Source organism: Microbacterium esteraromaticum (assembly GCF_028747645.1).
Lineage (GTDB): Bacteria > Actinomycetota > Actinomycetes > Actinomycetales > Microbacteriaceae > Microbacterium > Microbacterium esteraromaticum_C.
In genome coordinates this window covers 1,876,930-1,934,600 of sequence record NZ_CP118100.1, presented here as the reverse complement: position 1 = coordinate 1,934,600, position 57,671 = coordinate 1,876,930, and the positions used below count along the sequence as shown (strand labels likewise).

Genomic DNA, 57,671 nt, shown 5'->3' with positions numbered 1-57,671 from the left:
CCAGTCGCCGGTCAGGCCGCCGACCCAGTTCTCGTAGCGCACCCGCATGAAGTCGGGGTGCCAGGCCAGCTCGCGCCCGTGCTCGACGAGCCGGTCGCGCAGTTCGGCGTCTCGTGCGCCGTTGCGGATGTACCACTGACGTGTCGAGACGATCTCGAGCGGGCGATCGCCCTTCTCGAAGAACTTCACGGCGTGGTTGAAGGGCTTGCCGACCGCCGTCATGTCGCCGGTCTCCTGCAGCTTCTCAACCAGCGCCTTGCGAGCGCTGAACACCGTCTTGCCCGCCATGCTCTCGGCATACCAGGTGCGGGCGTCGGCATCCGCCACGGTTTCGGGGGCTTCGGGAAGGAAGCGTCCGTCCAGCCCGATGGTCGTCATGTTCGGCAGCTCGGCGCCGGCCGTCGTGCGCAGCTCGCGCCACCACACGATGTCGGTCACGTCGCCGAACGTGCAGACCATCGCGGCCCCGGTGCCCTTGTCGGCCAGGGCGAGGTGGTGCCCGTGGATCTCGATCTCGGCGCCGAAGAACGGCGTGCGCACCTTTGTGCCGATGAGGTGCTTGTGCGGCCCCTCGGGGTGGGTGACGATCGCGATGCACGCCGGCAGCAGTTCAGGGCGCGTCGTGTCGACCGCGATCGAACCCGAGCCGTCGGCGAAGGGGAACTCGATGGTGTGATAGGCGGCCTGCTGGTCGCGGTCCTCAAGCTCAGCCTGGGCGATCGCCGAACGGAAGTCGATGTCCCACAGTGTCGGCGCGAGCGACTGGTACGCCTCGCCCCGCTCCAGGTTGCGCAGGAACGCGAGCTGGCTCTGGCGGATCGTGTCGTCCGAGATAGTGCGGTACGACTGGGTCCAATCGACGCTCAGGCCGAGCTGGCGGAACAGCGCCTCGAAGTGCTTCTCGTCCTCGACGGTCAGCTTCTCGCACAGCTCGATGAAGTTGCGGCGGCTGATCGGCATCTGGTCGGCCGCGCGCGAGGACTTGCCGCCGCCCTCGAGCGGGGGAGTGAAGTCGGGGTCGTACGCGAGGGAGGGATCGCAGCGCACACCGTAATAGTTCTGCACGCGGCGCTCGGTGGGCAGGCCGTTGTCATCCCATCCCATCGGGTAGAAGACGTTCTTGCCGCGCATGCGCTCGAAGCGCGCCGTGATGTCGGTGTGGGTGTACGAGAACACGTGGCCGATGTGCAGGCTGCCCGACGCCGTCGGCGGGGGAGTGTCGATCGAGTAGACGCCGTCTCGGCCGGATCCGGTCGCACGTGCACGATCGAACAGGTAGGTGCCCTGCTCGGACCAGGCCTCGCCCCACTTCGCTTCGAGACCTTCGAGTGCGGGCTTGTCGGGAATGCTGGACATGGAGGTCTCCTTCGAGCGATGTGTGCGGCACTGTGTGAGCGTGCCTGAGTGTGGGTTGTCGGGTCAGTCTACCGGGCGCGCTCGATGGGGCGACGCCGGCCACCCGCGGTGATATATCGACGGTGTCCAAGAATCGACGGTAGACTTGGGCTAACCCGTCTCTTCTTCCTGAGGATCACTATGCCCGCATCCACCGTGCGCCGACTTCTTCCGCTCGCGGCGCTCGCCGCAGCATCCGCCCTTCTGCTCTCCGCCTGCGCCGGCCCAGCCTCCGACGGTCAGAACGACGCACAGGGCGCCGCCGACCCGAACGGCGAACTCGTCTGGGCCATCGAAGGGGCGAACCTCGCGGCCGGCCACATGGACCCCCAGATCAGTCAGCTCGACGTGTCGGGCATGGTGCAGCGCCAGGTGCTCGACTCCCTCGTCTTCCAAGAGGCCGACGGATCGTTTTCGCCGTGGCTCGCCACCGATTGGACGGTGTCCGAGGACGGCACCACCTACACCTTCCGCCTGCGTGACGACGTCACCTTCCACGACGGGGAGCCCTTCGATGCCGCCGCCGTCAAGGCGAACTTCGATCGCATCATCGATCCCGACACGGTCTCGGCGCAGGCGGCGAGCATGCTCGGTGGCGACTACTACGCGGGCACCGAGGTGCTGGGGGAGTACGAGGTCGCCGTCAGCTTCACGCAGCCCTACGCACCGTTCCTGCAGGCGGCGAGCACCGCGCAGCTCGGCTTCTGGTCGCCGAAGGTGCTCGAAGAGGCCGGCGATCAGCTCAAGGCCGGTGGGCCCGGCATCAACGTCGGTACCGGTCCGTTCGTGCTGACGGAGTACACCCCCGACCAGGAGCTCGTCTACTCGCGCAACGACGACTACGCGTGGGGGCCGCACGGCGACGACGCCGCCGCGTTCGAGACTCTGCGCGTGCAGATCCTCCCGGAGGCATCGGTGCGCGCAGGCGTGGTGGGCAGCGGCGAGGCCGACCTCGCCAGCAACATTCCGCCGAACCAGGTCGCAACACTCCCCGACGACGTCGAGGTAGAGGCGATCGAGTACCCCGGTCTGCCGTACTCGCTGTTCCTCAACGAGAAGCACGGCGTCTTCGCCGATGAGAAGGTGCGCCAGGCGTTCGCCAGGGCGATCGACATCGACACGGCCGTCGAGGAGATCTTCTACGGTCAGTTCCCGCGCGCATGGAGCGTGCTGTCTGCCTCGACGCCCGGCTACGACGCCGCCGTCGAGGGCACCTGGGCATTCGATCAGGACGTCGCGAACACGCTGCTCGATGAGGCCGGCTGGACCGAACGAGGCGACGACGGCATTCGGATGAAGGACGGCGAGCGGCTGACCGCCGACTGGATCGCGTGGACGCCCGTTCCCGATGACCGCACCGCTCTGGCCAACGTCGTCCAGTCCGACCTCGCCGAGGTCGGGTTCGAGATCACCCGCGACGTGCTCGAGCCGGCCGCGTACAACGAGCGCTACGGTCCCAAGACGTTCGACATCACCGACTGGGGCTTCTCGGGTGTCGACGCCGACCTGCTGCGCAACCACCTGCACAGCGAAGGGTTCCAGAACGCCTCGCAGGTGAGCAACGCCGAGATCGATGCGCTGCTCGAAGAGGGACTGGCTGCCCAGCAGCAGGCGGACCGCGACGCGGCCTACCAGCAGGTGCAGGAGTGGAACGCGGCATACACTGCCATCGTGCCGCTCTACACTCCTTCGCTCATCACCGCCGTGGGAGCCACCGTCGACGGGCTGACGTACGACCTCTACGGTCGTCCGCTGTTCTACGAAGCCACCGTCGCCACGCCGTGATCCGCCGGGTCGTCGAGCTCGTCGCATCCGCGGTCTTCGTACTGTGGGGTGCGGCGACGCTCGCGTTCCTGGCCTTCCGGGTGATTCCCGGTGACCCCGTCGATGTCATGCTCGGACCGCTCGCGCAGGTGTCCGAGGCGACGAAAGCCGGCATCCGCGACGAACTCGGCCTCACTCGCCCACCGCGGCAGCAGTACCTCGACTACCTCGGCGGACTGCTGCGGGGCGACCTCGGGGAGTCGTATCAATTGCGGATGCCGGTAGCCGAGGTGATCGGACGGAATCTCGCCCCGACCGTGCAGCTGACACTGCTGGCGCTCGTGATCGGCGTGGTACTCGCGCTGACGGTCGCGCTCCTGGCCCGCCGCGGCGCGCCGCGCGCCGTCGCCAGCGCCGTCGAGCTCGTGGTGCTGTCATCGCCGGTGTTCTGGATCGGACTGATTCTGCTGTCGGTCTTCGCGTTCGGTCTCGGATGGTTCCCGGTCGCGGGCACGCGCAATCCGGCGACGATCGTGCTTCCTGCCATCACGCTTGCGCTGCCGGTGGCGGCCCTGATCGGGCAGGTGCTGCGCGACGGCATCGAGCAGGCTGAGCGGCAGCCCTTCGCCGAGACGGTGCGCGCGCGAGGCGCTGGGCCGGTGCGGCTGACCCTCGTACACACTCTGCGGCACGGGGCATCCGGTGCCTTGACGCTGACCGCCTATCTCGTCGGGTCGCTGCTGGGCGGCGCGGTGCTCGTCGAGACGGTGTTCGCGCGCCCCGGCCTGGGCCGGGTCACCCTCACCGCGATTCTTGATCGTGACCTGCCGGTCGTCACCGGCATCATCATGCTCAGCGCGCTGGTCTTCGTCGTCATCAACACGATCGTCGAACTCGTGCATCCACTGATCGACCCCCGATTGCACGTCGCGCGCCGCCCGAACGACGCGACGCCGACCGACGCGACGCCGGCCGGAGCGGGGGAGCCGCGATGACGGTCGCAGAGGTGACCACGCGGCGCCGGATGCGCCCGACCGACGCGGTGCTGTGGGCGGCCCTCGCCTTTCTCGCGCTGATCGCCGTCGCGGCGCTGTTCCCGACACTCTTCGCCACGCACGACCCGCTGGAGACCGAGGTGCGCGAAGCGCTGCTGCCACCGAGCGCTGCCCACCTGTTCGGCACTGATCAGAGCGGACGTGATGTCTTCTCTCGCGTCGTGTACGCGGCGGGCCCGTCGGTCGGGATCGGTGTGCTCGCCACGGGCCTGGCGCTCGTGGGCGGGCTGGTGCTCGGCTCGCTGGCCGGGGTGGCACCGCGGGGTGTCGACGCCGTCGCGATGCGGATCAACGACATCGTGCTGGCCTTTCCCGAGTTCCTCATCGCACTGATCATCGTGGCGCTGCTCGGGCCGGGGCACATCAATGTCGCGATCGCCGTGACCATCGCCGCCGTACCGGTGTACATCCGCCTGGCCAGGACGAGCACGCGCACGTTGCGCATCGCCGAACACGTCGAGGCGGCGCGCATCCTCGGGGTCGGGCCCGTGCGCGCCTTCCTGCGTCATGTCGCTCCCGGCGTGCTCGGAACGCTGAGCGTTCTCGCCACGATCGGCATCGGATCCAGCATCCTCGCGGCCGCCGGCCTGAGCTTTCTCGGTTTGGGGCCGGTCGAACCGACTCCGGAGTGGGGCCTGATGCTCTCGGGTGGGCGGAACGTGCTCGGTACCGCATGGTGGGTCTCGGTGTTCCCCGGGCTCGCGATCTCACTCACGGTGATCGCCGCGACCATCGTGGGGCGGCGACTGCGCGCCCGAATGGACGGGGTCCTCTCATGAGCGCCCTTGACGTGCGCGGTCTGCGTATCTCTTTCGACGGAACCGTCGTCGTCGATGACGTCTCCGTCACCGTCGAGCCCGGTGAGTGTGTGGCGATCGTCGGCGAGTCTGGGGCCGGTAAGTCCCTCACCGCCCGGGCCCTGCTCGGTGCGGCACCGGTGGGAGCATCCGTCGCGCTCGATGCGCTCACGATCGGAGACACAGATGCCACCGGCCTCACCGAGTCGGCGTGGCGCCGACTACGCGGGCGCCGGATCGCTCTGGTCGCGCAGGACGCGCTCGCTGCGTTGGATCCGCTGCGGCGCGTCGGTGCCGAGGTCGCCGAGCCGCTGGAGATCCACGGGATCGCGCGCGGGGAGCGCCCGGCGCGTGTGCGCGGGCTGCTTGAGCGGGTGGCCATGCCGGATGCCGAGCGCCGCGCCCGCGCCTACCCCCATGAACTGTCTGGCGGGCTGCGGCAACGTGCGCTGATCGCCTCGGCGCTCGCCGCAGAACCCGACGTGCTGGTCGCCGACGAGGCGACAACGGCACTCGACGCCACGGTCCAGGCGCGCGTGCTCGCGCTGCTCCGCGAGATCGCCGACTCGGGAACCGGTGTGCTGTTCATCAGTCACGACTTCGCCGCGGTGAGCCGGGTCGCCGATCGTGTCATCGTGATGCGCCACGGGCGGATCGTCGACCAGGGGACGGTGGCCGACATCTTCGCCGCCCCGCAGGAGGACTACACGCGTCGTCTGATCGCCGCGACGCGGCACGCGGTGCGTGAAGCCGGCGCGGCAGGGCCGACGCTGCTGGACGCCGTCGGGGTGTCGAAGACGTTCGACCGGCCCGTCCTGCGCGACGCGACGTTCCGGGTGCAGGCCGGTCGTACGCTCGGCATCGTCGGGGAATCGGGATCGGGGAAGACGACGCTGGCGAGGATGCTGGTCGGCGTCGAGCGCCTCGACGCCGGTGCGCTGCGGTGGACCTCGCCCCAGCGCGTGCAGCTCGTGCACCAGAACCCCCTCGGTGCGTTCGACCCGCGATGGCGCACGGAGCGCTCGCTGCACGAGGCGCTTCAGGCGGCCGGAGTGCCGCGCGCGCAGCGTTCGTCGCGGGCGGCGGAGCTGATGCGGGAGGTCGGTCTCGACCCGGAGCTAGGTCGCCGCCGCCCGTCGCAGCTGTCCGGAGGGCAGCGGCAGCGGATGGCGATCGCACGCGCGCTCGCCGCAGACCCCCAGGTGCTCGTGCTGGATGAACCGGTGTCGGCGCTCGACCCGACGGTGCGTGAACGCGTGCTCGCTCTGCTGCGGCGTCTGCAGCGGGAGCGTGAACTGACCATGGTGTTCGTGTCGCACGACCTCGATGTGATCGCTGCGGTCAGCGACGATGTCCTTGTCATGAGAGACGGCGAGATCGTCGAACAGGGCCCGGTCGCACGCGTGTTCGCCGATCCTCAGCATCCGTTCACGGTCGAGCTGCTGGCAGCGCGCCGCCCCGCCTGAGACGGGCCGCGCGCGGATTATCAGCGACCTCCCAGCTTTGCTACCTTTGGGGCAATGGTGACGCCGAGGTCACCGCCGGAAAGGAAGCATCAACCATGTCTCCCGTTCTTCTGATGACGATCGGGCTCGCGGTCTTCGCCTGCGGATACTTCTTCTACTCACGGTATCTGGCCAACCGAGTGTATCGACTCGACCCAGCTTTCAAGACTCCCGCGCATGAACTCAATGACGGCGTCGACTATGTTCCGACGAACAAGTTCATCCTCTGGGGGCACCACTTCACCTCTGTGGCGGGTGCGGCGCCCATTGTCGGACCCGCCATCGCGGTGATCTGGGGGTGGGTGCCGGCCTTCCTGTGGGTCACCATCGGAACGGTCTTCTTCGCCGGTATGCACGACCTCGGCGCGCTCTGGGCGTCGAACCGCAACAAGGGCCGGTCGATCGGCGCCCTGTCGGCGCGGTACATCGGCAAGCGCGGGGCGAGCCTGTTCCTGGTCGTCATCTTCCTGCTGCTGTTGATGGTCATCGCCGCGTTCGCCGTCGTGATCAAGAACCTGCTGATCAGCACGCCGACCGCGGTTATTCCCGTGTGGGGCGCGATCGTCGTGGCGCTGCTGGTAGGCGTCGCGGTGTACCGGCTGCGCTGGCCGCTGCTGTGGGTCACCATCGTCGGCGTCAGCGCGTTGTACGGTCTGATCGTGCTCGGCGACAGCATGCCCGTCGTACTTCCGGATGACTTCCTCGGCATGGGGCCTGCGACGTTCTGGATCGTCGCCCTGTTCGTCTATGGGGCGATCGCCTCGCTGCTGCCGGTATGGGTGCTGCTGCAGCCGCGCGATTACATCAACGGCGTGCAGCTGTTCGTCGGGCTCATCCTGCTGTTCGGCTCGGTGCTCACCGCCACTCTCTTCTCATCCGGCGGGCTGCAGATCGTGGCCCCCGCGATCAACACGGCCGTTCCGGAAGGGACACCGAGCATGGTGCCGCTGTTGTTCGTGACCATCGCCTGCGGCGCGATCTCGGGCTTCCACGGCATGGTCTCGTCGGGTACCACGTCGAAGCAGCTCGACAAGGAGACCGACGCACGCTTCGTCGGCTACTTTGGCGCCGTCGGCGAGGGGCTGCTCTCGCTCGGTACGATCCTGGCCGTGATCGCCGGGTTCCGCACGGTTGCGGAATGGGAAGAGGTGTACAGCTCGTTCGGTGCCGGCGGTGTCACCGCGTTCGTCAACGGCGGCGGCGCGATCATGAACGCCGGGCTCGGGCTGCCGGTGTCGCTCAGCGCGACGGTGCTGGCTACCATGGCCGTACTCTTCGCGGCGACAACCATGGACACCGGAATGCGACTGTTGCGCTTCGTCGTGCAAGAGATCGGCGACTCGATGAAGGTGCGCATCACCAAGGTGCCGGCGACTCTGATCGTCGTGGCCGTGGGGCTGGGTCTGACCTTCTCGCAGGGCCTCGGCGGCGATGGCGGTCTGCGCATCTGGCCGCTGTTTGGTACGACCAACCAGCTGATGGCATCCCTCACCCTGTCGATCGTCGCGGTCATGCTGCTGCGCAAGCGTCGCAACCCGCTGCCAGCATTGATTCCGCTGGTACTGGTGTTCGGGCTGTCGTTCTGGGCGGCGATCCAGCAGCTCACGGCGTTCGCCTCGCCGACCGACCCGGACTGGCTGCTGTTCACCTTGGACGTCGTCATCATCGCTGCGAGCGTGTGGGTCGCCATCGAAGCGGTGCTCGCCATGCGACGTGCAGCCACCGGGCCCGCCGAGGACGAGGACGAGGACGCCCAACTCCAGGCGGTGCGTGAAGAGGTCTGATCCGTGTCGGATGTGACCGCGGCCCGGCGTTGGCGACAGCGCTGGGCCGCCTTCCGGGAGGGGCTCGCGGAGTACTACGCGGGCCCCTACCGGCAGACCCTTGCCCGTGAGCAGCGGGATGAGGACGACCTGTTCGCCCTCATCGTGCTCGGTGAGGCGCTGGGCGTGCCCGATCCCGTCGCGTACTACAGCGCTGAGCTGATGCCGTTGCTAGCCACGGACTTCCACGACTGGCACCGCCGCATGGGCATGCCCCGATCACCTCTGGACCACGTCGCATGTTGCTAGAAGGACTCCGCCGTCGGATGCTGTTCATCGGCGGTAAGGGGGGTGTGGGCAAGACCTCGCTGGCCTCGGCGCTCGGCCTGGCCAGGGCACGTGCGGGGGAGCGCGTGCTGGTGGTGTCGACAGACCCCGCCCACAACCTCGGGCACCTCTGGGAGCGCGAGGTGGGTGACGCCCCGGTGCAGTTGGCTGTGTTCGAGTCGGGCGAGCTGCACGGCGTGGAGATCGATCCGCACGCGACGATCGCGCGTCATCTGACCGCTGTCGAACAGACGATGCTGCAGCTTCTGCCCGAGCAGCAGCACGGCGCTGCGCGTGCACATCTCGACCGCGCCCGTGAAGCTCCGGGCAGTCATGAATCGGCGGTGCTGGAGCGCATCGCCGAGCTGGCAGAACTCGGGCGCACCGATTATGACGCCGTGATCTTCGACACCGCGCCGTCCGGGCACACTCTGCGTCTACTAGCGCTGCCCGGGCAGCTGGCGGGATGGACCGAGACGCTGCTGCGCAACCGGGATCGTTCAGAACGCTTCTCGGCGGCGATGCGCGGTCTCACCGGGCGCAGCGACCCGCAGGCCGACGCGCAGGCAGAGTTGCGGCGCACCCTGCAGCGGCGACGGGACCGCTTCGACGCGTTGCAGAAGGCGATCGCCGACCCGGAGCGCGCGGGATTCGTCGTCGTGTTCACCGCTGAGACGCTTCCGGTCGCCGAGACGTTCGAGGTCGTCGACAGCCTGCGCGCGATGCACGTTGAGGTGACGGCGCTGATCGCCAACCGGCGCTCGCCAGCCGACGCCGGCGAGCTGTTGCGCATTCGACGCCGCGGTGAGGACGTGCACCTTGCCCGCGTTCGCGACCGGGTGCCCAGCGTGGCCCTTCTCGAGGTGCCTCTCGTCGCGGGCGAGTTGACCGGAGCGGATTCACTGGCGCGGATCGCCGATCTGCTCGAGGCCGCCGGCTGACGCGCTCGCGGGTCTGTCGGTGCCGTTCACGGTCGAGCTGCTGGCAGCGGGCCGCCCCGTCTGAGAGGGCCCACCGTGGTCAGTCGAGAACGCGGATGCCGGCCGCCGCGGCCAGCGCGGGCGCGAGCATCTGCACCTGGTGCCCGTCGAGGGTCGCGCCGCGCAGGGACGTCACGTCGATGTACGAGAGTGCGTCGAGGCCGCGCAGATCGACATCGGTGGCGCGCATGTCACGGGGGTCGACCTCATCGGATCGGGTGTTCTCGAACGCGACGCGCGACAGCACGGCCTGCGGCACGTCGAGTGTTGTGATGCTGCTGCCTGTGACCTGCAGATGGTCGACCCGGGCGGCCCCGAGATTGAGGTAGTCGATGCGCACGTCGCGCAGCTCGATCTCAGACAAACGAGCGTCGGTGAGGTCGAGAGTGCCGATCCGGCCGCCGACGATGCGGATACGGCGGCCGTTCAACGCCCTGGCCTGGAGTGCTGCGACGCGGATGTCTGCAAGCTCGACGTCGAACATCGTGCTCCAGCGCATGTCGACATCTGTCGCCTGCCCCTCGATGACGCACTGCTCGACGGTGGCGTGGGTGAGGTCCGTGGTGTCCTGCAGAGTGATGCGCGCGGCAACGATGTCCGCACGTGGGGCAGGGGCGGCATCGGCCAGCTGACGCGGCAGAACGGGGGCGGATACGACGGGGGGCTTCGGGGCGGGAGTGCGGGATGCCATGGGCCGACCCTATGCCGGACCGGCGACATGGTGTGCACCGCCGGAACGACGTAGAATGGGCGAACCAGCGCAGATCCGGCCATCACCGGGGAGCTCTCGGAAGAACGCTTCGACCAGCAACGCGACCGAAGCCACTAGAACCGAGCGGGGCAGGCCCGTCAGCGCCGCAGTGAGAGTGGTTCGCGCGTCCGCGTGCGAGCACGTGAGGTGGTACCGCGGTTCGCGCGACAGCGCGGGTCGTCCTCGCAGCAGCATCCGACACGATCCCTGCGAGATGACATGACCTACCCGCGCACCTCCGCCGCCTCTGGAGCGCAGAGCTCCTTCGGCCCGGCCGCCGTCACTCCGAGCCCGCGCTTCCCCGAGATCGAGCGCGACGTGCTCGACTTCTGGAAGTCCGATGACACCTTCCGCGCCTCGATTGAGCAGCGCGAGGGCGCCGACGAGTGGGTCTTCTACGACGGCCCGCCGTTCGCGAACGGACTGCCCCACTACGGCCACCTGCTGACGGGCTACGCCAAAGACCTGTTCCCGCGTTTCCAGACCATGCTCGGCAAGAAGGTCGACCGCGTGTTCGGGTGGGACACCCATGGCCTGCCCGCCGAGCTCGAGGCGATGAAGCAGCTCGGCATCACCGAGAAGAGCGAGATCGAGGCGATGGGCATCGACGTCTTCAACGCCAAGGCCCGTGATTCTGTGCTCGCCTACACGCACGAGTGGCAGGACTACGTCACCCGTCAGGCGCGCTGGGTCGATTTCGAGCGTGGGTACAAGACGCTCGATCTCGGCTACATGGAGAGCGTGCTGTGGGCGTTCAAGACGCTCTACGACAAGAACCTCGCCTATGAGGGCTACCGCGTGCTGCCGTACTGCTGGCGTGATGAGACGCCGCTGAGCGCCCACGAACTGCGCATGGACGACGACGTGTACCAGATGCGCCAGGATCCATCGGTGACCGCGACATTCCCGCTCACCGGCGCCAAGGCCGAATCGCTCGGGCTCACCGGAGTGCGCGCGCTCGCCTGGACGACAACGCCCTGGACTCTGCCCACCAACCTCGCGCTCGCCGTCGGCCCCGACATCGAGTACGTCGTCGTGCCGGCCGGCCCTCAGGGGGCTGCCGACATCGTGCCGGGCGACGACGTCGCCGAGAGTGCGGCGCACCGCTACCTGATCGCGCGTGAGCTGCTCGGCGGCTATGCCAAGGATCTCGGGTACGAGTCGGCCGACGAGGCGCACGCCGCGATCGAGGCAGCGCATCTCGGAGCGGCGTTGCAGGACGTCACCTACGACCGCCTGTTCGACTACTACGCGGATGCCGAGACCTGGGGCACCGACAGTGCATGGCGCCTGCTGGTGGACGACTACGTCACCGTGTCGGACGGTACCGGAATCGTGCACCAGGCTCCGGCGTACGGTGAGGATGACCAGCGCGTGGCGAACGCCGCCGGCATCCCCACGATCATCTCGCTCGACGATGGCGGGCGCTTCCTATCCAGCGTCACCGACGTCGCCGGTGAGCTGTGGATGGACGCCAACACCCCACTGGTTCGCCTGATCCGTGCCGCCGGGCGCCTGCTGCGTCTGCAGAGCTACGAGCACTCGTACCCGCATTGCTGGCGCTGCCGCAACCCCCTCATCTACAAGGCGGTCTCGAGCTGGTTCATCCGCGTGACCGACATCAAGGACGATCTGCTGGCGAACAACGAGCAGATCACCTGGGTGCCCGAGAACGTCAAGCACGGCCAGTTCGGCAAGTGGCTCGAGGGCGCGCGCGACTGGTCGATCAGCCGCAACCGGTACTGGGGCTCGCCCATCCCGGTATGGAAGAGCGATGACCCCGAGTACCCGCGCGTCGACGTCTACGGGTCTCTGGAAGAGCTGGAGCGCGACTTCGGTGCGCTTCCGACCGGTCCGAACGGCGAGGTCGACCTGCACCGGCCGTACATCGACGACCTGACGCGGCCGAACCCCGACGACCCCACCGGCACGAGCACGATGCGCCGCATCGAGGACGTCTTCGACGTGTGGTTCGACTCGGGCTCGATGCCGTTCGCACAGGTGCACTACCCGTTCGAGAACCAGGACTGGTTCGACGCGCACGCGCCGGCCGACTTCATCGTCGAGTACATCGGGCAGACCCGCGGCTGGTTCTACGTCATGCACGTACTCTCGACCGCGCTGTTCGAGCGTCCCGCCTTCACCGGTGTGAGCTGCCACGGCATCGTGCTCGGCAACGACGGGTACAAGATGTCGAAGTCGCTGCGCAACTACCCGGACGTCAGCGAGGTGCTCGATCGGGACGGGTCGGACGCCATGCGCTGGTTCCTGATGTCGAGCTCGGTGCTGCGCGGAGGCAACCTGGCCGTCACCGAGGAGGGCATCCGGGCGGGCGTGCGCGAGTTCCTGCTGCCGCTGTGGAGCTCGTGGTACTTCTTCGCGACCTACGCCAACGCGTCGGGCGGCTACGAGGCCTCGTGGCGCACCGATTCGACCGACGTGCTCGACCGGTACATCCTGGCGCGTCTCGGTGATCTCGTCCGCGAGGTACGGGCCGATCTGGAAGGGCTCGATTCGACCACGGCCGCGGCGCGGCTGCGCGAGTTCGTCGAGGTACTCACCAACTGGTACATCCGTCGTTCGCGCGATCGGTTCTGGGAGGGCGTGAACGACGACCCGGCCAGCCGCGAGGCCTTCGACACGCTGTACACCGTGCTCGAGACCCTCACCCGCGTGGCGGCCCCGATGGTCCCGCTGATCAGCGAGCGCATCTGGCAGGGTCTGACGGGCGGGCGCAGCGTGCACCTGACCGACTGGCCCGACGCCGACGCGTTCCCCGCCGCGGATGATGTGCGTGACGCGATGGATGCCGTCCGCGAGCTGTCGAGCGTCGGCAACGCCCTGCGCAAGCGCGAGAAGCTACGTGTGCGCCTGCCCCTCGCACGGTTGACCGTCGTCTCGCCGCTGGCCGCTGATCTGGCGCAGTTCGAGGGCATCCTGCGTGAGGAGCTCAACGTCAAGGCCGTCGAGCTGGTCGCACAGCAAGAGGGCACTGCCGGCGAGTATGGCATCAGCCACCGCCTCAGCGTGAACGCCCGCGTCGCCGGCCCGCGCCTGGGCAAGGAGGTGCAGCGGATCATCCGCGCCGCGAAGGACGGCTTCTGGACCGAGCAGGACGGCGTGGTCACCGTCGACGGCATCGCGCTGGAGCCCGCCGAGTACGAGCTGGCGCTGGAGACCTCCGGACGCCCCGAGGGCGAGGCCCTGGCGATCGTCCCCGGCGGAGGGTTCATGCTGCTCGACACCGTGACGACGCCCGAGCTGGAGGCCGAGGGTCTTGCACGTGACGCGATCCGGGTCGTGCAGGAGGCGCGCAAGAACGCCGGCCTCGACGTCAGCGATCGCATCGCGCTCGCGCTGAACGTCGCCCCGGCCGACGCCGCAGCGCTCCAGGCGCACGCCGCGCTGATCGCCGCTGAGACGCTTGCGGTCGGCTTCGCGGTGCAGGCGAGCGAAGACATCGACCAGCTCGTCGACGACGTCGAGAGCCCCGGCGAAGGCGTCTTCCGCAGCGGAGCACGCGCGCTCGGCTCGGCGAAGTCGCCGATCGTCGTCACGATCGACCGCACCGTCTCCGAGGAGGACGCATGAGCGACACACAACGAGCGGATGCTGTCTACGAGGCGCTGCTGAGCCGGGCGGGTGAGCGCTGGGTGCAGCCGCGCAAGGAGCGTGTCGAGCGCATCCTGACGCTACTCGACGACCCGCAGCGCACGTACCGGGTGGTGCACATCACCGGCACGAACGGCAAGACGTCCACGGCGCGCATGATCGAGAGCCTGCTGCGTTCGCACGGCCTGCGCACCGGCCTGTTCACCAGCCCGCATCTGAAGCGGTTCACGGAACGCATCATGATCGACGGCGAGCCGATCGCCGACGCCGCGATCGCCGATGCGTGGGACGAGATCGAGCCTTTCATCGGGATCGTCGACGCCGAACTGCAGGCGGGCGGCGAAGAGCCGCTGACGTTCTTCGAACTGCTCACGGTGCTGGCATTCGTGGCGGCATCGGATGCCCCTGTCGATGTGCTGGTGCTGGAAGTCGGCATGGGCGGGTCGTGGGACTCGACGAACACCGCGGATGGTGATGTCGCCGTGTTCACGCCGATCGATCTCGATCACGCCGATCGTCTCGGCGCGACCATCGCCGAGATCGCCGAGGTGAAGGCGGGCATCATCAAGGACGGCGCCGCGGTCGTCTCGGCCGCGCAGCCCACCGAGGCCGCCGAGGTGCTGAGGCGGGTCGCCGCCGAACGTCAGGCGAGCATCGCCTTCGACGGCCAGGAGTTCGGTCTCGCGGCGCAGAAGCTCGCCGTCGGCGGGCAGCTGCTGACGATCAAGGGCATCGCCGGTGAGTACGTCGATGAGTACCTGCCGCAGTACGGCGCACACCAGGGGCACAACGCCGCGCTGGCTGTCGCTGCGGTGGAGTCGCTGATCGGCGGCGCGGAGCGCGCCATCCCCGGTGAGATCCTCACCGACGGTCTGCAAGCGGCTACTTCCCCCGGGCGCCTGCAGCTGGTGGGCATCGCGCCGACCGTGGTCGTGGATGCTGCGCACAACCCGCACGGTGCGGCCGCGCTCGCGCAGTCGCTGGACGACAGCTTCGACTTCGACGAGTGGGGTCTGGTGCTCGGTGTTCTCGACGACAAGGATGCCGGAGGCATCATCGACCGGCTGCTGCCGGCCGTCGCCGAGGTGTTCGCGACTGCACCCGAGTCGGCACGCGCTGAAGAGGGCGACGCCATCGCCGACCTGGTCGAGGCGCGGGGGCGTCGCGCCACGGTGCACGCGACTCTGGCGGACGCCGCGGATGCCGCACGCGAGTGGGCGGCCTCGTCGGAGCGCCGCGCGGTCGTGATCGCCGGATCCATCGTGCTGGCCGGTGAGGCGTTGCTGCTGTCCGAGGAAGAGGACTGGAAGTCGGGGTGGCGGGCGTGAGCGCACGTCAGGCGCGGCCGCCGCGCACCCTTGTGCAGAAGCTCGGCGCGATCGTGCTCGGCTCCGAGGCCATCGTCGTCATCCTGGCAGGGCTCACCGTGTTCGGTCTGCGCGCGGTGCCCGGTGACATCCCGCAGTGGTGGGGCATCGCCGGCGGCTTCATCGTGGCCGTGGCGCTGATCGTGGTCGCCGGTGCCATCACGCGCCCGTGGGCGATCCCGGCCGGCTGGGCGCTGCAGGTCGTCATCGCCCTCGCAGGACTGCTGGTACCGGCGATCGTCGTGGTCGCTCTGATTTTCGGCGGCATGTGGGGGTATGCGACGATCGGTGGGGCCCGCATCGACCGACAGCGTCCGTCGGGCCCGCCGGCAGAACCTCACACAGAGAGCGAATGACATGGCCACTGAAGAAACCCTCGTCCTCGTCAAGCCCGACGGCGTCGCCCGCGGCCTGACGGGAGAGATCCTCGCGCGCATCGAGGCGAAGGGCTACGCGCTCGTCGACCTGCGACTCGTCGAGCCCGACCGTGACCGGCTCGCCGCTCACTACGCCGAGCATGAGGGCAAGCCGTTCTACGAGCCGCTGATGGAGTTCATGATGTCGGGTCCGTCGGTGGCGATCCGTCTCGCCGGCAACCGCGTCATCGAGGGCTTCCGGTCGCTCGCCGGTACCACCGACCCGACCACGGCCGCTCCCGGCACGATCCGCGGCGACCTCGGCCGCGACTGGGGCCTGGCCGTGCAGCAGAACCTCGTGCACGGTTCCGACAGCCCCGAGTCGGCGGCTCGCGAGCTCAGCATCTGGTTCTGACGCAGAACACGAAGAAGGGGACGTCCTGCGGGACGTCCCCTTCTTCGTGCCCGGGGCGGCTCAGTCGGCCCGGATCAGAACAGCATTCCCACGACCTCGCCGAGCAGGTCGAGGCCGGCCAGCTGCGCCATCGCGATGACGATCGCATAGGCGACGATCGTCATCAGCGGAACCCAGGCCATCAAGCGCTCGGCGAGAGCTCTCGTCTGCGCGTTGCGGGTGAGCGTGCCGTTGCGCAGCAGATGCACCGCGGTCGCGAGGAAAGTCGGAATGGTGACCGCCCAGGTCGCCATGCACCAGGGGCAGAGCACCGAGAGGTTGTAGATGCTCTGGTAGATCAACCAGCCGACGAACACGACGGCGCCGGTGACACCGGCACCGAACAGTGCCCAGAACCAGCGGGGGAAGCGGATGCCGGCGATGACGGCGACGCCCATGACCAGCACGGCCATCCACCCGGTGAGGCCGATGATCGGGTTCGAGAATCCGAACACCTCTCCTTGCCACGAGCTGAGGTTCTTGTCGCACTGCAGCATGACGCTGACATAGCAACTGGTCTGCTCACCGGGATTCTCGAGCAGGAAGAGCTTCTCGACGGTGAGCTGGAATGCGGCCCACCACCCCAGGACAGCCGCGACGATGAGCCAGATTCCGTATCCGAGATAGCGGGGACGCTGCGTGGTCATTCCGCGATTATCCCAGCGTCTCCTATGTGCGCGCGGCGAGGCGCGACGCGCGCCATGAACCGGGGTGCGACGTGCGAGCCCACGTAGTGCGATAATGACTGCAGAGGACGTCGCGATCACTCGCGATGGCATCGACAAGACTTCGGGGCCGAATGCCCCTCGTGATCCGGCAGGAGCCGATCACACGCCGATTGATCAGCGGCGCAGTTCGCCGCACGAATTTTCGCGGAGCACGCAGTGCCCGCTCAGGGAGCAAGCCAGAGATGGCCGAAGAGAACGATGACAAGAACACCCCTACCCTCGACACGACGCCGGCTCAGCCGGTAGTCGAGGGCACCGCAGTCGAGGCATCGGCTCACGCCGAGGTCGTGACGGATCCGCTGAAGGTGGTTCCCGACGAGGAGGCCGCACCGGTGGCATCCGAGCCCGCAGAGCCCGAGGAACCCAAGCCGGTGACGGCGGTGAGCCTGGGCTTGATCCCCGAGGTGTTCGTCTCGCGGGTGTCCACCCAACTGCACTTCCACGCCCCGCAGATCACGGCGCTGCCGGCCCGTCCTCGGCGCGACGACGTCGACGAAGACGATCGCGGCCCGGGAGGATCCCGCCGCGGACGTCGTCGTCGCGGATCCGAGGGTGACGACGGTCACGAGGAGCCGCGTCAGCGCCAGCGCGCGGTCGAGTACATCACCGAGCCGAAGGCGATCAAGGGCTCCACGCGCCTCGAGGCCAAAAAGCAGCGCCGTCGTGACGGCCGAGACGCCGGTCGGCGGCGCGCTGTGGTGACCGAGGCGGAGTTCCTCGCGCGTCGGGAGTCCGTCGACCGCATGATGGTCGTGCGCGCCAAGAACGGACGCACGCAGATCGGCGTGCTCGAGGACGACGTGCTCGTGGAGCACTATGTCGCACGCAATCAGGACGCGTCGCTGATCGGCAACGTGTACCTCGGGCGCGTGCAGAACGTGCTGCCCAGCATGGAGGCGGCATTCGTCGACATCGGCCGCGGTCGAAACGCCGTCCTGTACTCGGGCGAGGTCGACTGGGACGGTGTCCAGACCGGCAACCAGCCGCGCCGCATCGAGCTCGCGCTCAAGCCCGGCGACCGGGTGCTCGTTCAGGTCACGAAGGACCCCGTCGGGCACAAGGGTGCTCGCCTGACCAGCCAGATCTCCCTGCCGGGACGCTACCTGGTGTACGTCCCCGGTGGATCGATGAACGGCATCTCGCGCAAGCTGCCCGACAACGAGCGCGCGCGCCTCAAGCGCATCCTCAAAGAGGTGCTGCCCGAGTCGTCCGGTGTCATCGTTCGCACCGCTGCCGAGGGGGCGACCGAGGAGCAGCTGACCCGCGACGTTCAGCGCCTCACCTCGCAGTGGGAGCACATTCAGAAGCAGGTCGCCTCGCAGCAGGCGCCGGCGCTGCTGCACGCCGAGCCCGACCTGCTCGTCAAGATCGTCCGTGACGTCTTCAACGAGGACTTCACCCGCATGGTGATCCACGGCGATGACGCACAGCGCACCATCCGCGCCTACCTCGAGAGCGTCGCCCCCGACCTGCTCGAGCGCGTCGAGACCTACACCGACGAGGTCGACCCGTTCGACGCGTACCGCATCACCGAGCAGATCGAGAAGGCGCTCGACCGCAAGGTCTGGCTGCCCTCGGGTGGCTCGCTGGTGATCGACCGCACCGAGGCGATGACCGTCGTCGACGTCAACACGGGAAAGTTCGTCGGCTCGGGGGGAAACCTCGAAGAGACCGTCACCAAGAACAACCTCGAAGCGGCTGAGGAGATCGTCCGACAGCTGCGTCTGCGCGACATCGGCGGCATCATCGTCGTCGACTTCATCGACATGGTGCTCGAGTCCAACCGCGACCTCGTGCTGCGCCGCCTGGTCGAGTGCCTGAGCCGTGACCGCACCAAGCACCAGGTCGCCGAGGTGACCTCGCTGGGGCTGGTGCAGATGACGCGCAAGAAGCTGGGCCTCGGACTGCTGGAGACCTTCAGCGAGGCGTGTGAGGTGTGCGCCGGTCGCGGCGTGATCGTGCATCACGACCCGGTTGTCAAGCACCGTGGTGGTGGATCGAATGGCGGCCAGGGCCGTCGTCCGCGCGGCGGATCGCAGTCCTCCTCGCAGCAGCAGAACCAGAATCAGAGCCAGAACCAGCAGCAGGCCTCGCAGCCCGCGGCGGCCAACGGTGGCACCCACAGCATCACCGAAGGCGCCAAGTCGGCTCTTGCGGCGATTGCCGCATCCACCATCGCACCGACGGCGGACGCACCGACGACGGACGCTGCCGTGGCCGATGAGAAGCCTGCGGCTGAGCCGGCTGCCGAGCGGCCGAAGAAGCCGCGCAAGAAGCGCAACACCGAGCGCAAGGCCCCGCGCAGCGAGGCCGAGCAACTGCTCGACTCGGTGCTCGATGCGCTTCCGGAACCCAAGGCCCCGGGGCAGGGGCGCAACCGTCGTCGTGTGACGACCGCGATGCTGACGCCTGGGTCGGCATCCGCCTCGGGCTCAGAGCAGTCGACGCCGGTCCCGGGCGCGGACGCGCAGTCCTGACCCGATCAGCCGCCGAGTGAGCTCCTTGCCGCTGACGTGCTGTGCACCCGCTTCGCGTAAGCGGGGCACGGCGTCGGCGGGAACGTCGTAGTGGTCGCGATCGAAAGCGCGTTGCGGAATGCCCTGCGCGGCCGCGAACGCGTGCAACTCGTCGAGGCTCTCGTCGCTGACGAGGTGCGCCCATAGCCGGCCGTGCGCCGGCCACATCGGGTCATCGACGAGTACGGCCATACGCCGAGCATAGGCTGGAGCGAATGAGTGACGTCGACTTTGCGGCATCGGGCAGCATCCGGTAAAGTTGTCCTTTGGTGCGAGACCCCTGTCGGCTTTTGATGTTTGCAGGAGAAGTCTTGCGTCCGCACCCGTCGCGATGGCGTCGAACGCAAGCAACAGTCTTCCCGTGAGATTCTCGGAGCGACTCGCTCCCCAACGAAACAGGTATGAAGTGGTTTACGCAGTAGTGCGCGCCGGTGGACGGCAGGAGAAGGTCGAGGTCGGCACGATCGTTCAGCTCGACCGTGTTCAGGCTGCCCAGGGCGAGAAGATCGAACTTCCCGCCGTGCTCCTCGTCGACGGCGCCACGGTGACCACCGACGCTGACAAGCTGGCGAAGGTCAAGGTCACCGCCGAGGTTATCGGTGACCTCCGCGGCCCGAAGATCGTCATCCAGAAGTACAAGAACAAGACCGGCTACAAGAAGCGTCAGGGCCACCGCCAGGAGCTCACGCGCGTCAAGATCACCGGCATCAAGTAAGCACGGAAGAGGCTCAGACATGGCACATAAGAAGGGCGCGAGCTCGACCCGCAACGGTCGTGACTCCAATGCACAGCGACTCGGCGTGAAGCGCTTCGGCGGTCAGACCGTCAACGCCGGCGAGATCCTCGTCCGTCAGCGCGGCACCCACTTCCACCCCGGCGCTGGGGTCGGTCGTGGTGGCGATGACACGCTGTTCGCCCTCGAGTCGGGCGCCGTCGAGTTCGGCACGAAGGGCGGCCGCAAGGTCGTCAACATCGTCGCTGCCGCTCAGTAAGCACAGCAGACTCTCACAGACGGGGCGGGCTTCGGCTCGCCCCGTCTGCGTTTTTCGCCCTCGCGTCGCGGGGACTCCCACAGGAGGAGCAGCCACATGGTCAGTTTCGTCGACACCGTCACCCTGCATCTGCGTGCAGGCAAGGGCGGCAACGGCTGCGTCTCGGTACGGCGCGAGAAGTTCAAGCCGTTGGGAGGCCCGGACGGTGGCAACGGCGGTGACGGTGGCGACATCGTTCTCGTCGGCGACCCGCAGGTGACCACACTGCTGTCGTACCACCACTCGCCGCACCGCAACGCCGGCAACGGCGGGTTCGGCATGGGGGACCTGCGCTCCGGGGCCGCCGGCGAGACCGTCGAGTTGCCCGTTCCGTTGGGCACGGTCGTGAAGACGCTCGACGGCGACGTGCTGCACGACATGCTCACGCCGGGGGAGCGCTTCGTCGTGGCGGCCGGTGGCCGCGGTGGGCTGGGTAATGCCGCGCTGTCATCACCCAAACGCAAGGCGCCCGGCTTCGCTCTGCTGGGCACCCCCGGTGATGAGAGCTCGGTCGTTCTCGAGCTCAAGACGGTGGCCGACGTGGCTCTCGTGGGCTACCCCTCAGCGGGCAAGTCGAGTCTGATCGCCGCGATGTCGGCGGCGCGTCCGAAGATCGCCGATTACCCGTTCACCACCCTGCACCCCAACCTGGGTGTTGTGCAGGCCGGTGACAGCCGGTACACGGTCGCCGATGTGCCGGGTCTCATCGAAGGTGCCAGTGAGGGCAAAGGCCTCGGCCTGGAGTTCCTGCGCCACGTCGAGCGCTGCTCGGCGTTGCTGCATGTGCTCGATTGCGCGACGCTGGAGCCGGGCCGCGACCCGCTCTCCGACCTTGATGTGATCCTCGCTGAACTCGGTGCCTACCACGTTCCCGAGGGGCAGACGCCTCTGCTGGAGCGTCCGCAACTGGTCGCGCTGAACAAGATCGACGTGCCAGAGGCGCGCGACCTCGCCGAGATGGTGCGCCCAGACCTCGAAGCGCGCGGGTTCCGCGTGTTCGAGATCTCGACGGTGTCGCATGAGGGTCTTCGCCCGCTGAGTTTTGCCCTGGGCGAGCTGGTCGATGCACATCGCGTCGAGCAGGCAGTCGAGGTGCCCGCCGAACGTGTCGTCATCCGCCCCCGGGGTGCCACCGCTCAGTTCGAGATCAAGGTCGAGGGCGGCACGTACGGCAACCTGTACCGCGTGCTCGGCGAGAAGCCGGTGCGCTGGGTGCAGCAGACGGACTTCCAGAATGAAGAGGCCGTCGGCTACCTCGGTGACCGACTCGAACGACTTGGCGTCGAGGATGCCCTCTTCAAGGCGGGCGCGACGCCGGGTTCGACAGTCGTCATCGGCACCGGCGACAACAGTGTCGTCTTCGACTGGGAGCCCTCTATCCAGTCGACCGCCGAGCTGGCGACCTCTCCGCGAGGAACCGACATCCGTATCGGTGGCAGCAGTCGTCGCACGACGCAGGAGCGTCGTGAGCAGTACTACGAACGCATGGACGCCAAGGCCGCTGCACGAGAGGAACTCGAGGAGCAGCGCCGCGCATCCCGCGAGGGCGAGGAATGACCGCGCTCTCGCGTGCGGATCTCGCCTCGGCATCGCGGATCGTCGTCAAGGTCGGCTCCTCATCGATCAGTGGCGAAGCCTCGTGGCGTATCCCGATGATCGTGCAGGCGCTGTCATCCGCGCATCGTCGCGGCACCGAGGTGATCCTGGTGTCCTCCGGGGCGATCGCCACGGGCATTCCCTTCCTCTCGCTCGACGCGCGCCCCACCGACCTCGCCACCCAGCAGGCCGCTGCCGCCGTCGGGCAGAACGTGCTGGTCTTCCGGTACCAGGAGGCGCTGCGCCCGTTCGGGATTGTCGCCGGGCAGGTGCTGCTCACCACGGGTGATCTCGAGAACCGCACCTCGCGTAGCAATGCCCAGCGCGCCATGGATCGGCTGCTTTCGCTGCGCATCATGCCGATCGTCAACGAGAACGACACGGTCGCCACGCAGGAGATCCGCTTCGGCGACAACGATCGATTGGCCGCGTTGGTCGCCCAGCTGGTGAGCGCCGATGCCCTGGTGCTGCTCAGCGACGTCGAGTCGCTGTACACCAAGCCGCCCACCGACCCCCAGGCGCAGCCCATTGACGTCATCGCCGCGGATTCCGACCTGGCGGGTCTGGAGTTCGGCGCGTCGGTCGTCAACAGCGTCGGCACCGGGGGAGCGGCGACCAAGGTGTCCGCTGCCCGGATGGCGGCTTCGTCGGGTATCGGTGTGCTCGTCACGAGCGCCGACCTCGTCGGCAAGGCCCTCGAAGGTGCCCCGATCGGCACGTGGTTCGAGCCGATCCTGTCGGCCTGACGCCTGTTCCGCGGCATCCGCGGTCACACGGCCCGCGGCGCGCTGACGCGTCGCTACACTGACCGGATGAGCACCACGATCGCATCGGACGCGTCCACCGACACCGCCCAGGATCGTCTGGCGCGAGCGAAGGACGCCTCGCGATCGATCGCCCGACTGACCAGCGACGACAAGCACCGTGCCCTCTCGGCGATCGCCGGGGCGATCGAGGCGGGTGTCGACCGCATACTCGAGGCGAACGCCGTCGATATCGCACGGGGGCGCGAGAACGGCATCGGCGATGCGTTGATCGACCGTCTGCGTCTCGACGCCGGACGCGTCGCGGCGCTGGCCGCCGCGGTGCGCGACGTCGCGGCACTTCCCGACCCGATCGGTCAGGTTCTCGGCGGGCATCGGATGCCCAACGGCGTCGCCCTGGAACAGGTGCGCGTGCCGTTCGGTGTTGTCGGTGCGATCTATGAGGCGCGGCCCAACGTCACCGTCGACATCGCCGCGCTCGCGCTGCGCGCCGGCAACGCGGTGGTGCTGCGCGGTGGCAGCGCCGCACGAGAGTCGAACACGGTGCTCGTGCAGATCATGCGCTCTGCGTTGGCGGACATCGGGGTGGAGGCGGAAGCGATCCAGACGGTGGATGACTTCGGTCGTGACGGCGCGAAGGCGCTGATGCACGGGCGCGGCCTTGTGGACGTGCTGGTCCCGCGCGGAAGTGCCGCGCTGATCGAGACAGTGGTCACGGAGTCGACCGTTCCGGTGATCGAGACCGGCTCGGGTGTGGTCCACATCGTTCTCGACGAGTCGGCACCGATGGACTGGGCGCGCGACATCGTCGTCAACGCCAAGGTGCAGCGCCCCAGCGTGTGCAACGCCGTCGAGACGGTGCTGGTGCTGCGGCAGGCGGCTCCGCAGTTGATTCCGGTCGTCGCCAGTGCGCTGCAGAGCGAGGGCGTGGCGATTCACGGCGACGATATGGTCGCCGGGCTCGTGTCGAACGTCATTCCGGCGACCGAGGACGACTGGCAGGCCGAGTACTTGAGCCTGGACGTGGCGATCAAGGTCGTCGAGGATCTCGATGAGGCACTCGACCACATCCGCCGCTACAGCACGGGCCACACCGAGGCGATCGTGACGACCGACTCACGCAATGCCGAGAGGTTCCTCGCCGAGGTGGATTCCGCGGTGGTGATGGTCAACGCCTCGACGCGTTTCACCGACGGTGCCGAGTTCGGCTTCGGCGCCGAAGTTGGCATCTCGACCCAGAAGCTGCACGCACGCGGCCCGATGGGCCTGTCGGAGCTGACCAGCACGAAGTGGTTGGCGCGCGGATCCGGCCAGACCCGCGGGTGAGGACTAGACTGGACAGGCTTTCCCCTGTCAGGTCAGAAACGGAGTCAGGATGAACCTCGTCGCACAGATCGCGATGGCCGCAGCCGAGTCGGAGCACGGAAACGTCGCTGCCGAAACCTTCATCTTCGGTGTGATCGCGGCGATCGTGTTCGCGGGGATGGCGGTCGTGGCACTGTCGTACCGTCACGTCGCCAACCGTCACTCGGCAAAGGCCGAGGCGTACGCAGAGCGTCACGGCAAGGACGGCCACGGCCACTAGGACTACATGCACGACTCCACGGCCCGGGCACCGCGCATTGGCGTGATGGGCGGCACCTTCGACCCCATCCACCACGGGCACCTGGTCGCGGCCAGTGAAGTCGCGCACTCGTTCGACCTCGATGAGGTCGTGTTCGTGCCCACCGGGCAGCCGTGGCAGAAGCACGATGTGACGCCGAGCGAACACCGGTATCTGATGACGGTGATCGCGACGGCATCCAATCCGCATTTCACGGTGAGCCGTGTGGATGTGGACCGTGCCGGTCCTACGTACACGATCGACACGCTCCGTGATCTGAAGCGCGAGCGTCCCAATGCTGAGCTGTTCTTCATCACCGGAGCGGATGCCGTAGCGCAGATTCTCAGTTGGAGGGACCATGATGAACTGTGGGATCTCGCCCACTTCGTCGCGGTCTCCCGACCCGGACACGTACTGAGCACCGACGGCCTGCCGACCGATAACGTCAGTCAGCTGGAGGTGCCGGCGCTGTCGATCTCGTCGACGGCGTGCCGTGAGCGAGTGGCCGAGGGACAGCCCGTCTGGTACCTCGTGCCCGACGGAGTGGTTCAGTACATCGCGAAGCATCATCTGTATCGGAGTAGGACATGAGCACATCGAACCAGGACGGTCAGGCACGTCTCACGCGCAAACAGCTGCGTGAGATCCGTCTGACCGGTTCGACGCCGGTCATCACCGACGAAGAGGCATCCGCCGACGCGACGCCCGAGGAGCCGGCGCAGACGGCGCCGGCCGAGGTCGCGTCGCCCGCTGCCGCACCGGTGACGTCGGATGCGACGGAATCGACTCCGGAGCAGCCGTCGGCAGAACCGCACGTTCCGCTCACGCGCCGCGCGGCGCGCGCTCAGGAGCGCATCCGTACCGGTTCGGTTCCGTTGCCCGAGCAGGCGGATGCTGTCGCACCGGCCACCGACGCAGAGCCGGCGCAGCCGCGGCCTGTCGAGCGCGAGAACGTCGTCTCGGCGGTTCCCGGGTTCGCTCCGGCCGAAGAGGCCGCAAAGCCGGCAGCCCCGGTGACGGATGCCGCGGTGTCGGCGCCTGCCGAACAGGGGCATTCGTCGCTGAAGGAACTGTTCGCCGCTCGTGCGGCCGAGGCCGGACTCGCCGTGCCGGACACGCACGAACACGAGGCTGCGGAACGCCCGAAGGTGGGTGCGGCGTTCGGCATCGGTGTTCGCCATGACGAGCATCCGCAGCATCCGACGGCGTTCGACGATCTGCTCGGCGGGGGATCCTCAGGATCGCACAGCGCATCGACGGCGCTGATCTTCACGCCGTCTCCCGGCGTCGGCTCGCTTTCAGGGCCGGTCGCCTCCACGGGTGAGCTGCTGATCACCGGCACCTACGCGCTGCCCGACGGTCTCGGGTCCCAGGGCCACGCCGTCGGTACGACTGATGGGAAGGAAGCCGACGCCGTGCTCATCGATGGTGAGCTCGCACCGGCTTCCTCGCCCACCCCGATCGCCGCCGCATCAGCGGTTGCGACCTCGAAGCCGGCCGGCGAGGTCATTCGCCCCCCGGCGCCCGACAAGGGCAACAAACTCATGCTCACCCTGGCGATCATCGCCGGTGGACTCGCGCTCGCGCTGGCCGCTGCTCTGATCATCGCCTTCACCACGAGAGTTCTCGGTTGATGCAAGCACCACAGTCCGCAGTCGAAATGCTTCAGATCGCCGCAGACGCGGCGAGCGACAAGGGCGGTGAGGACCTCGTCGCGCTCGACGTGTCCGGCCCGCTTCCGCTGGTCGACATCTTCCTGCTCGTCACGGGAAACAGCGAGCGCAATGTCGCCGCGATCGCCGACGAAATCGAAGACAAGCTCATCGAGTCGGGCCACAAGCGCGTGCGCCGGGAGGGGCGTGCTGAGGCGCGCTGGGTGCTGCTGGACTTCGGTGATCTGATCGTGCACGTGTTCCACGCGGAGGAGCGCGTCTACTACGGGCTGGAGCGCCTGTGGAAGGACTGCCCGCTGGTGCCGATCGAGCTCAGCAACCCCGTTCCCGAAGCGAACAACGGGATGTGACGCGTGCCGTCCGGCCGGCGACACACCCGGCCGGGCGGGGCGATTCGCAACCGATGAGCGCTCCGTAGTATGCTGATCTAGTTGCCGGGGCGGAAACGCTCCGAAAACAGAATGGGCCTGTGGCGCAGCTGGTAGCGCACCTGCATGGCATGCAGGGGGTCAGGGGTTCGAGTCCCCTCAGGTCCACCACATACAAGAAGAGCCCGACCAACAGGTCGGGCTCTTCTATGTTTCCGGGTTGGCGGTCGCGACGGATGCGGGTTATAGGCCAAAAGGAGTGGATGGCGTCGGGTGTGTCATCCGCGTCCTGCCCATCCGGTTCGTGCCCAGAGGCCTTCGGTGGCGTCTAGGCCGGTGTCGTAGAGGGATGGGCCGCCGATGTCTTCGGCTTGGTCTTCCTGGTCGTGCTGGTTGGGCTCAGGGGCTGGTGCTGGTGTGAGGGTGAGGGTGAGGGTGAGTGCTTGCTCGAGCGGTATCTGCCGCAGGGTGAGGAGCCATTCGATGGCGCGGCGGCGGTGGACCTCGCTCATTCCGCGGTGGCGGCGCAGGAGCTCGCGGATGGGGCTGTTGTATCCGCCTTCCAGTGGGCTGGTGGTGCGGGGGTTGCCGTAGGTGATCCAGGTGAACAAGACCCCGTCTCGGGTGACTTTTCGGATCAGGAGCCAGGCTTTGCGGAGTCGGTCGTGGGTGAAGCCCCACTGGCCGTTGCGGAACATGGTCCGCTCGCGGGTGAGGTGTCCGAACGTCTGCCACCACTGCTCAAGCTGCAGCTGCCAGGCGATCGCGGCGTCTTCGTCGTCGATGTTGCTGAGGTTCATCACGAGTTCGCGCAACGCTTTGCCTGCGGCGGTGCGGGGGTTGCGGGTCAGGTGCCGGGTGGTGTTCATCTGCAGGTGGAAGATGCACCGCTGATGCTTCGTCTCCGGCCAGCACGCCCGCAAGTGCCGAGGGAAGCCCGGAGCCGCCGTCGGAGACGATCACCCCGGGCGCGGGGACCTGCTCCAGCAGTGCGGTCCAGGCGGCGGTGGTCTCGCGGCCGCACCATTGCCAGGCCAGCAGGTCGCCCTTGTCGCTGATCGCGATCAGCAGGCACCAGGACCCGATCCAGACTCCATCGACGAGCACCGCATGGTGGATGGTCTCAGTCGGTTCGCGGTACGGCTGGATGTCCCAGCACCAGGCGGTGTCTCGACGAAACGAGCGTCCGGTGCGGGTGCCGTCGATCTCGGCCTGGGTCTGCTTGCCCGTCAGCCAGACCACGAACCGACGCAGCTGCTCACGACGGGTCACATCCGGGCGCCGGCGTACTGCAGATGCCCCGCAGCTCTTGCACCGCCAGCGTTGCGTTCCCGAGCGGTGGCGGCCGTTCTTCACCAGCTGTGAACCGCATAGCACGCACGTCGTCGAATTCGAGGGAAGGGTCACGACTAAGCGTCGCCGACCATGATGATCCCCGAATCACCCCGGAAACACGCGCCTAGATCAAGAACCCATCCACTCCTTTTGGCCTATAGCCCACGGATGCCGAACGCGGGCCTGATCCGGCGGATGCGTCGAATCAGGCCCGCGCCGTGTTCCGGCGTGCGGGGCGCGGTCAGGCTCTGTGACGCCGTCGCGCGATGAGGATGCTGGCGGCTCCGGCCACGAACAAGATGAGCGCCAGTGCCGTGGCAAGGGTGGCGCCCGCCATGCTGGTGCCCGTCGCAGCCAGCTCCTGGTCCGAGTCGGTTGCGGGCTCCGGGGTGCTCGGCTCGTCTCCGCTCGAACCGCCGTCGTCAGGGTCCGTGGCGGCGACGACGCGAACAGCATACGTCTCGGTGGCTGCGTCGTGACGGGTGATGTCGGTCAGCGCTACCGCGTACTCACCCACTCGCGACGGCGTGCCCACGAGCTCACCCGTGCTCGCGTCGATCCAGAGGCCCCCGAGGTCGGCGGTCTCAGCCGTCGTCCCGAACAGCGCGCCGTGCCCCGGCGAGTCGACCAGCGGTGAACGATGCGGTTCGCCGATGACAAGCTCGATGAGCGGTCGCGTGTGGAGTGCGGACGGCGCCGACTCCGCCTCGATCGTGAACTCACGTGGCGTGGCGAAGGGATCAGCCTGGTCGGCGATGACGAACCGGCTGGTGCCGGCGTGCTGCGGTGTCCCCTCGAGCCTTCCCGTGGACGAGTCCAGCGAGATGCCGTCGGGCAGTGCGCCGTCGATGATCACGAGATCGAGCGTTGGCGTGGGCGTGGTGATCAGGTCGGCAGTGAGCATGCTCCCGAGGGTCGCGGCGATCACTGACTCGTCGGCAAAGGTCGCGGTGGTGCGGTGGACGACGAACGTGAAGTCGGCCTCCTCGCCCACGCCTGCGGCGTTGCCCACTGTGAACGCGAACTCACCTGCGACCGCCGGCACACCCGTGAGATGTCCATCGGGAGCCAACGTGAGCCCCGGGGGCAGCGTTCCCGCGGTCACGCTCAGATCCACACCGCTACCGTCGGCGGGCGTGCCCGCGAGATCAGCATCAGCCACCAGCATCCGGTCCACGGAAGCGTCCTGCTCGGCGCTCATCAGTGCGCGAGAGAATGACGCGGCGGTCGGCTGAGCGGGAGCAGCGCTGGTGGACGCGGACTCTGGGTGCAGATCAAGGCTCGCGGCAACGGTCGCCGGCTCAGACTCCATCCGATATGCGTCACCGAGTTCGGTTACGCGCACGCCGAGAAAGCGGTGCGCGGCAAGGAGCGACTCCTCCTGCAAGACGTACGAAGCCCGCGTTGCCCCGGGAATGTCGGTATGGGCTCCCTCTTCGTTCACGTAGTACCACTGGTAGCCCCAGACCGGATCGCTCGAACCCTCGGGCGCTGTGGGCGGCGGAACGTCCCACGTGCCAGGGCATGCATAGACGAGGACGCCGACCGCCGCGGTGGGTCTGGCCGGAGTATCAGACGCGCAATCGCCCGACGTCCCGGCGAGCACGGGGAGTGCGTCGTTGACCGCCTTCGGTCCGGCGTAGCAGTTCTTCTTGGTCTGAGTCACATTCGCGGTAACCGTCTGCATGTCGGCTCCGCCGACGCTTGCGGGGTAGGACGAGCTGACATGTGAAATGAATCCGGTGTCGTTGCCACGCAGGCTGTACTTCCAGTCGCCCTCGAGCGTGTACACGGTGCCGCTCCACGAGTACATGAAGTAGTAGCCGTGTGGGATGCTGACGGTGTCCTCCACTGTCCGAGAGACCGAATCGCTCTCGGTTGTCGCTGTCTCGTGCTCGTACGTGTATGAGACCTCGGTGCTCGCCTCCCACACATCCTTCACCCCGCCGCTCACGCCGATGCTGATCGAGCCGCTATGCGTATCGCTCGTCGTGCTCGAGTGGCTGCTCGTCATAGTGGTGCTGACCGCGTGGTCCTGCCCGTTCGGGCCGTTGTTCTGGAAGAACGCCGGACCGTGGCCGTTCGGTGCGCCGCACCCGAGCAGCCGTTCTGTCTGCACGCCGCTAGCAGCGATCGCGGAGTCGCTGGGAGTCAACCATGCGGTCGACCCTGGCAGTCGTACCTGGCACGTCGCCCCTCCGCTGGCGACGCAATCGAACGCACCCTGCGCCATCGCTCGCTTCAGCAACCAGGACCAGTGCACCCAGAGTCCTGCCGAGTCCTGGGCATCGTTGTAGATGCCGAAGGACTGTGCCTTGGGATCGACATTGACGCGGATGGCATCCGGCGTGTCGAATGCGTTCGGCTTCAGGTAGTGGTCGGCGCCGCACTCGATGAACCCGCGCATCGGCGTCTGGGCGGCGCGCGGGTCTGACGGCAGGGTGTTGCCGTAGCCGTTCAGTCCGTCATAGCGGCTGAAGAAGCACTTGCCACTCGCCACGCTCACGATGCGGAACTGGTGCTCGGAGGGGGTGCTGTCGCCCGCAGGCGATTGCGCCAGGGGAATGATCATGAACTGTTGTTTGGTGTTGACGGATGAACACGTCTGTCCGATGTGATCCCAGACGCGGTCGCCGAAGTAGTTGGCGTTGCTGTAGGTCCACTGGTCGGTCAAGCACTGGCCGTTCTCCAGCACGATGCGCACGTACTGCGAGGCGAGGTCCTCTGCGCCTACGCGCATCGACACGGTCGGATTCCAGTCACGCTGAGTGGGGTCATCGGTGCTGAAGTGCGAAAGGACTTCCATACCTTGGCCCGGGACGATGTTGGCCGCCGTGGTGTCGGACCACGCCGCTTTCGGGGTCGTCAGCGCCCCCGCCACGACGGCAACGGCCACACACAGTGCGAGCGCTAGCCGTATCGGCGGGGGCAGAAGCCGTTGCCCCTGTACATGTCGCTGTGTCATCGATCCACCTCTTCGCTGTCTGTGTGTGATCACGCCTGATGCTATGTGGATAATTTTTATCACTTAGCCTGAGGTGCGTCAACGACCAGCTCCGTCCTCAGGGGTCTCCCGGTTGTTGCTATCGTCAGATCGCATGAGCGTTCCGCAACGTCCGCGCCCTGAGGTTTCCCGCAGTCGGCGACTGATCCTCGATGCGGCCGAACGACTGTTCGCCGATGTCGGGCTCGAGTTCTCACTGAATGACCTCGCCCATGAGGCCGGTGTGGGAGTGGCTACCGTGTACCGGCGGTTTCCGACGCACGATGACGTTGTTCGTGCTCTGTACGAGCGCACATACGACGCGTTCGTGGCCGTGTTCGATGCGCTCGAGGACGCACCCGATGGCTGGGCGGGAGTTGTCGGCTATCTCGAGCGCTCGGTGGCGATGATGAACGCGCACCCGGCGTTCGCCGCGGCCGCGCGCCGTATGGCGCGCATCGATCCCGCCTCGACGCTCGGCCACGATCTCGAGCAGCGCTTGAACGTGCACGTCGAGCGGGCGAAGGAACAGGGCGATCTGCGAGCGGACGTGATGGCGGTTGACCTCGTGACGATGGTCGCGCAACTGGGCGTGCTGTCGGTGTTCCCGGAGCCCGCCCGCACGATGATGAGTGCGCGTCAATTGAGCTTCCTGCTGCCGGGCCTGCGCGTGCACACACAGATGCTCGGAGGGCCAGCGGACCCCATTCCCACAACGCTGGAACGCCTACAGCAGCTCGCGGTTCAGGAGTCGTTCGCCGGTCGCGCTGACACCGGCCCGTCGTAGGACGGCGCAGTCGTCACTGGTCCGCAGCGCGAGCCGCACCGAGGATCTCGGCGTGACGCAGCAGGAACATCCGTTCGTCGAGCTTCTTGCGGCGCAGCCAAGCCGTGACCTCGTCATTGCTCTTGCTGGCATTGCACGACGCGCACGCAGGCACCACGTTGGTGAAGGTGTAGCGGCCGCCGCGCGAGATCGGCTGGATGCAGTCGCGCTGCACGGCGACGTCGGATGCTGAGCAGTAGGCGCACCCGCCCCATGCGTCCCGCAGCGTCTCCCATTGCTCAGCGGTGAGGTCGTTGTCGGCACGCGCCACGCGGCGCTGGCGGCGCTTCGCGTACCGGGCGCGCGCGGCCGTCGACGTGGCGGCTGCGGGAACGGTACGGCGACGACGCATGTGGTCACCGTACCGCGGGTGCGGCGGGCCGGATGGCTACCGGGACGGTGCGCCGCTCACTGTTCCGATCAGGCGAACACGGTCAGCGCGTACATCACGAACAGCATCAGATGGGCGGCCCCGTGCAGGGCGCCGGTCCGGCGGCCCAGGAACGTCGCGATGGTCAGCAGCATCGACACCCCCAGCAGCACCAGGGCGGCGGGGCTCTCGGCGAGGATGATCGGTCGCCCGGTCAGCATGCCGATCGCCAGCACGACCGGGATCGTCAGCCCGACCGTCGAGACGAGCGCGCCGTGGCAGAGATTGCTCACGCGCTGCAGCTCGCCCGCATGAGCGGCGCGGATCGCGGTGATCGTCTCGGGCAGGAACACGATCATCGCGATCAGGATGCCGGAGAGCGCGACAGGCGCACCGAGGCGTTCGAGCCCGTCATCGAGCAGCGTCGCCATGTCGTGCGACAGCAGCACGATCGGTGTCACCGTGGCGATCAGCAGCAGGGTGCGGGCGATGAGTTCGCCCCGATGGCGGCGGATCACCTCGCGGATGCCGGCATGCGTCTCGGATGCCGCGGACGCGCCGACCTCTTGGAAATCACCGCGTTGCGCGCCCATCTGTCGCACGAGGAAGAACACGTAGAGCCCCAGAGTCAGTACGATCACGGGGATGGCCTGCGCCGGCGTGTAGGTGCCGCCGGAGCCGATCAGGGCGGGGAAGGCGAACGCCGTCGCCAACAGGACGACCAGCATCGCCACGTACGCCGAGACCCCGGCTCCGTTCGCGCGAAGCGCCCCGTGCCGCAGCCCGCCGACCATCAGAGCGGTGCCCGCGACGAGGTTGAGGATGATCATCGACACGGCCATCACCGAGTCGCGGGCGATCGTGGGGTGCTCACCGGGCCCCAGCAGCACCGCCGAGATGAGGATCACCTCGATCAGGACGATCGACAGCGTGAGTACGAGCGTGCCGTACGGGTCGCCGAGTCGCCGGGCGAGGTGTTCGGCCTCGGTGACGACGCCGAACGCGCTCACGGTGATCACCGTGATGATGAGCAGCAGCACGGACCAGAGCACGAACGCCGGCAGAGGGCCGGTGAGCAGGGGAGAGAGCACCAGTAGCGTGCCGAAGAGTCCCCAACCCAGCCCGAGACGCAGGAGCACGACCGGTGTCAGGACGGTACGGACGAGAGTGGATGCGAACATCGGGAGAAGCCGAATCTGCGGGGTCGTCCCAGCTCTGATCATCGCCCTCGGGTCGTCCCGCGGGTCGTCTACCCCGCGATTGTAGCAACGCACCCTCACCGCTACCCTCGAGGTATGGGCCGCCGATTTCTCCGAGCCATGGCGGTCACTCTGATCGCGGGTGTGCTGACCGTCTCCTGCGCATCGACCGTCCCGCCTCGGGCATCCGCGTCGCCGAGCACCACGCCCACGGCGACGCCGACCCCGACGCCGACGCTGGATCCGGTCGAAGAAGCCGTACGAGGGATGAGCATCGCCGAGCGTGCGGCCAGCGTCGTGATGGGGCACATCCCGACCGATGATCCGGACGCCGCTCGTGCCTACATGCAGTCCGGTCTCGGTGGCTTCCTGCTGATGGGGGCGAACACCACCGCCGGCCCCGAGCAGGTGCAGACGTTCAGCGCCGCGCTGACGATGGACCCCGCGCTGCCTCCGCTGATCGCGATCGACCAGGAGGGCGGCGTCGTCTCGCGGCTGCCCTGGGATGACCTGCCCGCCGGTCGGGCGCTGCAGCACGCCGCTCCCGACGAGACCCGCCGCGTCTTCGCCGAACGGGCCGCGCTGGTCGCCGCGGCGGGCGCGAACGTGAACTTCGGGATCGTCGCCGACGTGCCCGCCGACGCCGGGTCGTTCATCGCCTCACGTGCCCTCGGCGCGGATGCCGACGGTGCGGCCGAACGGACGGCGGCGGCCGTCGCAGGCGAACAAGGGCTCGTGTACTCGACGCTCAAGCACTTTCCCGGGCACGGCGCAGCACCGGGCGACTCGCATCACAGCATCCCGACCACCGCGCTCGCCCTCGCTCAGTGGCGCGACGCCGATGCCAAGCCCTTCGCCGCCGGAATCGAGGCGGGCGCAGAGCTGCTCATGTTCGGGCACCTCGCCTTCACCGCCATCGATGCCGCACCGGCCTCGATGTCGGCGCGCTGGCACGACATCGCTCGAGATGAACTCGGGTTCGAGGGGGTCATGATCACCGACGACCTCGGCATGCTGCTCTCGTCTGGTGTCGCAGCATACGCCGACCCGGTCGGCAACGCCGTCGCCGCGCTCGCCGCCGGCAACGACATGGTGCTGATGGTGGCGGGCTCGACGCCCCAGACGGCGTCGGAGATGGTGTCGGGCATCATCGCGGCGGTCGAAGAGGGGCGGTTGCCCTCCGCGCGCCTGCAGGATGCGGCGGAACGTGTGATGGCTCTGCGGATGCAGCACGCTGACGCCACCGAGTGAGGACGGTCACGCGTCAGTCGGTAGCCTCGCCCAGCCAGGCCGTCAGAAGGTCGGCCCGCAGCGCGGCGCCGCGTTCGGCGAAGACGCGCTGCTGGCGCACGTACTCGGCTTTGCCCGCTGCCGTCTCGATCGGCACCGGCTGTACGTCCCAGGCCGACAGATCGTAGGGAGCTGCCTGCATATCGAGCATGCGGATGTCGCGGGCCAGCTCGAAGGCATCCAGCAGCAGTTCCCCCGGCACGAGCGGACCGAGCTTGACCGCCCACTTGTACAAGTCCATCCCGGCGTGCAGGCACCCGGGCTGCTCCAGGTCGGGCTGCGATTCTCGGGTCAGCGCCAGCCGGTTGCGGGGGACGGCATCGTCCGTGAAGAACCGGAACGCGTCGAAGTGCGTGCACCGCAGGTCGTTCGCCTCGACGACGGCATCCGTTCCCTCCGCACCCAGGCGCAGGGGGATCGGATGCCGGTGCTCGGCGGTGCGGTACACCATCGCCCACTCGTGCAGGCCGAAGCACCCGAACTGCGCGGGACGTGCGGCCGTGCGTCGCAGCATCCGCTCGATCAGATCCGCGAGCTGCGGCTTCTCGGCGCGGAAGGCAGTGTCGTCGGGGACGACGTCGCCCGGCGCGTCGCCGGCGCGGTACCAGCGCCACTCCGCGCGTTCGGTCGCCTCGGCGAGTGTGACCCCGGCGCCCGGATGCCACCGGCGCAACTGCGACGGCTTGTACGCGTAGTACGTGAACAAGAAGTCGTGCACCGGGTGCTTCTCGCGTCGCTGCGCGCGCTCGCGGTGCGCCGCGGTGAGAGCGTCGGCACGTTCGGCATGGGCCGCTGCGCGCGCGGTCCACTCGTCGCGCGTCAGTCTGGTGACGGTCGTGCGCATGGCCGACTCAGCTCGGGGAGTCGATGATGCCGACCTCGCTGAGCTTCTTGCGCAGTCCGGCGCCGTCCTGGGCGCTCACCCACGGCGTCTGGCCGGGTTGGTGGGGCACTCCGGGGGTGCGGCCGCCCGCGAGGACGGCCTCGGCGGGCAGGAGCCGGCGGATCGCGACGCCGGCGACCGACGACGGATGCTCCTGCTGGAACTGCGCGTAGATGCTCTCGTCGTGCTGACCGTCATCGCCGATCAGCAGCCACTGCATGTCCGGGAACTGCTCGGCGAGGCGTCGCAGGTTGGTGGTCTTGTGCTCGCGACCGCTGCGGAACCAGCGGTCGTGGGTGGGGCCCCAGTCGGTGAGCAGCATCGCCCCCGCCGGGAACAGATGGCGGCTCAGGAATCGCCGCAGCGTCGGAGCGACGTTCCAGGCGCCCGTCGAGAGGTAGATCACCGGCGCACCCGGGTGGTCGCGGCGCAGCTGATCGAGCAGAACGGCCATGCCGGGAACGGGTGTGCGTGCATGCTCGTTGACGACGAACGAGTTCCAGGCGGCGATGAACGGCCGCGGCAGGGCGGTGACCATCACCGTGTCGTCCACATCGCACACGACGCCGAAACGGGTGTCGTCGGCGACGATGTACGCCGTCGCCTCGATCGGCTGCTGTCCCTCGACCGAGATGGTGAACGTCTGCCATCCGGGCTCGAGGTCGGCTTCGAGCACCGTGTCGATCACTCCGCCGCGATCGGCGACGACGTCATGGCTGCGTCCGCCGATCTGCACGCGCACCGACGCAAAGCTGATCGGGATGCTGGCGAAGGAACGCCAGCCGCGTACCCCGACGCGCTCCGGGCGCCGGCTGGCCGGCGATGGCGGCACGATCAGCACGCGGCCGACCACGCGCACCCAGCCCGATCCGCCGTAGCCGGGGAAAGGTACGACGGTCACCGAACGCCCCCGCCTGCGGGCACGGCGTTCGCGCCAGACGTGGAATCGGTGTTCGAGGCGTGCGAACCAGTGGATTTTGGCCGCGGCAGCGGGAGACATCAGGTCCAGTCTTTCATGGTTCGGTGTGCGGTCGCTCCTCGGCGGACTCGGCGTCGGCGTCGTGTGCCATGTGCCGTGCCTCGATGCGGTGCAGCACTTTCTTGCCGATCACGACGGCCAGCAGAAGGGCCACGATGATCGCGACGAAGATATAGCCGGCGTTGTGCACGCGCGCGGACAGCTCGTCGTAGTTGCCTGCGGCCGTCGCGGCGACACCGACGTAGATTGCGGTCCACAGCACGCACGCGGGAAGAGTCCACGCGATGAAGCGCCGGTACGCGTAGTCGCTCATGCCCACCGTGAGGGGCACGAGCGAGTGCAGTACTGGCAAGAACCGGGAGAGGAAGATGGCCACGCCGCCACGGCGCAGCACGTAGCGCTCCGCCCGCATCCAGTGGTCCTCGCCGATGCGTCGCCCCAACCAGGATGTGCGGATGTGCGGACCCACCCAGTGGCCCAGCCAGAACCCGATCGACTCCCCGATGAGCGCGCCGACGATCACCGTGATCCCTAGGATGATGCCCTCGGTCCACGAGGCGACGCCAATCGACGCCACCAGCACGACCGTGTCGCCGGGAACGATCAGCCCGATCAGCACGCTCGTCTCGAGCATGACCGCGATCCCGGCCAGCACCGTGCGCAGCACCGGATCCACCGACTGCACCATCTCGATGGCCCATTGCACGAAGTCGTCCACACCACGAGCGTAGAACGTGCACCCGGGCTCTACGCTGTGAACGTGCCTGTACCCACCCCGCTGACCGTCCTGCCGCTCGCCGATGAGCCGCAGACCTCACCCCTTGACGTCGAAGCGCTGTTCCACGGGCTGTTCGGCACCGAACGGGCGGCGTTCTGGCTGGACGCCGGGGCCGACGCAGGCGACGGGTGGAGCATTCTGGGCGCCGGCGTGATCGAGGACGACCCCGACGTCGTGAATGCTGTGCCGCTCGGCGGACAGAACAGCGACGCGGACATTCGTGAGCCGGTGGTTCCGTTCCATGGCGGATGGGTGGGGTGGCTTCCCTATGAGACGGGCGCCGCCGCCTGCGGGGCGCCAACGGCAGCATCCGACGATGCCCCCGCATGGATCGCTGTGACGCACGCCGTCGCCGTCGACCACGCGACGGGTGGGATCTTCGCGCTCGCCGCGGCGGATGCTGTCGGCGCGTGGCGCAGCACCGTGGCTGACGCGCTCGAGACGGCACCTCCGTTGCCCGACCTGCCCGCTGCGGCAGGCATCACCGCCCATGCGCGCCACCACGTCGCCGACTATGCCGCCGCGATCGAGCGGTGCCGGGCGGCGATCGAGCGCGGCGACGCCTATCAGCTCTGCCTGACCACGCGGTTCACCTCGCCGCGGCCCGATGACCCGTTCACGGTGTACCGCCGCCTGCGCACGGCCACTCCGGCGCACCACGGCGGGTACCTGCGGGTGGGGGAGCGCTACCTGCTCAGCGCCAGCCCCGAGCAGTTCCTCGCGGTCGAGCGCGGCGAGATCTCCACGAGTCCGATCAAGGGCACCCGGCCTCGCGGTGCGACGCTCCAACTTGACGCTCAGCTCGCCGAAGAGCTGCGCACCGACGTCAAGGAACGTGCCGAGAACGTGATGATCGTCGACCTCATGCGCAATGACCTCTCGCATGTGGGGGATCCCGGCAGTGTGCGCGTGGACCGGCTGTGGCAGGTGGAGAGCTATCCGGCCGTGCACCAGCTGGTCAGCACCGTCAGTGCTCGGCTACGCGCCGGGGTGACCTTCGGCGAGCTGTGCGGGGCGGCGTATCCCGCCGGCAGCATGACCGGCGCCCCCAAGCTGTCGGCGATGACGATCCTGCACGAGCTCGAACAGGGACCCCGTGGCGTGTACGCCGGGTGCTTCGGACACGTCGGTCTGGACGGGAGGGTGGATCTGGCGATGGTGATCCGCTCGATCGTGATCGGCCCCGACGGCGCCGTGGTCGGGGCCGGCGGCGGCATCACCTGGCTCTCCCGGCCCGACGCCGAGACGGCCGAGGTGGCGACCAAGGCGCGCGCCCCGCTGGCGGCGCTGGGGGTGCGGCTTCCGGACGAGTGGGCGAGCCTGCTGCCCTGACCGCCGGTCTCGGCGGGACGGCAACTCGCGATACCCTGGAAGCGCCCGATTTCCGGGTCGTTCCGCATCGTCAGATTGGTCGTTCCTTGTCCGAGCACTCGTCCGAATCACCCGCCGAGCCCACCGAGGGGATGTCCGCGCACGACATCCAGCGCAAGTGGCAGCAGTACTGGGCCGAGAACGAGACGTTCCTTGCCGGCGGCGACGATGACGACCGTCCGCGCAAGTACGTGCTGGCGATGTTCCCGTACCCCTCGGGCGATCTGCACATGGGGCACGCCGAGAACTACCTCTACAGCGACGTCGTCGCACGGTTCTGGCGTCACCGCGGGCACAACGTGCTCAACCCGATCGGATGGGACTCGTTTGGTCTGCCCGCCGAGAACGCCGCGATCCGTCGCGGCGCCGACCCGCGTGAGTGGACCTACCAGAACATCGCGCAGCAGAAGGCGGCGTTCCAGTCGTACGGTGTGTCCTTCGACTGGTCGCGCGTGCTGCACACCTCCGACCCGGAGTACTACCGCTGGAACCAGTGGCTGTTCCTGAAGATGTACGAGCGCGGGCTCGCGTACCGCAAGAAGAGCCCGGTCAACTGGTGCCCCAATGACCAGACCGTGCTGGCGAACGAGCAGGTGGTCGACGGCCGTTGCGAGCGCTGTGGCGCCGAGGTCGTCAAGAAGAAGCTCACGCAGTGGTACTTCCGCATCACCGACTACGCCGACCGACTGCTCGACGACCTCAACCAGCTCGAGGGCCGTTGGCCGCACAAGGTGCTGCAGATGCAGCGCAACTGGATCGGCCGCTCGGTCGGTGCCGACGTCGACTTCCGCATCGAGGGGCGTGACGAGCCCGTCACCGTGTTCACGACGCGGCCCGACACGCTGCACGGGGCGACGTTCTTCGTCGTCGCTCCCGACTCCGATCTCGCCTCCGAGCTGGCGGCGGATGCCCCGGCCGAGGTGCAGCAGCGTTTCACCGAGTACCTCGCTCAGGTGCAGAAGACCAGTGAGATCGACCGTCAGTCGACTGACCGCCCCAAGACCGGTGTGTTCCTGGAGCGTTTCGCGGTCAATCCCGTCAACGGCGAGCGGATGCCCATCTGGGCGGCCGACTATGTGCTGGCCGACTACGGTCATGGCGCTGTCATGGCGGTGCCGGCGCACGACCAGCGCGACCTCGACTTCGCGCGCGCCTTCGACCTGCCGGTCAAGGTCGTCGTCGACACCACCGCGCCCGTCACCGGCACGATCCCGGTGATCGAGACCGATGACGACGGCGTCGCTGTGGCGACCCTCGATGAGCAGCATCCGTCGCACACGGGTATCGCGTTGACCGGCGAGGGCCGGATGATCAACTCGGGTGAGCTGGACGGCCTCTCCAAGCGCACGGCGGTCGCGCGTCAGATCGAGCGCCTCGAGAAGGACGGTCTGGGCCGCGCAGCCAAGAACTATCGTCTGCGCGACTGGCTGATCTCGCGCCAGCGGTTCTGGGGCACGCCGATCCCGATGCTGCACACCGAGGACGGCGACGTCGTGCCGGTCGACGAGTCGGCGCTGCCGGTGCGCCTGCCGAGCGTCGAAGGACTCGACCTGTCACCCAAGGGCAGCTCGCCGCTGGGCGCCGCTGAGGCGTGGGTGCGCACGGTCGACCCGAGCACGGGCGAGCCCGTGCTGCGTGACCCCGACACGATGGACACCTTCGTGGACAGCTCCTGGTACTACCTGCGCTTCCTGTCGCCGAACAGTGACCAGGTGGCCTTCGACCCGGCGCAGGCGCGCCGTTGGGCGCCGATCGATTCGTACATCGGCGGCGTCGAGCACGCCATTCTGCACCTGCTGTACGCACGCTTCATCACCAAGGTGCTGTACGACATGGGCCTGGTCGAGTTCACCGAGCCGTTCTCGAGCCTGATCAACCAGGGCATGGTGATCCTCGATGGCGCGAAGATGTCGAAGTCCAAGGGCAACCTGGTGCTGTTCCAGGAAGAGCTCGAAGCCTTCGGCGCCGACGCGCTGCGGGTGGGCCTGGCCTTCGCCGGTCCGGTGGAGGACGACAAGGACTGGGCCGACGTCTCGATGACCGGCGCTCAGAAGTTCCTGTCCCGTGCCATGCGCGTCGCCACCGACGTCGCGACGGCTCCCGGCACCTCGTTCGACGGCGGTGACGCCGCGCTGCGTCGCGTGACTCACCACCTGCTCGCCGAGGCCCCAGGACTGGTCGAGCAGACCAAGTTCAACGTGCTCGTCGCGAGGCTGATGGAGCTCGTCAACGCGATCCGCAAGACCATCGACACCGGAGCGGGCGCCGCCGACCCGGCCGTGCGCGAGGCTGCCGAGACGGTCGCCGTGATGCTCGATCTCATCGCCCCGCACACCGCGGAGGAGATGTGGGAGATCCTCGGTCACCAGCCGTCGGTCGGCCTCGTGACGTGGCCGCAGGCAGACCCGTCGCTCATGGTCGAGGACACCATCACCTGCGCTGTTCAGGTGGGCGGAAAGGTACGCGCCACGCTCGATGTTCCGGCGAAGATCTCGGAGACCGAGCTGGAGGCACTCGCCCGCGCCGATGAGCGGGTGCAGCGTGCACTCGAGGGCAAGCAGATCGTCCGCGTCATCGTCCGCGCGCCGAAGATCGTGAACTTCGCCGTCAAGGGCTGACACACACAGATGCTGTACTGCCGCTGCTCGTCCACGAGATCCACGTCTCGTGGACGAGCAGCGGTGTGGCAGACGGCATGAGAAACGCGGACGCACCGTCGCCATGGAAGGCGTACCGTGAATCGATCGGCGACAGGTCACCGCTGTTCGCCGAGATCGCTTCGGTGTGGGGCGTAGCGGACGCACTGTATCCCGGCAGCTACGTCGACCTCTCACCATCCTCAGCGATCCGGTCGGTCACGTATGTCGACACAGACAAACGTGCCGCCGGCTACTTCCGCGATGCGGATCGCGTCCAGGCTGACCTCGCCGAGGCGGCCTCGGGCATGGGGAACGTGGTCGAGTTCATCGGCTCTGATTACACGAAACCGCTGTCGCTGGCGGACGGCCGATTCGATCTGCTCATCTCGCTCTACGCCGGACCCGTCTGGGACAGCTGTCGTCGGTACGTGAAGCCGGACGGTCTGCTGCTGGCCAACACCAGTCATGGCGACGCCAGTATCGCCGCGCTCGATCCCGACCTGCAGTTGATTGCGGCGGTGCACCATCGTGCTGGTCGCTACCGTCTCGATACCCAGGACCTGCACACTTACCTTGTGCCGAAGGTCGGCGATGCCGCGAACGTCGAACGGATCCGCGACAGCGGACGCGGAATCGCGTACACGCGGTCCGCTTACGCGTACGTCTTCCGGAGGCTGTCGCCGCGGGGCTCGGTTCGGCCGTAGGCGTTCCTCGAAGCGGCTCTGCGGGTTCAGGACACTACCGACTCGCTGACGCCATGCACAGCCGCGTCTCATGCGCGGGTTGTGCACAGCTTCCGGCCGGCCGGCGATCAGTACCCGCCGTGCGCGCATAGCGTGACGGAGTGCGTTCCGCTGATGACTCCGACTCCGAAGCGGCGGCGCGGCCGCGCCTGCGGATGGGCGTCGGCGTCGCCGTCACGGTGGGTCTCGTCGTGCTCTCGGCGGCGGTGGGCTGGGGCATCCTGCGCGGGCAGGCGGCGCCGATCGACAGCATCCCCGTCGATGATGCCGGGGTCGTGGCATCCGATGGCTCGGACGTGCTCGGGGGAGCGGAACTGTACGTGCATGTTCTCGGCGAGGTCGTCAACCCCGGCCTGTACATTCTGGAAGCTGATGCGCGTCTGGTCGACGCGCTCGCGGCGGCGGGTGGCACGCGTGAGAACGCCGACCTGCAGGCGGTGAATCTCGCGCGCCCGCTCAGTGATGGTGAACAGGTCGTCGTTCCCGAGATCGGTGCGGACCCGCCGGCCGGGGCCGGATCCGGAGGGATCGGCACAGACGGGCTTATCGACCTGAACACCGCCGATCAGGCGGCGCTGGAGACGCTGCCGCGGATCGGCCCGGCCCTGGCCCAGCGCATCATCGACTGGCGCGAAGAGAACGGACGGTTCCGCTCGGTCGACGACCTGCAGGCGGTGCCTGGCATCGGTGAGAAGCTGTTGGCCGGTGTGCGCGACAAGGTGCGCGTGTGAACGACCTGCGCAGTTCGGTGCTCGCGCTCGTGCTGTGGGGTGTGGCGCTCGCGCTGGTGTATATGCCCGGATCGGCATGGGCGACCGCAGGCGCGGCAGCAGGCCTTGCGGCGCTTGCTGCGATGGCCCTGCGGCGCCGCAGCGGAGCGGGCCTCATCGTTCTTGCCCTGTTGTGCGGGGCCGCCGTGGCCACGACGGTCGCGGGCGCCCAGCCGCAACGGGAGATGCTCGCCGAGCACGACGGGCACGTGGTCGAGGCGCTCGTCGAGGTGACCTCATCGACCACCATCGGAAGCGATGGGCGGCTGTGGTTCGACGCGCAGACCGTAGAGATCGGTCCGCCACAGCAGGCGGAGAAGACTTCTGCGCCGGTGCGCGTGGGCGTCGAACCGATCGACGGTGCCGATCTGGGTGCGCTGGTGCGGGTCACCGGGCAGGCCAAGGCGACGGATGCCGGAGAGCGCGCCGCGCTGGTGATCTTCGGCACGCGCGCAGAGATCGCCCGGCCCGCGACGGGCATCTTCGCGATCGCGGCAACGACGCGCGCCGACTTCATCGTCCGCGCCACCCGGTTGCCCGAACCCGGTGCAGGGCTTCTCCCGGGACTCGCCGTTGGCGACACCCGTGCGGTCTCGAACGAGCTGAACGCGGCGATGCTGGCATCCGGACTCAGCCACTTGACCGCGGTCAGCGGGGCGAACTGTGCCATCGTCGTCGCCGCGGTGTTCTGGGCAGTGTCGTTGCTCGGGGGAAGCCGGGCGCTGAGAGTGGGGCTCGCTCTGCTCGCTCTCGGGGCGTTCGTCGTGCTCGTGACACCTGAGCCCAGCGTGATCCGCGCCTCGGTGATGGCCGCGCTGGCGATGCTGACCATCTTGCTCGGGCGACCGAGCGCGGGCCTGGCGATGCTGTCGCTGGCCGTGTGCGGACTGTTGGTCGCCGACCCCTGGCTGGCGGCCACGCCCGGCTTCGCGCTGTCGGCGGCGGCGACCGGGGCGCTGCTGGTGCTTTCTCGTCCGCTGATGCGCGGCCTCGGCCAATGGATGCCCCAACCGCTGGCGCTGGCGCTGTCGGTACCGCTGGCGGCGCAGGTGGTCTGCGGGCCGATCGTCGCGTTGTTCTCCGACCAGCAGTCGATCGTCGGCGTCGCCGCGAATCTCCTCGCGGCGCCGGCCGCGCCCGTCGCCACCGTGATCGGACTGCTTGCCTGTCTGGCCGCTCCGGCACCCCTGCTGGCCGACCTGTTCGCGGCGGCCGCGTGGCTGCCGGCGGCGTGGATCCAGACCACCGCGACGGTCAGCGCCAGCCTTCCCGGTGCGACTGTCGGGGTCGTCGCCGGTCCGCTCTCAGCGGCGGTCGTCGCGGTGCTCAGCATCGCAGCGACCCTCGTGCTCGTGCGACCGCGCTCGGTGCTGCTCAGGCGCAGCGCCGCCGTGGTCGTCATCGTCGCGCTCGCGATCGCCGGAGGGAGGGCGTTGCTGGCGGGGCCGCTCGCGGCGATGCGCACACCCCAGGCATGGTCGATCGCGATGTGCGATGTGGGCCAGGGCGATGCGGTGCTCATCCGCTCGCAGGGACGCACTGCGCTGGTCGACACCGGACCCGATCCGAGCGCGCTGCAGGAATGCCTCGCCGCGACGGGCACGACGCGCATCGACCTGCTCGTGATCACCCATTTCGATCTCGATCACGTCGGCGCCGCCGGGGCACTCGAGGGCCGCGTCGGCACGGTTCTGCACGGCCCACCCGCAGAGGCGCAGGATGAGCAGACGCTGCAGCGGCTGGCATCCGCTGGCGCGACGCTGGTTCCCGCCGCCGCGGGGATGCACGGCCGCCTTGGCGACGCCGAGTGGCGCGTGCTGTGGCCGGAACGCGCCTCGGCGGCGTACCCGCCGGGCAACGACGCCAGCGCGGTGATCGAGATCGGTGGCGGGGGAGTACCGCGGATGCTGATGCTCGGCGATCTGTCCGCGGCACCGCAGCGTGCGCTGTTGGCCCATGGGATCGGACGCTATCCGGTGGTGAAGGTCTCGCACCACGGCAGTGGCGATCAGGAACCTGCGCTGTACGCCGCTGTTGGTGCGCGGGTGGCGTTGATCGGTGTCGGCGAGGACAACGACTACGGGCACCCCCGGGACGACACCCTGCGCATTCTTCAGGCGACCGGCAACCGCGTGCTGCGCACTGATCAGCACGGCCTGGTGCTGCTCGGGCAGGATGACGGGCGCATCGTGATCTGGGCAGAGAACCACGGCCGGGAGTAGGGCTCCACGCCGTGGGGTGTCGGCACCCGCCGGTAGGATGGATGTCATGCCTGCCGCCCGTTCTTCCGCCCGAGGCTCCGGGGCGCGCGCCGGCGCGGCCAAGGGGACGAAGATCCCCCAGGTGCCGTGGCGCGAGCCGCGTCCGGCATCCATCGTGTTGGTCTCCGGGCCTGAAGAAGTGCTCGCCGAGCGGGCCATCGCCGGCGTGCGCGACTATCTGCGGACCGAAGACCCCGCCGTCGAAGTCAGCGATCTGCGGGCTGATGACTACGAAGCCGGCACCCTGTTCGCGCTCACCTCACCCTCGCTGTTCGGCGAGCCGCGCCTGGTGCGCGTGTCGGGGGTCGAGAAGTGCTCGGATGCCTTCCTGACTGAGGCGCTGAAGTACATCGAGCACCCCCAGGAGGGTGCGACCGTCGTGCTCCGTCACACCGGTGCGACGGTGCGCGGCAAGAAGCTGCTCGATGCCATCCGTGCGGGCACGGGCGACGGCATCGAGATCCCGTGCGCCGCGGTCAAGCGCGACAGCGACCGAGTGGACTTCGCCGCGGGCGAGTTCAAGGCCGCACGCAAACGCATTCAGCCGTCGGCACTGCGGGCCCTGGTCTCAGCGTTCGCCGACGACCTCACCGAACTCGCCGCTGCCTGCCAACAGCTCATCGGCGATGTTGAGGGTGACATCACTGACGACGTGATCACGAGGTACTACGGCGGCCGCGTTGAAGTCTCGGCCTTCGTCGTCGCCGACACGGCGATCGCCGGGCACCACGGCGAGGCGCTCATCGCGCTACGGCACGCCCTGGCCTCGGGCGCCGACCCCGTGCCGATGGTGGCCGCCTTCGCCATGAAACTGCGCACCATGGCACGTGTCGCGGGTAACCGGGAGCCGAGCCGGCAACTCGCGCAACGCCTGGGTATGAAGGACTGGCAGGTCGACCGTGCGCGCCGCGACCTCGCCGGCTGGAACGATCGCTCTCTCGGCATGGCGATTCAGGCGACGGCCCGCGCCGACGGCGAGGTCAAGGGCGCTGCGCGCGACCCGATCTTCGCTCTGGAGCGCATGGTCACCGTCGTGGCGACGCGACAGTCGTACGGCGCCTGATCCGATACGTGGCCCGCCGGTAGCATCCGACGTCCTCGGCGTGCGCCGATGCCACGGACGGAAACGCAGAAGGCCCGCCCCCCACCGGGGACGGGCCTTCGAAAGTCTCTGTGGACTCAGAGCGCGGCAACCTGCTTGGCGATCGACGACTTGCGGTTCTTCGCCTGGTTCTTGTGCACGACACCCTTGCTGACGGCCTTGTCGAGCTTGACGGACGCGACCTTCAGCGAAGCCTCAGCGGCCTCCTTGTCGCCGGCTGCGACAGCCTCGCGGGTCTTGCGGACGAGGGTCTTCAGCTCGCTCTTGACGGCGCGGTTGCGCTCCTGAGCCTTCAGGTTGGTCTTGTTGCGCTTGATCTGCGACTTGATGTTTGCCACGTGTGGACGCTTTCTGTCTGGATTGTATTCGGATGCTGCCGACGGGAGAGGGGCGTCGCACAGCGGTCGTGAGGGACAAACCCACACGCAAGCCAAGAGTCAATGCTACCAGCAACGGGCCTGCTCCGGTGCCAGCACGCAGACCACGGAGCGTCGCGATGACTCAGTTCGCCTCGCGGACGACCGCCAGCGCCAGTTGCAGCACCGCATTGAAGACCCGCGGGCGCATCGCCGTGACGAGGTGCGAGGTACGCGGCACGACGATCAGTTCGGCCTGCGGAGCAAGGCGGGTGAAAAGCGACTCGTGGGTGCGCAGCTGATCGAACTGCCCGTTGACCAGCCACAGGGGCACATCGATGCGGCCCAGCGCGCTGGTCAGATCCAGCGAGGCGAGACTCCTGAGCGCGACATCCTGCGCATCGAGCGCGTAGCCGCCCGCGGCAAAGTCGGGGCGCGTCTCGGGCGGGATCGTCGCGTTGAGCACCTGTTCGGCCAACCAGATGCCGCGATCAGGCAAGCGGTCCAGCGCCCCTGCGAGTGTGCGATAGGTCTGCAGGGCGGCACCGCGGGGGAGTGCAGTGCACGAAGCCGCGATCAGACCGGCGACCGGCGGCCGAGACTCACTCCCGACGTATTCCAGGCTCAGCAGGCCGCCCATGGAATGCCCGACGAGCAGCACGGGTCCGCGCGTGGCGGCCTCGCGCACGGCGTCATCGATCGTCGCGAGCGCGCTGTCGAGTGCGAAGGGCTCGGCCATGCGGGTGCCGTGCCCGGGCAAATCGACAGCATGAGCCGGAACATCGTGCTCGGTCAGCCACGTCAGTTGCGACCGCCACATCGTCGCCGACGTGCGGATGCCGTGTACCAGGACGACCTGGACGGGCTGATGGGGAGAAGCGCTCACCCCACCAGCATAGGAACCAGTCACCGCCAACAGAGAAGCGGGGCCGGTGGATGAACCACCGACCCCGCCTCGGGAAGAGCGAAGTGCTTACTTCTCCCAGCCCATGTTCTCGACCGGCTGAACGCCGAACAGGTCAAGACCCGTGTAGGGCTCGGGGGTCAGGTTGGCCAGACCCTCCTTGACCGCCGAGATCGACGGACCGTTGTACAGCGGGATGATGCCCCAGTCCTGGAAGATCTCGACCTCGAGGTCCATCGCGGCCGCGGTCTGCTCGACCGGGTCGGTGATCGACTCGACCTCGTTCTTGATGCGCTCGTCCATCTCGGGCGTCTGCACGCCCGAGAGGTTCAGGCCCATGTCCTGGCAGTACAGCTGGCAGAACCACGCAGCACCGAACGGGTCGGACGAGGTGAAGCGCAGACCGGCGACGTCCCAGTTCTTCGAGGTGTAGTCCTCGGCGAACTTGTTCGAGGGGCGCACGTCGACCTGAAGGTCGATGCCGACAGCCTTCTGCATGGTCTGCAGCGACTGCGCGAGCGCCTTCTGGGTCGGGTCGTCGCTGAAGATCGGGTACACGACAGACAGCTTCTCGCCGTCCTTCTCGCGGATACCGTCTTCGCCCTCGGTCCAACCGGCCTCATCCAGCAGGCCCTTGGCCTTCTCGACGTTGAACTCGTAGCCGGCCTTCTCCAGCGAGTTGTGGTAGCCGGGCTGGAACGAGAACAGCGTGAGCGAGCCGGCCGGGTCCTCGGTGTAGTCGAGGCCGTTCCAGGCGATCGTCTTCTGCTGCTCGATGTCGATGGCGAGGAAGAATGCCTCACGCACCTTGACGTCCTCGAACTGCGGCTTGTCGGCGTCAACCTCGAGCAGCGTGTTCGCGGTCTGCTGCGCACGGTGGATCGTGATGCCGTCCATGTCGGCGACCTGTGCCAGACGGTCCTTGGTGCCGACGCCGACCATGTCGACCTCGCCGTTCTTGAAGGCGTTGATCGAGGCCTGGGCGTCCATGCCGGTGAACGTGACCTTGTCGAGCAGCGGCTTCTCGCCCCACCACATCTCGTTCGGCTTGAACGAGATGTAGTCCTTGTTCGCGTCGAACTCGTCGACCGTGTACGGACCGGCGCCCCACTCGGCGTGCGGCTCGTCGATCATGCCGTTGTTGAAGTTCTCGGGGTCGGCCATGTCGGGGTGGATGACGCCCGTGAGGAACGGCATCTGCGGCCAGGCGAACTCGCCCTTGAAGGTGACGATGGCGGTCTTGGGGGTGTCACCCTGCTCGACCGTCTCGATCTCCTTGTAGCCGTCGGTGGCGTTGGGCACGAAGCCCTCATCCGTCGAACGGCTGGCCTTCCAGGTGGCGTCGATGGCGGTCCAGTCCATCGGCGTGCCGTCGTTCCAGGTGGCCTCTTCGGTGAAGGTGAAGGTGATCTGGGTCTTGCCGTCGACCGTGTCGATCTTCCACTCGTCGAGGTAGGCGTCGTGCTTGTACGGCGTGCCGTCCGGCTCCTGCAGCAGGATCTGCGGCTTGTACCAGGCGGAGACGCGCGCGGTGTCGGCGCTGCCGTCTCCGTGGAACGAGTTCAGCTGCTCGGGGATCTCGTTGATCGGGAAGTTGACCGTGCCGCCTTCCTGAAGGTTCTCGCGGGGCTGGGGGTTGTAGTCCGCGGCCGACGTCTCTGCCGACTGCCCTCCGTTGTCGCCATTGTCACCGGTGTTGCCGGAGTCAGTGGCGCAGCCCGTCAGGACGAGTGCGAAAGCGCCGGTGAGTGCCAGCGCTCCCATCAGCTTCTGCTGCTTCATGGTGCTCCTTTCGCCTTGCGGCGTGTCATAAGGGGAGAATAGTTCGCGATCTCGGGGTTCACGTTCGGTGAGAGTGAATCCCGCCTAACTGTTATCGGACGGTGATGCGTCGTTGCACGACGGTGATCCCCGCGTTACCCGATGGTGATCCTCAGACGGTCGCGGGCTTGGTCGTCATCGTCTCCGGATCGAACACCACGCGCTGACGAGTGCGCTCGATGTCGGGGTCCGGCACAGGGATGGCTGACAGCAGCGCCTGGGTGTACGGGTGCTTCGGGTTGTCGAAGACCTCGTCCACGTCGCCGTGCTCGACGAACTCGCCGAGGTACATCACCGCCACACGGTCGGCGATATGACGGATCACCGACAGGTCGTGCGCGACGAACAGGTACGACAGCCCCAGCTTGACCTTCAGCTCGTCGAGCAGGTTGATCACGCCGGCCTGGATCGACACGTCCAGGGCCGAGACGGGTTCATCGAGCACGATGATCTTTGGGTTGGTCGACAGCGCCCGAGCGATACCGATGCGCTGGCGCTGACCACCCGAGAAGGCACCGGGGAAGCGATCGCGATGCGCGGGGTTCAGACCCACGAGGTCCATCAGCTCCTGCACGCGCGCGAGCACCTGGTCCTTCGGCATGCCGATGGCGCGCATCGGCTCGGCGATGACATCAGTGACGGTCATGCGCGGATCGAGAGCGCCCATCGGATCCTGGAACACGATCTGGATATCGCGGCGCAACGCACGCTCGAGCTTGCGGTCGTGCAGACCGTTGATGCTCGTTCCCGCGATGACGATGTCGCCCTCGGGCTGCTTGACGAAGTCCATGATCTGCAGCAGCGTCGTGGTCTTGCCCGACCCCGACTCGCCGACGATCGCCATGGTCTCGCCCTCGCGCACGTCGAAGCTGATGCCCTTGACCGCGTGCACCTCGCCGACCTTGCGCTTGAGGAAGGCGCCCTTGGTCAGCGGGAAGGTCTTGACCATGTTGCGCACTTCGAGCGTCACCGGGCGCTGCTCACGCGGCGTGTGCAGCAGGTCGCTGTCCGGAGTCTTCTGCACCGGGTAGACGGGCAGGCCGCCGATCAGTCCGTCGTCGTCGATCTCTTCGGCACGGATGCACGCGGCCAGGTGCGGGTCACCGCTACCGGTGGTGACGGGCGCCAGGTCGGGCTCACGCGTGGTGCACGCCGCGACGGCGATCGGGCAACGCGACGCGAACGGGCACGCATCGGGCAGATCGATCAGCAGCGGCGGGTTGCCCTTGATCGGGGTCAGTGGCTCCTTCTCGACCTTGTCGACGCGCGGGATCGCCCCGAGCAGACCGATCGAGTAGGGCATCCGGGTGCGGTGGAACAGCTCGTGCGCGGGTGCGTGCTCGACCGGACGGCCGGCGTACATCACCATCACGTCGTCGGCGGTGCGCGCGACCACGCCCATGTCGTGCGTGATCATGATCACGGCAGCGCCCGACTCGCCCTGCGCCTTCTCGATGAGGTCGAGGATCTGCGCCTGGATGGTGACGTCCAGCGCGGTCGTCGGCTCGTCGCAGATGATCAGGCGCGGGTTGTTGGCCATCGCGATGGCGATGACGACGCGCTGGCGCATGCCGCCGGAGAACTCGTGCGGGAACGACTTCATGCGCTTGACCGGCTCGGTGATGCCCACCAGCGAGAGCAGCTCGAGCGAACGGTCCCACGCCTCCTGCTTCGACATGCCGCGGTGCACGGTGAGCGCCTCGATCAGCTGATCACCGATCGTGAACACCGGCGTCAGCGAGGTCAGCGGGTCCTGGAAGACCATGGCCATGCCGTTGCCGCGGATCACCGACATCTGCTTGTCGGTCTTGCCGAGCAGCTCCTGGCCCTCGAACTGGATCGAGCCGGTGACCTTCGCGTTCTCATCGAGCAGACCCATGATGGCCAGCGATGTGACCGACTTGCCGGATCCGGATTCGCCGACGATGCCGAGGGTCTTTCCTGCTTCGAGGTCGAACGAGACACCGCGCACGGCGTCGACACGGCCGGCCTCGGAGGCGAAGCTGACCTTCAGGTCGCGGACGGAGAGGACGGTGTCCTTCGTGGTGCTCATGCGCGGCCTCCTGCCGAAGAAGTGGGATCAAGGGCGTCGCGCAGGCCGTCGGCTACGAGCGCCATCGAAACGGTCAGCAGCGTGAGCGCGGCGGCGGGGAAGTAGAACAGCCACGGCGCGCTGGTCACGCTCGCCGCGCCCTCGCCGATCAGCGATCCGAGCGAGACGTCAGGGATCTTCACGCCCATGCCGATGAACGACAGTCCGGTCTCAGTCATCACGGCCGCCACAACACCGAGCGTGAAGTTGATCACCAGGAGCGAGCCGATGTTCGGCAGCAGGTGACGCATGACGATGCGCATACCTCGCACGCCCATGTAGCGGGCGGCGTGCACGTACTCGCGCTCGCGCAGCGAGAGTGCCATGGTCCAGATGACGCGGGCGGGGAAGAACCAGCCGACGAAGATCAGCGCCATCGAGATGATGCGCCAGTCGCCGCCGGAGTCGTTCGAGACGAGGGCGAGGATCAGGAAGGTCGGGATCACCATGAAGAAGTGGATGATCACCAGCGTGACCCGCTCGATACGACCGCCGAAGTAGGCGGCCGCGGTGCCGACGATCGCCGAGATCGCAGTGATGCCGACCGAGACGATCACCGCGATCATGAGCGAACGCTGCAGACCGACGAACGTCTGGGTGAACGTGTCGTTGCCCGACGCGTTCGTGCCGAACCAGTGCTCGGCCGAGGGGCCGGTCGACAGGTTCAGGAAGTCCATGTCGGTGACGGTGTACCGCGACACGAGCGGAACGATGATCGAGCACAGCGCCAGAAGCACGAAGATGATGACGCCGGCGACAGCGGGCTTGTTGCGCATGAAGCGACGGGTGTACAGCGTCCATTTGGACAGCTGCTTGGCGGGAATGCGCTCTGCCGTCGTGTCGGGGCCGACGGGGGGCTGCACAGACGGGTCGATGGTGTCGGCGCTCATATCAGCTCACCCTCACTCGCGGGTCGAGAACCACGACCGTGATGTCGGCGAGGATGGCGCCGATGGCGGTCAGCAGGGCGCCGAAGGCTGCGACTGCGACAACGCCGTGCACGTCGTTGGTGTTGATGGTGGTCAAGAAGTAACGGCCCATGCCCTGCCACGCGAAGATCTGCTCCGTCAGCACAGCGCCGGTGAAGATCGCGGGGATCGAGAAGGCGACCTGCGTGGCGACCGGAATGAGCGAGGTGCGCAGCGCGTGCTTGCGGATCGCCTGCTGCTTGGTCAGGCCCTTCGCCCGCGCCGTGCGCACGTAGTCGGCCTTGATGTTGTCGAGCAGCAACGACCGCTGCAAGAAGTGCGTACCCGCGTAGCTGATGACCACCAGCGCGATCGTCGGCAGGATCAGGTGCTGCAACGTGTCGATCAACACGGGGAAGAACCCGGTGACGCCGGGGCTCGACGAACCCGTGACGTAGAACACGCGGGTGCCGGTCCAGTTGTTGAAGTTGATCGCGAGGATCACGATCGCCAGGCCCGCCACGATGATGTTGATGTTCATCGTCACGATCGACACGGCCTGCCACACGCGGTCACCCAGCTTGTACTGGCGCGATGCGGTGTAAACACCGATCCAGATACCGAGCAACGTCGCGATGATCGTCGCCCCGAGCACCAGCTCGGCGCTGATCCACATGCGGTACGCGACCTCTTCGTTGACCGAGCCGCCCGTGGGGCTCACACCCCAGTCCCAGCGGAAGAGGATTCCCGAGAACCAGGTCCACCACCGTTCGATCAGCGGTGTGGACTCGCTGAGATTGCGAGGCCCGAGCAGACCTTCCATCTGCTCTTCGGTCAGGGGAGGCCTTCGGCCTACGTAGTTGCTGCGCGGATCCAGGAACGACCACGCCAGGAAGTAGGTGACGTTGGTCGCGACCACGATCATCAGCAGCCAGCCGAGTGCCCGGCGCACGAGATACTTGATCAAGGTGTTGATTCTTTCTCTTCTACAGCCGTGCCCGGGATCTCCGACGCGCCGCTGAGTCGGGAACACATTCAAGCATCATCCCGCGCTCAGCGCACATCGAGATCACCGACGGCCGTGACGGAGTTCGTCTGCCCGAAACGGGGGGATTTTCGCCCGGGCAACTTCGCGAGACTATCATCGGTCGCGCCGCCGGGCCGACGACTGGGGGAACCGGGCCCCGGAACGTAGACTGATCTGAACCTGCTCTGAAGCATCAAGGACCACATGTCACCCCGCGCTCTCACTCCCTTGTCACCCGCCGCGACCCCGGCCACGCAGATCCGCAACTTCTGCATCATCGCCCACATCGACCACGGCAAGTCGACGCTCGCCGACCGCATGCTCCAGGTCACCGGATCGGTAGCCGATCGTGACATGCGTGCGCAGTACCTCGACCGCATGGACATCGAGCGCGAGCGCGGCATCACGATCAAGAGCCAGGCAGTGCGGATGCCGTGGTCGACCTCCCCATCCGACGGGGAAGGCCTTGAGACCTTCGCGCTGAACATGATCGACACTCCCGGTCACGTCGACTTCACCTATGAGGTGTCGCGTTCGCTTGCCGCATGCGAGGGCGCGATCCTGCTCGTCGATGCCGCACAGGGCATTGAGGCGCAGACGCTCGCGAACCTCTATCTCGCTCTTGAGAACGACCTGCACATCATTCCCGTGCTCAACAAGATCGACTTGCCCGCGGCCGACCCGGACAAGTTCGCCAAAGAGCTCGCCGACCTGATCGGTGGTCGCCCGGAGGACGTGCTGCGCGTCTCGGGCAAGACGGGCGTCGGCGTGGAAGAGCTGCTCGATCGCATCGTGCGCGATATCCCGGCCCCGGTCGGTGACCCGGATGCTCCGGCGCGCGCAATGATCTTCGACTCGGTGTACGACTCCTATCGCGGAGTGGTCACCTACGTGCGCATGGTCGACGGACAGCTCTCGCCGCGCGAGCGCGTGCAGATGATGTCGACCAAGGCGACGCACGAGCTGCTCGAGATCGGTGTGTCCAGCCCAGAGCCGATCCCGTCCAAGGGTTTGGGCGTCGGCGAGGTGGGATACCTCATCACGGGCGTGAAGGACGTTCGCCAGTCGAAGGTCGGTGACACCGTCACGACCGTCCGGGGCCCGGCATCCGACCCTCTCCCCGGCTACACCGACCCGAAGCCGATGGTGTTCTCGGGCATCTATCCCATCGACGGCAGCGACTACGCCGAGCTGCGCGAGGCGCTCGACAAGCTCAAGCTGTCCGACGCGTCGCTGCAGTACGAACCCGAGACCTCGGTGGCGCTCGGGTTCGGCTTCCGCTGTGGCTTCTTGGGACTGCTGCACCTCGAGATCATCACCGAGCGGCTCTCGCGCGAGTTCGGTCTCGACCTGATCACCACCGCACCGAGCGTGATCTACGAGGTCACCACCGACACCGGTGAGACCGTGACGGTCACCAACCCGAGCGAGTACCCCGACGGGCGCGTCGCCTCGGTCTCGGAGCCGATGGTCAAGACCGCGATCCTGCTGCCCAAGGACTACGTCGGCACGGTGATGGAACTGTGCCAGTCGCGCCGTGGCGCCCTGCTGGGTATGGAGTACTTCTCTGAGGAGCGCGTCGAACTGCGCTATCGGATGCCGCTCGGTGAGATCGTGTTCGACTTCTTCGATCAGCTCAAGTCGAAGACACAGGGCTACGCGTCGCTCGACTACGAACCGGACGGCCGTCAGGAGGCCGACCTGGTCAAGGTCGACATTCTGCTGCAGGGCGACAAGGTCGATGCCTTCAGCTCGATCGTGCACCGCGACAAGGCTTACAGCTACGGCACACTGATGGCGGAGCGGCTGCGCAAGCTCATTCCCCGACAGCAGTTCGAAGTGCCCATCCAGGCGGCGATCGGTGCGCGCATCATCGCCAGGGAGACCATCCGTGCAATCCGCAAGGACGTGCTCGCCAAGTGCTACGGCGGTGACATCAGCCGAAAGCGCAAGCTGCTCGAGAAGCAGAAGGAGGGCAAGAAGCGCATGAAGATGGTGGGCCGTGTCGAGGTGCCCCAGGAGGCGTTCATCGCCGCGCTGTCGGGTGACGTCGAGGGCAAGGAAAAGAAGTAGGGGAGCGGGCGATCACCCAGGTTCGCCTGGGTAGTCTGGAAAACATGCGTCGCGGGACATTCCGAGAAGGCACGGTCGACTATGCCGCGGTCGGGGCCACCCATGCCCCAGACCTCATGCAGTATCCGCCGGAGCGCAGCACCCCCGCCGAGGAGTCCTGGCGGATCGGCAGCGGAGAAGAGCGATTCCGTTCGGCGGCCGAGTCGTTGTTGTCATGGACGGCTCAGCGCGCCGCCGGACTGCAGATCTCAGACGTGCGCCCGGCTGCGGGTGGTGCGTACACGGGGATCAGCTTCGACGCCGAGGGTGCGCCGATCGCGCCGAACCGCAACCAGCACGAGCAGCGGTTCGACGCCGAGGGCACACCGTTCGCCGCACCCGGCATGACGTTGAAGCTGCACGGACGCGTCAAGGGTATGCGCGCTGACGCCGAGTTGCGGGTGATCTCCGTCACCGAGGAGCGGCGCCGCGTCGGGTTCGTGCTCGGAACCGTCGGCGGTTCGGTCGTCAGTGGCGAGGAGTCGTTCGACCTGGACTGGCGTGAGGACACCGACGAGGTGTGGTTCACCGTGCGCGCATTCGACGCGCCCACGGCGGCGCTGTACCGCCTTCCCGGAATGGTGCGCCGGCGTCGTCGCGAGTTGTTCGCGCGGTATCTGCGGGCGATCTCGCCCCTGTACGCGACGCCGATCTGATGCCGGGGGCTCTGCCGCTGGGGGATCCCGCACCCGCTGACGGACGCCTGCCCGCCGATCTGGAGATCGACGCGACAGCCCCGTTCTCGGCCTATCTGCACGTGCCCTTCTGCCGAGTGCGCTGCGGCTACTGCGACTTCAACACCTACACCGCGACCGAACTGCGCGGTGCCAGGCAGGACGAGTACGCCGAGACCTTGATGCGCGAGATCGACCTCGCCCGCGACGTCCTGGACGCAGCCGGCGGGATCCGCCCGCTTGACACGGTGTTCTTCGGTGGCGGAACCCCCACCCTGCTGCCGCCTGGCGATCTGGCGCGCATGCTGGAGCACGCTGTGGACGCCTTCGGCATCCGGAACGGCGCCGAGGTGACGGTCGAGGCGAATCCGGACACCGTGTCGCCGGAGGTCGTGCGGACGCTGGTGGATGCCGGCGTGAACCGCCTGTCGATCGGGATGCAGTCCGCGGTGCCGCACGTGCTGGCGGCTCTGGACCGCACGCACCGTCCCGAGAACGTCGAGACGGCGGTGCACGCGGCGCGCGAGGCGGGTCTCGATGTCAGCGTCGACCTCATCTACGGAGCACCGGGGGAGTCTCTCGCCGATTGGGAGGCCTCGCTCGACGCGGCCCTGTCGCTCGAACCCGACCACATCTCGGCGTACGCCCTGATCATCGAGGACGGCACCAAGCTCGCCCGGCAGATCCGCCGCGGCGAGGTGCCCGCGCCCGATGACGACCTGCAGGCCGATATGTACGAGCTCGCCGACAGCCGTCTCGCCGCGGCGGGTTTCGACTGGTACGAGGTCAGCAACTGGGCGCGTGGCTCCGAGCAGGGGAGCGTCTCGTCGCACGCCTCGCGGCACAACCTGGCCTACTGGCGGGGCTCGGACTGGTGGGGTTTCGGGCCCGGAGCGCACAGCCACATCGCCGGACTTCGCTGGTGGAATGTCAAGCACCCGGCGGCGTATGCGCAGCGCCTGCACGCGGGGGAGTCACCTGCGGCGGGACGTGAACGGCCTGATCACGAGGCGCAGACGCTCGAACGCGTGCTGCTGCAGAGCAGGCTCGCCGAGGGGCTGCCGATCTCTGAGATCGCCGAGAGCCACCGCTCCCGGGTCGCCGAGCTGATCTCGGACGGACTGGTCGATGCCGCCGCCGCCGTGCGCGACCGCCGCGTGCGGCTCACGTTGCGCGGGCGGCTGCTGGCGGATGCTGTCGTGCGCGCTCTGACGGAGTGACTCCGCGCTAGGACGAGTGCCGGGCGTGTGCCCTGCTCAGTCGGGGAGCAGGTCCAGGCCGGTGGTGCGTCGCTGCGGAACCGTCGCGCTCTGTGTGTCCAGCACCCGGGTGCTGCGCTCTGCGCCGAAGGGGGCCCATCCGGGGTCGCCGGTCGTGATGAACGCGATCCACGCGTCGCGCATCTCGTCGGCGAGGTGCTGAGGGGCATCCGACCCTGTCATGCGCTGGGCTTCTGCTGAGGCGAGTTGGTCGAATACGAAACCCAGCTCGAGTGCGTGCGCGGCGCGCAGATCGCGCACCGGACTGCGCCAGGTGAACTCGTACACGTAGGTGGGCGCCGGGCGGGATGCGGCCGCGCGGGTCAGCGGCGCCCGCAGCAGCAGGTCGGTGGCGACCTGACCGTAGATCTCGCCGGTGGATGCCCCGGGGAATGCCGCTCGGTAGGCGGCGATCGCGCGGCGGGGGATGCGCAGAGCGAGCCGGGCGAGCAACAGATGCCAGGATGTGAGCCTGCTGAGCTGCTCGGGGGTGAACCACAGGCGGTACTCGTCGGTGTTGCTGCCGATCAACAGGGGAACGTCGGACTCACCCAGCACGTCATGTGGAGACCGCGGCAGGGTCT

General features: G+C 67.8%; 50 protein-coding genes, 1 tRNA gene and 1 pseudogene (2 of these 52 only partly in view). 33 read left to right on the top strand and 19 right to left on the bottom strand.

Going from position 1 to position 57,671, the window contains the following annotated elements:
* Positions 1-1,356, bottom strand: the 5' portion of a protein-coding gene (gene valS / locus PTQ19_RS09090; protein WP_274367093.1) for a valine--tRNA ligase. Its footprint begins 1,233 nt before the window's first position; the window shows 1,356 of its 2,589 coding nt (coding positions 1-1,356); the start codon lies at positions 1,354-1,356; its stop codon lies off the left edge, out of view.
* Positions 1,357-1,536: 180 nt separating this feature from the next.
* Between valS and PTQ19_RS09085 the strand changes: the two genes are divergently transcribed.
* From PTQ19_RS09085 to PTQ19_RS09055, 7 genes are all read left to right on the top strand, one after another.
* Positions 1,537-3,180, top strand: coding sequence for an ABC transporter substrate-binding protein (locus PTQ19_RS09085; protein WP_274367092.1), 1,644 nt, complete (start codon positions 1,537-1,539; stop codon positions 3,178-3,180).
* On the top strand, positions 3,177-4,154 hold the full coding sequence (locus PTQ19_RS09080) for an ABC transporter permease (protein WP_274367091.1): 978 nt from the start codon (positions 3,177-3,179) through the stop codon (positions 4,152-4,154). The genes PTQ19_RS09085 and PTQ19_RS09080 overlap by 4 nt, the downstream gene beginning before the upstream one ends.
* Positions 4,151-4,993 carry an ABC transporter permease gene (locus PTQ19_RS09075; RefSeq protein ID WP_224817975.1) on the top strand — a complete coding sequence of 281 codons (843 nt, stop codon included), beginning with the start codon at positions 4,151-4,153 and terminating at the stop codon, positions 4,991-4,993. Before PTQ19_RS09080 ends, PTQ19_RS09075 begins: the two co-directional genes overlap by 4 nt.
* Positions 4,990-6,477, top strand: coding sequence for an ATP-binding cassette domain-containing protein (locus PTQ19_RS09070; protein ID WP_274367090.1), 1,488 nt, complete (start codon positions 4,990-4,992; stop codon positions 6,475-6,477). Before PTQ19_RS09075 ends, PTQ19_RS09070 begins: the two co-directional genes overlap by 4 nt.
* 95 nt (positions 6,478-6,572) lie before the next feature.
* On the top strand, positions 6,573-8,300 hold the full coding sequence (locus PTQ19_RS09065; RefSeq protein ID WP_274367089.1) for a carbon starvation CstA family protein: 1,728 nt from the start codon (positions 6,573-6,575) through the stop codon (positions 8,298-8,300).
* 12 nt (positions 8,301-8,312) lie between these two features.
* Positions 8,313-8,588, top strand: a complete 276-nt coding sequence (locus tag PTQ19_RS09060; protein WP_425313208.1) for a cory-CC-star protein — start codon at positions 8,313-8,315, stop codon at positions 8,586-8,588.
* Positions 8,589-8,605: 17 nt separating this feature from the next.
* On the top strand, positions 8,606-9,547 hold the full coding sequence (locus tag PTQ19_RS09055) for an ArsA family ATPase (RefSeq protein ID WP_338000573.1): 942 nt from the start codon (positions 8,606-8,608) through the stop codon (positions 9,545-9,547).
* A gap of 79 nt (positions 9,548-9,626) precedes the next feature.
* Here PTQ19_RS09055 and PTQ19_RS09050 read toward each other — a convergent pair whose 3' ends face one another.
* Entirely contained in the window at positions 9,627-10,277 is a 651-nt protein-coding gene (locus tag PTQ19_RS09050; RefSeq protein WP_274367086.1) for a pentapeptide repeat-containing protein, read from the bottom strand.
* Between the two features lie 279 nt (positions 10,278-10,556).
* Between PTQ19_RS09050 and ileS the strand changes: the two genes are divergently transcribed.
* Genes ileS through ndk form a run of 4 tightly spaced genes read left to right on the top strand, consistent with a single transcriptional unit; the run spans position 10,557 to position 16,087 of the window.
* Positions 10,557-13,928 (top strand): isoleucine--tRNA ligase, encoded by a 3,372-nt coding sequence (ileS, locus tag PTQ19_RS09045; RefSeq protein WP_274367085.1) that lies wholly within the window; start codon positions 10,557-10,559, stop codon positions 13,926-13,928.
* Complete coding sequence (locus tag PTQ19_RS09040; RefSeq protein WP_274367084.1) at positions 13,925-15,277, top strand: bifunctional folylpolyglutamate synthase/dihydrofolate synthase; 1,353 nt, start codon at positions 13,925-13,927, stop codon at positions 15,275-15,277. Before ileS ends, PTQ19_RS09040 begins: the two co-directional genes overlap by 4 nt.
* The gene (locus PTQ19_RS09035; protein WP_224817970.1) at positions 15,274-15,672 is read left to right on the top strand and encodes a DUF4233 domain-containing protein; all 399 of its coding nucleotides are present in this window, start codon (positions 15,274-15,276) and stop codon (positions 15,670-15,672) included. Before PTQ19_RS09040 ends, PTQ19_RS09035 begins: the two co-directional genes overlap by 4 nt.
* Before the next feature lies 1 nt (position 15,673).
* Positions 15,674-16,087, top strand: a complete 414-nt coding sequence (ndk, locus tag PTQ19_RS09030) for a nucleoside-diphosphate kinase (RefSeq protein ID WP_179410596.1) — start codon at positions 15,674-15,676, stop codon at positions 16,085-16,087.
* A gap of 74 nt (positions 16,088-16,161) precedes the next feature.
* Here ndk and PTQ19_RS09025 read toward each other — a convergent pair whose 3' ends face one another.
* Positions 16,162-16,773, bottom strand: a complete 612-nt coding sequence (locus PTQ19_RS09025; RefSeq protein WP_274367083.1) for a vitamin K epoxide reductase family protein — start codon at positions 16,771-16,773, stop codon at positions 16,162-16,164.
* A gap of 263 nt (positions 16,774-17,036) precedes the next feature.
* Between PTQ19_RS09025 and PTQ19_RS09020 the strand changes: the two genes are divergently transcribed.
* A complete protein-coding gene (locus PTQ19_RS09020) occupies positions 17,037-19,331 on the top strand; it encodes an Rne/Rng family ribonuclease (protein WP_274367082.1) in 2,295 nt (764 codons plus the stop codon).
* Here PTQ19_RS09020 and PTQ19_RS09015 read toward each other — a convergent pair.
* Complete coding sequence (locus tag PTQ19_RS09015) at positions 19,287-19,562, bottom strand: DUF4031 domain-containing protein (protein ID WP_206549630.1); 276 nt, start codon at positions 19,560-19,562, stop codon at positions 19,287-19,289. The genes PTQ19_RS09020 and PTQ19_RS09015 overlap by 45 nt on opposite strands.
* 214 nt (positions 19,563-19,776) lie before the next feature.
* Between PTQ19_RS09015 and rplU the strand changes: the two genes are divergently transcribed.
* From rplU to PTQ19_RS08965, 10 genes are all read left to right on the top strand, one after another.
* Complete coding sequence (gene rplU / locus PTQ19_RS09010; protein ID WP_179410599.1) at positions 19,777-20,085, top strand: 50S ribosomal protein L21; 309 nt, start codon at positions 19,777-19,779, stop codon at positions 20,083-20,085.
* Positions 20,086-20,104: 19 nt separating this feature from the next.
* Positions 20,105-20,362: a 50S ribosomal protein L27 gene (rpmA, locus tag PTQ19_RS09005; RefSeq protein WP_179410600.1), complete on the top strand. Its 258-nt coding sequence runs from the start codon at positions 20,105-20,107 to the stop codon at positions 20,360-20,362.
* A 96-nt stretch (positions 20,363-20,458) separates the two neighbouring features.
* Complete coding sequence (gene obgE / locus PTQ19_RS09000; RefSeq protein ID WP_274367081.1) at positions 20,459-21,958, top strand: GTPase ObgE; 1,500 nt, start codon at positions 20,459-20,461, stop codon at positions 21,956-21,958.
* Positions 21,955-22,743: a glutamate 5-kinase gene (gene proB, locus PTQ19_RS08995; RefSeq protein ID WP_179410602.1), complete on the top strand. Its 789-nt coding sequence runs from the start codon at positions 21,955-21,957 to the stop codon at positions 22,741-22,743. The genes obgE and proB overlap by 4 nt, the downstream gene beginning before the upstream one ends.
* Before the next feature lie 66 nt (positions 22,744-22,809).
* Positions 22,810-24,087 carry a glutamate-5-semialdehyde dehydrogenase gene (locus tag PTQ19_RS08990; RefSeq protein ID WP_274367080.1) on the top strand — a complete coding sequence of 426 codons (1,278 nt, stop codon included), beginning with the start codon at positions 22,810-22,812 and terminating at the stop codon, positions 24,085-24,087.
* Between the two features lie 49 nt (positions 24,088-24,136).
* The gene (locus PTQ19_RS08985; protein ID WP_179410604.1) at positions 24,137-24,346 is read left to right on the top strand and encodes a hypothetical protein; all 210 of its coding nucleotides are present in this window, start codon (positions 24,137-24,139) and stop codon (positions 24,344-24,346) included.
* Between the two features lie 6 nt (positions 24,347-24,352).
* The gene (gene nadD / locus PTQ19_RS08980; protein ID WP_274367079.1) at positions 24,353-24,955 is read left to right on the top strand and encodes a nicotinate-nucleotide adenylyltransferase; all 603 of its coding nucleotides are present in this window, start codon (positions 24,353-24,355) and stop codon (positions 24,953-24,955) included.
* Positions 24,952-25,998: a hypothetical protein gene (locus PTQ19_RS08975; protein ID WP_274367078.1), complete on the top strand. Its 1,047-nt coding sequence runs from the start codon at positions 24,952-24,954 to the stop codon at positions 25,996-25,998. The genes nadD and PTQ19_RS08975 overlap by 4 nt, the downstream gene beginning before the upstream one ends.
* The gene (rsfS, locus tag PTQ19_RS08970) at positions 25,998-26,387 is read left to right on the top strand and encodes a ribosome silencing factor (protein WP_179411824.1); all 390 of its coding nucleotides are present in this window, start codon (positions 25,998-26,000) and stop codon (positions 26,385-26,387) included. Before PTQ19_RS08975 ends, rsfS begins: the two co-directional genes overlap by 1 nt.
* A 113-nt stretch (positions 26,388-26,500) precedes the next feature.
* A tRNA-Ala gene (locus PTQ19_RS08965) sits at positions 26,501-26,576 on the top strand.
* Between the two features lie 107 nt (positions 26,577-26,683).
* Here the strand turns inward: PTQ19_RS08965 and PTQ19_RS08960 are convergent.
* The 3 genes and pseudogenes from PTQ19_RS08960 to PTQ19_RS08955 form a co-directional block, all read right to left on the bottom strand.
* Positions 26,684-27,328: a transposase gene (locus PTQ19_RS08960; RefSeq protein ID WP_274367077.1), complete on the bottom strand. Its 645-nt coding sequence runs from the start codon at positions 27,326-27,328 to the stop codon at positions 26,684-26,686.
* A 379-nt stretch (positions 27,329-27,707) separates the two neighbouring features.
* Positions 27,708-27,782 (bottom strand): annotated as a pseudogene (locus tag PTQ19_RS15380) (IS1/IS1595 family N-terminal zinc-binding domain-containing protein); the annotation flags it as partial.
* A 199-nt stretch (positions 27,783-27,981) separates the two neighbouring features.
* Positions 27,982-30,705, bottom strand: coding sequence for an Ig domain-containing protein (locus PTQ19_RS08955; protein WP_274367076.1), 2,724 nt, complete (start codon positions 30,703-30,705; stop codon positions 27,982-27,984).
* 133 nt (positions 30,706-30,838) lie between these two features.
* On the opposite strand from PTQ19_RS08955, the gene PTQ19_RS08950 reads away from it, so the two are divergent.
* A complete protein-coding gene (locus tag PTQ19_RS08950) occupies positions 30,839-31,510 on the top strand; it encodes a TetR/AcrR family transcriptional regulator (RefSeq protein WP_274367075.1) in 672 nt (223 codons plus the stop codon).
* A 13-nt stretch (positions 31,511-31,523) separates the two neighbouring features.
* On the opposite strand, the gene PTQ19_RS08945 is transcribed toward PTQ19_RS08950, so the two are convergent.
* Together PTQ19_RS08945 and PTQ19_RS08940 are read right to left on the bottom strand one after the other, a co-directional pair.
* Entirely contained in the window at positions 31,524-31,901 is a 378-nt protein-coding gene (locus PTQ19_RS08945) for an HNH endonuclease (RefSeq protein WP_179410609.1), read from the bottom strand.
* A 68-nt stretch (positions 31,902-31,969) separates the two neighbouring features.
* Positions 31,970-33,100: a calcium:proton antiporter gene (locus tag PTQ19_RS08940; protein ID WP_274367074.1), complete on the bottom strand. Its 1,131-nt coding sequence runs from the start codon at positions 33,098-33,100 to the stop codon at positions 31,970-31,972.
* A 138-nt stretch (positions 33,101-33,238) separates the two neighbouring features.
* Between PTQ19_RS08940 and PTQ19_RS08935 the strand changes: the two genes are divergently transcribed.
* Positions 33,239-34,369, top strand: coding sequence for a glycoside hydrolase family 3 N-terminal domain-containing protein (locus PTQ19_RS08935; protein WP_274367073.1), 1,131 nt, complete (start codon positions 33,239-33,241; stop codon positions 34,367-34,369).
* A gap of 13 nt (positions 34,370-34,382) precedes the next feature.
* Here PTQ19_RS08935 and PTQ19_RS08930 read toward each other — a convergent pair whose 3' ends face one another.
* The 3 genes from PTQ19_RS08930 to PTQ19_RS08920 are packed head-to-tail and all read right to left on the bottom strand — an operon-like array spanning position 34,383 to position 36,988.
* Positions 34,383-35,252 carry a 3-methyladenine DNA glycosylase gene (locus PTQ19_RS08930; RefSeq protein ID WP_274367072.1) on the bottom strand — a complete coding sequence of 290 codons (870 nt, stop codon included), beginning with the start codon at positions 35,250-35,252 and terminating at the stop codon, positions 34,383-34,385.
* Between the two features lie 7 nt (positions 35,253-35,259).
* Positions 35,260-36,291 (bottom strand): App1 family protein, encoded by a 1,032-nt coding sequence (locus PTQ19_RS08925; RefSeq protein WP_222446912.1) that lies wholly within the window; start codon positions 36,289-36,291, stop codon positions 35,260-35,262.
* Between the two features lie 13 nt (positions 36,292-36,304).
* On the bottom strand, positions 36,305-36,988 hold the full coding sequence (locus PTQ19_RS08920) for a DedA family protein (RefSeq protein WP_274367071.1): 684 nt from the start codon (positions 36,986-36,988) through the stop codon (positions 36,305-36,307).
* 42 nt (positions 36,989-37,030) lie between these two features.
* Between PTQ19_RS08920 and PTQ19_RS08915 the strand changes: the two genes are divergently transcribed.
* From PTQ19_RS08915 to holA, 6 genes are all read left to right on the top strand, one after another.
* On the top strand, positions 37,031-38,380 hold the full coding sequence (locus PTQ19_RS08915) for an anthranilate synthase component I family protein (protein WP_274367070.1): 1,350 nt from the start codon (positions 37,031-37,033) through the stop codon (positions 38,378-38,380).
* Positions 38,381-38,511: 131 nt separating this feature from the next.
* Positions 38,512-41,037: a leucine--tRNA ligase gene (leuS, locus tag PTQ19_RS08910; protein ID WP_274369064.1), complete on the top strand. Its 2,526-nt coding sequence runs from the start codon at positions 38,512-38,514 to the stop codon at positions 41,035-41,037.
* 77 nt (positions 41,038-41,114) lie between these two features.
* Positions 41,115-41,762 (top strand): hypothetical protein, encoded by a 648-nt coding sequence (locus PTQ19_RS08905; RefSeq protein ID WP_274367069.1) that lies wholly within the window; start codon positions 41,115-41,117, stop codon positions 41,760-41,762.
* A gap of 140 nt (positions 41,763-41,902) precedes the next feature.
* Entirely contained in the window at positions 41,903-42,532 is a 630-nt protein-coding gene (locus PTQ19_RS08900) for a ComEA family DNA-binding protein (RefSeq protein ID WP_274367068.1), read from the top strand.
* Complete coding sequence (locus tag PTQ19_RS08895) at positions 42,529-44,793, top strand: ComEC/Rec2 family competence protein (protein ID WP_274367067.1); 2,265 nt, start codon at positions 42,529-42,531, stop codon at positions 44,791-44,793. The genes PTQ19_RS08900 and PTQ19_RS08895 overlap by 4 nt, the downstream gene beginning before the upstream one ends.
* A gap of 46 nt (positions 44,794-44,839) precedes the next feature.
* Positions 44,840-45,895: a DNA polymerase III subunit delta gene (gene holA, locus PTQ19_RS08890; protein WP_274367066.1), complete on the top strand. Its 1,056-nt coding sequence runs from the start codon at positions 44,840-44,842 to the stop codon at positions 45,893-45,895.
* 116 nt (positions 45,896-46,011) lie between these two features.
* On the opposite strand, the gene rpsT is transcribed toward holA, so the two are convergent.
* The 6 genes from rpsT to PTQ19_RS08860 all read right to left on the bottom strand — a co-directional run bounded on the left by rpsT (position 46,012) and on the right by PTQ19_RS08860 (position 52,982).
* A complete protein-coding gene (gene rpsT / locus PTQ19_RS08885) occupies positions 46,012-46,272 on the bottom strand; it encodes a 30S ribosomal protein S20 (RefSeq protein ID WP_179410616.1) in 261 nt (86 codons plus the stop codon).
* A gap of 163 nt (positions 46,273-46,435) precedes the next feature.
* Positions 46,436-47,176, bottom strand: a complete 741-nt coding sequence (locus tag PTQ19_RS08880) for an alpha/beta fold hydrolase (protein WP_224817958.1) — start codon at positions 47,174-47,176, stop codon at positions 46,436-46,438.
* Between the two features lie 87 nt (positions 47,177-47,263).
* On the bottom strand, positions 47,264-48,976 hold the full coding sequence (locus tag PTQ19_RS08875) for an ABC transporter family substrate-binding protein (RefSeq protein ID WP_274367065.1): 1,713 nt from the start codon (positions 48,974-48,976) through the stop codon (positions 47,264-47,266).
* A 151-nt stretch (positions 48,977-49,127) separates the two neighbouring features.
* On the bottom strand, positions 49,128-51,068 hold the full coding sequence (locus PTQ19_RS08870; protein WP_274367064.1) for an ABC transporter ATP-binding protein: 1,941 nt from the start codon (positions 51,066-51,068) through the stop codon (positions 49,128-49,130).
* On the bottom strand, positions 51,065-51,997 hold the full coding sequence (locus PTQ19_RS08865; protein ID WP_274367063.1) for an ABC transporter permease: 933 nt from the start codon (positions 51,995-51,997) through the stop codon (positions 51,065-51,067). Before PTQ19_RS08865 ends, PTQ19_RS08870 begins: the two co-directional genes overlap by 4 nt.
* A 1-nt stretch (position 51,998) precedes the next feature.
* Positions 51,999-52,982 (bottom strand): ABC transporter permease, encoded by a 984-nt coding sequence (locus PTQ19_RS08860; RefSeq protein WP_274367062.1) that lies wholly within the window; start codon positions 52,980-52,982, stop codon positions 51,999-52,001.
* A 264-nt stretch (positions 52,983-53,246) separates the two neighbouring features.
* On the opposite strand from PTQ19_RS08860, the gene lepA reads away from it, so the two are divergent.
* From lepA to hemW, 3 genes are read left to right on the top strand one after another with little or no spacing between them, the layout of a single operon-like run.
* Positions 53,247-55,115, top strand: a complete 1,869-nt coding sequence (gene lepA / locus PTQ19_RS08855; protein WP_179410621.1) for a translation elongation factor 4 — start codon at positions 53,247-53,249, stop codon at positions 55,113-55,115.
* A 44-nt stretch (positions 55,116-55,159) separates the two neighbouring features.
* Positions 55,160-55,810, top strand: a complete 651-nt coding sequence (locus PTQ19_RS08850; RefSeq protein ID WP_179410622.1) for a DUF1990 family protein — start codon at positions 55,160-55,162, stop codon at positions 55,808-55,810.
* Positions 55,810-57,048: a radical SAM family heme chaperone HemW gene (gene hemW / locus PTQ19_RS08845; protein WP_274367061.1), complete on the top strand. Its 1,239-nt coding sequence runs from the start codon at positions 55,810-55,812 to the stop codon at positions 57,046-57,048. Before PTQ19_RS08850 ends, hemW begins: the two co-directional genes overlap by 1 nt.
* 36 nt (positions 57,049-57,084) lie before the next feature.
* Here hemW and PTQ19_RS08840 read toward each other — a convergent pair whose 3' ends face one another.
* Positions 57,085-57,671, bottom strand: the end of a protein-coding gene (locus tag PTQ19_RS08840) for a carboxylesterase/lipase family protein (RefSeq protein WP_274367060.1). 832 nt of this gene lie beyond the right edge of the window; 587 of the gene's 1,419 nt are visible here — the last part of the coding sequence; its start codon lies beyond the right edge, outside the window — the gene reads right to left on this strand; it ends in the stop codon at positions 57,085-57,087.

Bases quoted from the DNA above. Each gene is read 5' to 3' on its own strand.
- PTQ19_RS09085 (WP_274367092.1), top strand. From the start codon at position 1,537: ATGCCCGCATCCACCGTGCGCCGACTTCTTCCGCTCGCGGCGCTCGCC.
- PTQ19_RS09075 (WP_224817975.1), top strand. From the start codon at position 4,151: ATGACGGTCGCAGAGGTGACCACGCGGCGCCGGATGCGCCCGACCGAC.
- PTQ19_RS09070 (WP_274367090.1), top strand. From the start codon at position 4,990: ATGAGCGCCCTTGACGTGCGCGGTCTGCGTATCTCTTTCGACGGAACC.
- PTQ19_RS09065 (WP_274367089.1), top strand. From the start codon at position 6,573: ATGTCTCCCGTTCTTCTGATGACGATCGGGCTCGCGGTCTTCGCCTGC.
- PTQ19_RS09055 (WP_338000573.1), top strand. From the start codon at position 8,606: ATGCTGTTCATCGGCGGTAAGGGGGGTGTGGGCAAGACCTCGCTGGCC.
- PTQ19_RS09050 (WP_274367086.1), bottom strand. From the start codon at position 10,277: ATGGCATCCCGCACTCCCGCCCCGAAGCCCCCCGTCGTATCCGCCCCC.
- ileS (WP_274367085.1), top strand. From the start codon at position 10,557: ATGACCTACCCGCGCACCTCCGCCGCCTCTGGAGCGCAGAGCTCCTTC.
- PTQ19_RS09040 (WP_274367084.1), top strand. From the start codon at position 13,925: ATGAGCGACACACAACGAGCGGATGCTGTCTACGAGGCGCTGCTGAGC.
- ndk (WP_179410596.1), top strand. From the start codon at position 15,674: ATGGCCACTGAAGAAACCCTCGTCCTCGTCAAGCCCGACGGCGTCGCC.
- PTQ19_RS09025 (WP_274367083.1), bottom strand. From the start codon at position 16,773: ATGACCACGCAGCGTCCCCGCTATCTCGGATACGGAATCTGGCTCATC.
- PTQ19_RS09020 (WP_274367082.1), top strand. From the start codon at position 17,037: ATGGCCGAAGAGAACGATGACAAGAACACCCCTACCCTCGACACGACG.
- PTQ19_RS09015 (WP_206549630.1), bottom strand. From the start codon at position 19,562: ATGGCCGTACTCGTCGATGACCCGATGTGGCCGGCGCACGGCCGGCTA.
- rpmA (WP_179410600.1), top strand. From the start codon at position 20,105: ATGGCACATAAGAAGGGCGCGAGCTCGACCCGCAACGGTCGTGACTCC.
- obgE (WP_274367081.1), top strand. From the start codon at position 20,459: ATGGTCAGTTTCGTCGACACCGTCACCCTGCATCTGCGTGCAGGCAAG.
- proB (WP_179410602.1), top strand. From the start codon at position 21,955: ATGACCGCGCTCTCGCGTGCGGATCTCGCCTCGGCATCGCGGATCGTC.
- PTQ19_RS08990 (WP_274367080.1), top strand. From the start codon at position 22,810: ATGAGCACCACGATCGCATCGGACGCGTCCACCGACACCGCCCAGGAT.
- PTQ19_RS08985 (WP_179410604.1), top strand. From the start codon at position 24,137: ATGAACCTCGTCGCACAGATCGCGATGGCCGCAGCCGAGTCGGAGCAC.
- nadD (WP_274367079.1), top strand. From the start codon at position 24,353: ATGCACGACTCCACGGCCCGGGCACCGCGCATTGGCGTGATGGGCGGC.
- PTQ19_RS08975 (WP_274367078.1), top strand. From the start codon at position 24,952: ATGAGCACATCGAACCAGGACGGTCAGGCACGTCTCACGCGCAAACAG.
- rsfS (WP_179411824.1), top strand. From the start codon at position 25,998: ATGCAAGCACCACAGTCCGCAGTCGAAATGCTTCAGATCGCCGCAGAC.
- PTQ19_RS08955 (WP_274367076.1), bottom strand. From the start codon at position 30,705: ATGACACAGCGACATGTACAGGGGCAACGGCTTCTGCCCCCGCCGATA.
- PTQ19_RS08950 (WP_274367075.1), top strand. From the start codon at position 30,839: ATGAGCGTTCCGCAACGTCCGCGCCCTGAGGTTTCCCGCAGTCGGCGA.
- PTQ19_RS08945 (WP_179410609.1), bottom strand. From the start codon at position 31,901: ATGCGTCGTCGCCGTACCGTTCCCGCAGCCGCCACGTCGACGGCCGCG.
- PTQ19_RS08940 (WP_274367074.1), bottom strand. From the start codon at position 33,100: ATGTTCGCATCCACTCTCGTCCGTACCGTCCTGACACCGGTCGTGCTC.
- PTQ19_RS08935 (WP_274367073.1), top strand. From the start codon at position 33,239: ATGGCGGTCACTCTGATCGCGGGTGTGCTGACCGTCTCCTGCGCATCG.
- PTQ19_RS08930 (WP_274367072.1), bottom strand. From the start codon at position 35,252: ATGCGCACGACCGTCACCAGACTGACGCGCGACGAGTGGACCGCGCGC.
- PTQ19_RS08925 (WP_222446912.1), bottom strand. From the start codon at position 36,291: ATGTCTCCCGCTGCCGCGGCCAAAATCCACTGGTTCGCACGCCTCGAA.
- leuS (WP_274369064.1), top strand. From the start codon at position 38,512: ATGTCCGCGCACGACATCCAGCGCAAGTGGCAGCAGTACTGGGCCGAG.
- PTQ19_RS08905 (WP_274367069.1), top strand. From the start codon at position 41,115: ATGAGAAACGCGGACGCACCGTCGCCATGGAAGGCGTACCGTGAATCG.
- holA (WP_274367066.1), top strand. From the start codon at position 44,840: ATGCCTGCCGCCCGTTCTTCCGCCCGAGGCTCCGGGGCGCGCGCCGGC.
- PTQ19_RS08875 (WP_274367065.1), bottom strand. From the start codon at position 48,976: ATGAAGCAGCAGAAGCTGATGGGAGCGCTGGCACTCACCGGCGCTTTC.
- PTQ19_RS08870 (WP_274367064.1), bottom strand. From the start codon at position 51,068: ATGAGCACCACGAAGGACACCGTCCTCTCCGTCCGCGACCTGAAGGTC.
- PTQ19_RS08865 (WP_274367063.1), bottom strand. From the start codon at position 51,997: ATGAGCGCCGACACCATCGACCCGTCTGTGCAGCCCCCCGTCGGCCCC.
- lepA (WP_179410621.1), top strand. From the start codon at position 53,247: ATGTCACCCCGCGCTCTCACTCCCTTGTCACCCGCCGCGACCCCGGCC.
- PTQ19_RS08850 (WP_179410622.1), top strand. From the start codon at position 55,160: ATGCGTCGCGGGACATTCCGAGAAGGCACGGTCGACTATGCCGCGGTC.
- hemW (WP_274367061.1), top strand. From the start codon at position 55,810: ATGCCGGGGGCTCTGCCGCTGGGGGATCCCGCACCCGCTGACGGACGC.